Origin of the sequence: Mycolicibacterium cosmeticum (assembly GCF_000613185.1) — a bacterium.
Lineage (GTDB): Bacteria > Actinomycetota > Actinomycetes > Mycobacteriales > Mycobacteriaceae > Mycobacterium > Mycobacterium cosmeticum.
The window spans coordinates 1,972,052-2,028,080 of sequence record NZ_CCBB010000003.1; the positions used below are offsets into that span (position 1 = coordinate 1,972,052).

55 protein-coding genes and 1 pseudogene (2 of these 56 cut by a window edge) are annotated in these 56,029 nt (G+C 66.1%); 34 read left to right on the forward strand and 22 right to left on the reverse strand.

Annotated features, from left to right (window positions below):
• Both BN977_RS28840 and BN977_RS33705 read left to right on the forward strand, forming a co-directional pair.
• Positions 1 to 70, forward strand: the 3' end of a protein-coding gene (locus tag BN977_RS28840) for an Rv1733c family protein (RefSeq protein ID WP_036403399.1). Its footprint begins 533 nt before the window's first position; 70 of the gene's 603 nt are visible here — the last part of the coding sequence; its start codon lies beyond the left edge, outside the window; it ends in the stop codon at positions 68 to 70.
• Positions 70 to 234 (forward strand): annotated as a pseudogene (locus BN977_RS33705) (three-helix bundle dimerization domain-containing protein); the annotation flags it as partial. The gene BN977_RS28840 and the pseudogene BN977_RS33705, both read left to right, overlap by 1 nt.
• A 75-nt stretch (positions 235 to 309) precedes the next feature.
• Here the strand turns inward: BN977_RS33705 and otsB are convergent.
• From otsB to BN977_RS33175, 4 genes are all read right to left on the reverse strand, one after another.
• Positions 310 to 3,516, reverse strand: coding sequence for a trehalose-phosphatase (otsB, locus tag BN977_RS28845; protein ID WP_051562011.1), 3,207 nt, complete (start codon positions 3,514 to 3,516; stop codon positions 310 to 312).
• Positions 3,517 to 3,562: 46 nt separating this feature from the next.
• The gene (locus BN977_RS28850; RefSeq protein WP_024450648.1) at positions 3,563 to 4,438 is read right to left on the reverse strand and encodes a universal stress protein; all 876 of its coding nucleotides are present in this window, start codon (positions 4,436 to 4,438) and stop codon (positions 3,563 to 3,565) included.
• Between the two features lie 80 nt (positions 4,439 to 4,518).
• Positions 4,519 to 6,846 (reverse strand): heavy metal translocating P-type ATPase, encoded by a 2,328-nt coding sequence (locus BN977_RS28855; protein WP_051562191.1) that lies wholly within the window; start codon positions 6,844 to 6,846, stop codon positions 4,519 to 4,521.
• 2 nt (positions 6,847 to 6,848) lie between these two features.
• Positions 6,849 to 7,433, reverse strand: a complete 585-nt coding sequence (locus BN977_RS33175) for a hypothetical protein (protein WP_036403402.1) — start codon at positions 7,431 to 7,433, stop codon at positions 6,849 to 6,851.
• 123 nt (positions 7,434 to 7,556) lie between these two features.
• On the opposite strand from BN977_RS33175, the gene BN977_RS28865 reads away from it, so the two are divergent.
• A complete protein-coding gene (locus BN977_RS28865) occupies positions 7,557 to 7,847 on the forward strand; it encodes a dsRBD fold-containing protein (RefSeq protein WP_051562013.1) in 291 nt (96 codons plus the stop codon).
• A gap of 21 nt (positions 7,848 to 7,868) precedes the next feature.
• Here BN977_RS28865 and BN977_RS28870 read toward each other — a convergent pair whose 3' ends face one another.
• The 3 genes from BN977_RS28870 to BN977_RS28880 form a co-directional block, all read right to left on the reverse strand.
• A complete protein-coding gene (locus BN977_RS28870) occupies positions 7,869 to 8,549 on the reverse strand; it encodes a response regulator (protein WP_036403404.1) in 681 nt (226 codons plus the stop codon).
• A 74-nt stretch (positions 8,550 to 8,623) separates the two neighbouring features.
• Complete coding sequence (locus tag BN977_RS28875) at positions 8,624 to 8,905, reverse strand: dsRBD fold-containing protein (RefSeq protein WP_024450643.1); 282 nt, start codon at positions 8,903 to 8,905, stop codon at positions 8,624 to 8,626.
• Between the two features lie 33 nt (positions 8,906 to 8,938).
• Positions 8,939 to 9,913, reverse strand: a complete 975-nt coding sequence (locus BN977_RS28880; protein WP_036404760.1) for an Acg family FMN-binding oxidoreductase — start codon at positions 9,911 to 9,913, stop codon at positions 8,939 to 8,941.
• A gap of 210 nt (positions 9,914 to 10,123) precedes the next feature.
• On the opposite strand from BN977_RS28880, the gene BN977_RS28885 reads away from it, so the two are divergent.
• The 6 genes from BN977_RS28885 to BN977_RS28910 all read left to right on the forward strand — a co-directional run bounded on the left by BN977_RS28885 (position 10,124) and on the right by BN977_RS28910 (position 19,475).
• The gene (locus BN977_RS28885) at positions 10,124 to 11,581 is read left to right on the forward strand and encodes a bifunctional aminoglycoside phosphotransferase/ATP-binding protein (protein WP_036404763.1); all 1,458 of its coding nucleotides are present in this window, start codon (positions 10,124 to 10,126) and stop codon (positions 11,579 to 11,581) included.
• A gap of 43 nt (positions 11,582 to 11,624) precedes the next feature.
• Positions 11,625 to 12,671: a zinc-dependent alcohol dehydrogenase family protein gene (locus BN977_RS28890; protein ID WP_036403406.1), complete on the forward strand. Its 1,047-nt coding sequence runs from the start codon at positions 11,625 to 11,627 to the stop codon at positions 12,669 to 12,671.
• Complete coding sequence (gene ppsA, locus BN977_RS28895; RefSeq protein ID WP_051562015.1) at positions 12,668 to 15,019, forward strand: phosphoenolpyruvate synthase; 2,352 nt, start codon at positions 12,668 to 12,670, stop codon at positions 15,017 to 15,019. The genes BN977_RS28890 and ppsA overlap by 4 nt, the downstream gene beginning before the upstream one ends.
• On the forward strand, positions 15,016 to 15,903 hold the full coding sequence (locus BN977_RS28900; protein WP_036403410.1) for a universal stress protein: 888 nt from the start codon (positions 15,016 to 15,018) through the stop codon (positions 15,901 to 15,903). The genes ppsA and BN977_RS28900 overlap by 4 nt, the downstream gene beginning before the upstream one ends.
• Positions 15,900 to 18,542, forward strand: a complete 2,643-nt coding sequence (gene mgtA / locus BN977_RS28905; RefSeq protein WP_268817610.1) for a magnesium-translocating P-type ATPase — start codon at positions 15,900 to 15,902, stop codon at positions 18,540 to 18,542. Before BN977_RS28900 ends, mgtA begins: the two co-directional genes overlap by 4 nt.
• Before the next feature lie 96 nt (positions 18,543 to 18,638).
• The gene (locus BN977_RS28910) at positions 18,639 to 19,475 is read left to right on the forward strand and encodes a universal stress protein (protein ID WP_024450638.1); all 837 of its coding nucleotides are present in this window, start codon (positions 18,639 to 18,641) and stop codon (positions 19,473 to 19,475) included.
• Here BN977_RS28910 and BN977_RS28915 read toward each other — a convergent pair.
• The 6 genes from BN977_RS28915 to BN977_RS28940 all read right to left on the reverse strand — a co-directional run bounded on the left by BN977_RS28915 (position 19,446) and on the right by BN977_RS28940 (position 24,042).
• Positions 19,446 to 19,919, reverse strand: coding sequence for a GNAT family N-acetyltransferase (locus BN977_RS28915; protein ID WP_051562017.1), 474 nt, complete (start codon positions 19,917 to 19,919; stop codon positions 19,446 to 19,448). The genes BN977_RS28910 and BN977_RS28915 overlap by 30 nt on opposite strands.
• Positions 19,920 to 19,961: 42 nt before the next feature.
• Positions 19,962 to 20,837, reverse strand: a complete 876-nt coding sequence (locus tag BN977_RS28920; RefSeq protein ID WP_036404770.1) for a universal stress protein — start codon at positions 20,835 to 20,837, stop codon at positions 19,962 to 19,964.
• 14 nt (positions 20,838 to 20,851) lie between these two features.
• Positions 20,852 to 21,268, reverse strand: coding sequence for a pyridoxamine 5'-phosphate oxidase family protein (locus tag BN977_RS28925; protein WP_036404772.1), 417 nt, complete (start codon positions 21,266 to 21,268; stop codon positions 20,852 to 20,854).
• A gap of 64 nt (positions 21,269 to 21,332) precedes the next feature.
• Positions 21,333 to 22,349, reverse strand: a complete 1,017-nt coding sequence (locus tag BN977_RS28930) for a zinc-binding alcohol dehydrogenase family protein (RefSeq protein ID WP_036403415.1) — start codon at positions 22,347 to 22,349, stop codon at positions 21,333 to 21,335.
• A 9-nt stretch (positions 22,350 to 22,358) separates the two neighbouring features.
• Positions 22,359 to 22,616, reverse strand: a complete 258-nt coding sequence (locus tag BN977_RS28935; RefSeq protein WP_036403418.1) for an SHOCT domain-containing protein — start codon at positions 22,614 to 22,616, stop codon at positions 22,359 to 22,361.
• Positions 22,617 to 22,644: 28 nt separating this feature from the next.
• Complete coding sequence (locus tag BN977_RS28940) at positions 22,645 to 24,042, reverse strand: wax ester/triacylglycerol synthase family O-acyltransferase (RefSeq protein WP_036403419.1); 1,398 nt, start codon at positions 24,040 to 24,042, stop codon at positions 22,645 to 22,647.
• 131 nt (positions 24,043 to 24,173) lie between these two features.
• On the opposite strand from BN977_RS28940, the gene BN977_RS28945 reads away from it, so the two are divergent.
• Both BN977_RS28945 and BN977_RS28950 read left to right on the forward strand, forming a co-directional pair.
• Positions 24,174 to 24,551, forward strand: a complete 378-nt coding sequence (locus tag BN977_RS28945; protein WP_036403421.1) for a BlaI/MecI/CopY family transcriptional regulator — start codon at positions 24,174 to 24,176, stop codon at positions 24,549 to 24,551.
• Positions 24,552 to 24,655: 104 nt separating this feature from the next.
• Entirely contained in the window at positions 24,656 to 25,432 is a 777-nt protein-coding gene (locus BN977_RS28950; RefSeq protein ID WP_165576381.1) for a M48 family metalloprotease, read from the forward strand.
• 13 nt (positions 25,433 to 25,445) lie between these two features.
• Here the strand turns inward: BN977_RS28950 and BN977_RS28955 are convergent, their stop codons facing one another.
• Entirely contained in the window at positions 25,446 to 25,922 is a 477-nt protein-coding gene (locus BN977_RS28955) for a DUF2231 domain-containing protein (RefSeq protein WP_036403424.1), read from the reverse strand.
• A gap of 340 nt (positions 25,923 to 26,262) precedes the next feature.
• Between BN977_RS28955 and BN977_RS28960 the strand changes: the two genes are divergently transcribed.
• Positions 26,263 to 26,712 carry a hypothetical protein gene (locus BN977_RS28960; protein WP_306372268.1) on the forward strand — a complete coding sequence of 150 codons (450 nt, stop codon included), beginning with the start codon at positions 26,263 to 26,265 and terminating at the stop codon, positions 26,710 to 26,712.
• A 51-nt stretch (positions 26,713 to 26,763) separates the two neighbouring features.
• Here BN977_RS28960 and BN977_RS28965 read toward each other — a convergent pair whose 3' ends face one another.
• Genes BN977_RS28965 through BN977_RS28975 form a run of 3 tightly spaced genes read right to left on the reverse strand, consistent with a single transcriptional unit; the run spans position 26,764 to position 28,785 of the window.
• Positions 26,764 to 27,693 (reverse strand): lytic transglycosylase domain-containing protein, encoded by a 930-nt coding sequence (locus BN977_RS28965; RefSeq protein ID WP_036403426.1) that lies wholly within the window; start codon positions 27,691 to 27,693, stop codon positions 26,764 to 26,766.
• Positions 27,686 to 28,396 carry an SDR family oxidoreductase gene (locus BN977_RS28970; RefSeq protein WP_084172783.1) on the reverse strand — a complete coding sequence of 237 codons (711 nt, stop codon included), beginning with the start codon at positions 28,394 to 28,396 and terminating at the stop codon, positions 27,686 to 27,688. Before BN977_RS28970 ends, BN977_RS28965 begins: the two co-directional genes overlap by 8 nt.
• 20 nt (positions 28,397 to 28,416) lie before the next feature.
• On the reverse strand, positions 28,417 to 28,785 hold the full coding sequence (locus BN977_RS28975) for a SpoIIAA family protein (RefSeq protein ID WP_024450626.1): 369 nt from the start codon (positions 28,783 to 28,785) through the stop codon (positions 28,417 to 28,419).
• A gap of 303 nt (positions 28,786 to 29,088) precedes the next feature.
• Between BN977_RS28975 and BN977_RS28980 the strand changes: the two genes are divergently transcribed.
• Positions 29,089 to 30,222, forward strand: a complete 1,134-nt coding sequence (locus BN977_RS28980; RefSeq protein WP_036403428.1) for a glycoside hydrolase 5 family protein — start codon at positions 29,089 to 29,091, stop codon at positions 30,220 to 30,222.
• Here the strand turns inward: BN977_RS28980 and BN977_RS28985 are convergent.
• Positions 30,219 to 31,118: an alpha/beta fold hydrolase gene (locus BN977_RS28985; RefSeq protein ID WP_036403430.1), complete on the reverse strand. Its 900-nt coding sequence runs from the start codon at positions 31,116 to 31,118 to the stop codon at positions 30,219 to 30,221. The genes BN977_RS28980 and BN977_RS28985 overlap by 4 nt on opposite strands.
• 432 nt (positions 31,119 to 31,550) lie before the next feature.
• Here BN977_RS28985 and BN977_RS28990 point away from each other — a divergent pair, with 432 nt between their 5' ends.
• The 4 genes from BN977_RS28990 (at position 31,551) to BN977_RS29005 (ending at position 35,208) form a co-directional block, all read left to right on the forward strand.
• Positions 31,551 to 32,324: an SDR family NAD(P)-dependent oxidoreductase gene (locus BN977_RS28990; protein WP_036403433.1), complete on the forward strand. Its 774-nt coding sequence runs from the start codon at positions 31,551 to 31,553 to the stop codon at positions 32,322 to 32,324.
• A gap of 60 nt (positions 32,325 to 32,384) precedes the next feature.
• Positions 32,385 to 33,140: an SDR family NAD(P)-dependent oxidoreductase gene (locus BN977_RS28995; protein ID WP_036403436.1), complete on the forward strand. Its 756-nt coding sequence runs from the start codon at positions 32,385 to 32,387 to the stop codon at positions 33,138 to 33,140.
• Between the two features lie 94 nt (positions 33,141 to 33,234).
• Entirely contained in the window at positions 33,235 to 34,068 is an 834-nt protein-coding gene (locus BN977_RS29000) for an SDR family NAD(P)-dependent oxidoreductase (protein ID WP_036403438.1), read from the forward strand.
• Positions 34,069 to 34,344: 276 nt separating this feature from the next.
• The gene (locus BN977_RS29005; protein ID WP_051562022.1) at positions 34,345 to 35,208 is read left to right on the forward strand and encodes a helix-turn-helix domain-containing protein; all 864 of its coding nucleotides are present in this window, start codon (positions 34,345 to 34,347) and stop codon (positions 35,206 to 35,208) included.
• Positions 35,209 to 36,084: 876 nt separating this feature from the next.
• On the opposite strand, the gene BN977_RS29010 is transcribed toward BN977_RS29005, so the two are convergent.
• Entirely contained in the window at positions 36,085 to 36,675 is a 591-nt protein-coding gene (locus tag BN977_RS29010; RefSeq protein WP_051562024.1) for a TetR/AcrR family transcriptional regulator, read from the reverse strand.
• A 210-nt stretch (positions 36,676 to 36,885) separates the two neighbouring features.
• Between BN977_RS29010 and BN977_RS29015 the strand changes: the two genes are divergently transcribed.
• From BN977_RS29015 to BN977_RS29035, 5 genes are read left to right on the forward strand one after another with little or no spacing between them, the layout of a single operon-like run.
• Positions 36,886 to 38,871 carry an AMP-dependent synthetase/ligase gene (locus BN977_RS29015; RefSeq protein ID WP_306372269.1) on the forward strand — a complete coding sequence of 662 codons (1,986 nt, stop codon included), beginning with the start codon at positions 36,886 to 36,888 and terminating at the stop codon, positions 38,869 to 38,871.
• 14 nt (positions 38,872 to 38,885) lie between these two features.
• Positions 38,886 to 40,025: an acyl-CoA dehydrogenase family protein gene (locus tag BN977_RS29020; RefSeq protein ID WP_036403440.1), complete on the forward strand. Its 1,140-nt coding sequence runs from the start codon at positions 38,886 to 38,888 to the stop codon at positions 40,023 to 40,025.
• Between the two features lie 34 nt (positions 40,026 to 40,059).
• Positions 40,060 to 41,271 (forward strand): acetyl-CoA C-acetyltransferase, encoded by a 1,212-nt coding sequence (locus BN977_RS29025; protein ID WP_036403442.1) that lies wholly within the window; start codon positions 40,060 to 40,062, stop codon positions 41,269 to 41,271.
• A gap of 12 nt (positions 41,272 to 41,283) precedes the next feature.
• Positions 41,284 to 43,467, forward strand: a complete 2,184-nt coding sequence (locus BN977_RS29030; protein WP_036403444.1) for a 3-hydroxyacyl-CoA dehydrogenase NAD-binding domain-containing protein — start codon at positions 41,284 to 41,286, stop codon at positions 43,465 to 43,467.
• Between the two features lie 17 nt (positions 43,468 to 43,484).
• Positions 43,485 to 44,102: a TetR/AcrR family transcriptional regulator gene (locus BN977_RS29035; RefSeq protein ID WP_036404794.1), complete on the forward strand. Its 618-nt coding sequence runs from the start codon at positions 43,485 to 43,487 to the stop codon at positions 44,100 to 44,102.
• Here BN977_RS29035 and BN977_RS29040 read toward each other — a convergent pair.
• Positions 44,099 to 44,707 carry a TetR/AcrR family transcriptional regulator gene (locus BN977_RS29040; protein WP_036403446.1) on the reverse strand — a complete coding sequence of 203 codons (609 nt, stop codon included), beginning with the start codon at positions 44,705 to 44,707 and terminating at the stop codon, positions 44,099 to 44,101. The genes BN977_RS29035 and BN977_RS29040 overlap by 4 nt on opposite strands.
• 73 nt (positions 44,708 to 44,780) lie before the next feature.
• Between BN977_RS29040 and BN977_RS29045 the strand changes: the two genes are divergently transcribed.
• The 6 genes from BN977_RS29045 to BN977_RS29070 all read left to right on the forward strand — a co-directional run bounded on the left by BN977_RS29045 (position 44,781) and on the right by BN977_RS29070 (position 50,630).
• The gene (locus tag BN977_RS29045; RefSeq protein WP_051562028.1) at positions 44,781 to 45,692 is read left to right on the forward strand and encodes a metal-dependent hydrolase; all 912 of its coding nucleotides are present in this window, start codon (positions 44,781 to 44,783) and stop codon (positions 45,690 to 45,692) included.
• A gap of 134 nt (positions 45,693 to 45,826) precedes the next feature.
• A complete protein-coding gene (locus BN977_RS29050) occupies positions 45,827 to 46,765 on the forward strand; it encodes a PDR/VanB family oxidoreductase (RefSeq protein WP_306372270.1) in 939 nt (312 codons plus the stop codon).
• 37 nt (positions 46,766 to 46,802) lie between these two features.
• On the forward strand, positions 46,803 to 48,323 hold the full coding sequence (locus BN977_RS29055; RefSeq protein WP_036403453.1) for a flavin-containing monooxygenase: 1,521 nt from the start codon (positions 46,803 to 46,805) through the stop codon (positions 48,321 to 48,323).
• Positions 48,320 to 49,168 (forward strand): short-chain dehydrogenase/reductase, encoded by an 849-nt coding sequence (locus BN977_RS29060; protein ID WP_036403456.1) that lies wholly within the window; start codon positions 48,320 to 48,322, stop codon positions 49,166 to 49,168. Before BN977_RS29055 ends, BN977_RS29060 begins: the two co-directional genes overlap by 4 nt.
• Positions 49,114 to 50,145, forward strand: a complete 1,032-nt coding sequence (locus BN977_RS31615; RefSeq protein WP_084172707.1) for an alpha/beta hydrolase — start codon at positions 49,114 to 49,116, stop codon at positions 50,143 to 50,145. Before BN977_RS29060 ends, BN977_RS31615 begins: the two co-directional genes overlap by 55 nt.
• The gene (locus BN977_RS29070; protein ID WP_051562031.1) at positions 50,142 to 50,630 is read left to right on the forward strand and encodes an SRPBCC family protein; all 489 of its coding nucleotides are present in this window, start codon (positions 50,142 to 50,144) and stop codon (positions 50,628 to 50,630) included. Before BN977_RS31615 ends, BN977_RS29070 begins: the two co-directional genes overlap by 4 nt.
• A 122-nt stretch (positions 50,631 to 50,752) precedes the next feature.
• Here BN977_RS29070 and BN977_RS29075 read toward each other — a convergent pair whose 3' ends face one another.
• Positions 50,753 to 51,751 (reverse strand): GlxA family transcriptional regulator, encoded by a 999-nt coding sequence (locus BN977_RS29075; RefSeq protein ID WP_036404803.1) that lies wholly within the window; start codon positions 51,749 to 51,751, stop codon positions 50,753 to 50,755.
• 325 nt (positions 51,752 to 52,076) lie between these two features.
• Between BN977_RS29075 and BN977_RS29080 the strand changes: the two genes are divergently transcribed.
• From BN977_RS29080 to BN977_RS29105, 6 genes are read left to right on the forward strand one after another with little or no spacing between them, the layout of a single operon-like run.
• Entirely contained in the window at positions 52,077 to 52,607 is a 531-nt protein-coding gene (locus BN977_RS29080) for a DUF1097 domain-containing protein (RefSeq protein WP_036403458.1), read from the forward strand.
• Positions 52,607 to 53,344 (forward strand): nitrile hydratase subunit beta, encoded by a 738-nt coding sequence (gene nthB / locus BN977_RS29085; protein WP_036403460.1) that lies wholly within the window; start codon positions 52,607 to 52,609, stop codon positions 53,342 to 53,344. Before BN977_RS29080 ends, nthB begins: the two co-directional genes overlap by 1 nt.
• The gene (gene nthA / locus BN977_RS29090; RefSeq protein WP_036403462.1) at positions 53,341 to 53,961 is read left to right on the forward strand and encodes a nitrile hydratase subunit alpha; all 621 of its coding nucleotides are present in this window, start codon (positions 53,341 to 53,343) and stop codon (positions 53,959 to 53,961) included. The genes nthB and nthA overlap by 4 nt, the downstream gene beginning before the upstream one ends.
• Positions 53,958 to 54,269, forward strand: coding sequence for a nitrile hydratase accessory protein (locus tag BN977_RS29095; RefSeq protein ID WP_036403465.1), 312 nt, complete (start codon positions 53,958 to 53,960; stop codon positions 54,267 to 54,269). Before nthA ends, BN977_RS29095 begins: the two co-directional genes overlap by 4 nt.
• A 19-nt stretch (positions 54,270 to 54,288) precedes the next feature.
• Entirely contained in the window at positions 54,289 to 54,513 is a 225-nt protein-coding gene (locus BN977_RS29100) for a CbtB domain-containing protein (protein WP_036403467.1), read from the forward strand.
• Positions 54,504 to 55,328, forward strand: coding sequence for a CbtA family protein (locus tag BN977_RS29105; protein WP_051562032.1), 825 nt, complete (start codon positions 54,504 to 54,506; stop codon positions 55,326 to 55,328). Before BN977_RS29100 ends, BN977_RS29105 begins: the two co-directional genes overlap by 10 nt.
• A 121-nt stretch (positions 55,329 to 55,449) precedes the next feature.
• Here BN977_RS29105 and BN977_RS29110 read toward each other — a convergent pair whose 3' ends face one another.
• Positions 55,450 to 56,029, reverse strand: the 3' portion of a protein-coding gene (locus BN977_RS29110; protein WP_051562034.1) for a GntR family transcriptional regulator. It continues 80 nt past the right edge of the window; the window shows 580 of its 660 coding nt (coding positions 81–660); its start codon lies off the right edge, out of view — the gene reads right to left on this strand; its stop codon occupies positions 55,450 to 55,452.

The window sequence follows — 56,029 nt, forward strand, 5'->3', positions numbered from 1 at the left end:
CTGGGACCGGGAGCTCGCCGCGGCGCTGGACGGACCCGGCGGTCGCGCACCACATCGGTTCGACAGCTGATGAGTCTCACCGCTACGGACCACAGTCCGGCACCATCGCTGCTCCGGGATGAACTGGACGGCTTGGTATCCACGCTGGAAACAAGGTTTCCCGGGCATTCCCGGGTGGAGATCACGCAACTGGTGACGACGACGTATCACCGGCTGGCGGCCGGTGCGCGCATCACGGCCCATCTCATTCCGCTCACCCTCAATGTCAGCCGGCGCGCGCTGACCCAGCAGCAGCGGTCGCCGGCGGGTTCAGCGGATATGGATGGACTGCCCCGACGACAAACGCTGAACGTGACCCCGGCACTCGACCTCGATCGCAGGCGCCCCGGTGGGATCGGCGGTGACGTCGGCTTCCCGTCCGCTGATCACCAGATGCAACCGATGGCCGCGGTACCACAGTGAGCAGGTCAGCTCACCCTCGGCCTCCGGCCACATCGGGCCCAGCACCAGGCGATCACCCCGGGTCTCCAGGCCGGTGAAGCAGCGCTGCAACAGATCGACGCTGCCCGCCATGGCCGCCAGGTGAACGCCTTCGGCCGTCGACCCGTGTTGAACGTCGGAGACATCGGACTTGAGCACCTCTGCGAAGTACCGCATGGCTTGATCGCGGTTGCCGCGCGCCGAGACCCAGGAATGCACGACCGCGCTCAACGTGGACCCGTGTGACGTGCGGGCCGAGTAGTACTCGACGGTTCTGGGAATCTGCCGCGGGCGGAACCGGTAGCCCAGCCGGGCGAAGATGCCGCGGAGCTCATCTGCCGACAACAGGTAGAACAGCATCAGCACGTCGGCCTGCTTGGCAACCCGATACCGGTTCACATCGTCGTTCTCCGATTCCAGAATGCGGTCCAACCGGCCGATATCGCCGTAGCGTCGGCGGTAGTCGGTCCAGTCGAGCTCGGCCAGGTTCTGATACCCCTCGAATTGGCTGATGACACCGTCGTGAAAAGGAACGAACATGTGCCTGCTCACCGCATCCCACTGCGCCAACTCCGCCGCGGTGACGTGTATCCGGTCCAGCAGATCCAGTCGGTCCGGCAGCGGCAGAGCGTCGAGCGCATCGAACGCGCGCAGGATCACCCACACCGCCATGACATTCGTGTAGGCGTTGTTGTTGACGCCCTGGCCGGGCGCGCCCGGGTAACCGGAATGGAACTCGTCGGGCCCGATCACACCGTCGATGACGAACCGGTGTCGCTCGCCGTCGTACCGGGCTCGGCTGGCCCAGAACCGGGCGATCTCCACGATGATCTCGGCCCCACGGTCGATCAGGTACTGACGGTCGCCGGTGATCTGGTAGTAGTGCCACGCGGTGTAGGCGACAGCGGACCCGATGTGGTGGGCCAGGTGACTGCTGTCCGGGATCCAGCGTCCAGACAGTGGATTGAGGTGTAACCGCTGGCTCTGCTCGCTACCGTCACTGCCGGATTGCCACGGGAACATCGCACCCGCATATCCCGCGGCGCGCGCGGCCCGGCGAGCCTGCGGCAGCCGCCGGCTGCGGTAGGCCAGGGCACAGCGCGCTGCCTGGGGTAAGCGCAGGGTGAGCAGGGGGATGATGAACAGCTCGTCCCAGAAGATATGGCCTCGGTACGCCTCGCCGTGCAATCCGCGCGCGGGTACCCCGGCATCCAGGTCTGCGGCATGGCCGGGAACCGATTGCAGAAGGTGCATGATGTGCAGGCGAAGTATCGTCGCGGACTCCGTTGCGGCCGGCATGCCGAAATCGAACTTCTGCCACAGCTGCGCCCAGATGGTGCGATGGTCGTCGAACAATTGGGCGTATCGGCCGAGATCTGCCAGCCGCTGACCGGCGGCCTCCCCGGGAACCGATATCGCGCGAGCGCGGCCGGTGACGACGACGGCGCACTTCTCGACCGTCAGGGGCCGGCCGGCGACGATCTCGGTGGTGAAGTCGTGTCCCGCGCCGGACGGATCGTTGCGGAAAAGAGCCGAGACCTCGGCGGCGCGGTCGAGCGCCCACAGGGTGGTGCGGGCCGCCACCGCGATCGGGATGTGCGACTGCGTCGTTCGGGCCTGCACGAGGACCGCATTTCCGGGAAGTTCGCTGATCGTGGTGGCTTCGAGATGCCGCCCGGACAGCGCCAGGTAGCGCGCCACGCCGGAATTGGTGGTGGTCGAGTCGATGGTCGAGCGGATATCGACGCTGCCCGACCAGTTCTCGGCGACCACCGTCATCTGCAGCGCGCAGACGTGAGGGTCGTGCATGGAAACGAACCGTCGCTGGGTTACGGAGGTTCGACGGCCGGCGCCGTCCTGAAACCGTAACTCGCGCAAGAATTCCGCAGTCCGGATATCGATGGTTTGACGATAGGAGAGCAGCTCGGCAGTGTCGACGTCGAACCACCGCCCGCCGTCGATGCGGAAGGTCAAGGGCAGCCAATCGGGCAGGTTGACGATGCTCTCGTTGCTGACCGGCACGCCGTCGACGACATCGGTCAGTCGGTTGTAGACACCTGCGGCATAGGTGCCGGCGTAGTGGGCGGCGGAATCGCCACCATCGGGTGCGGCGGCGCGGCTCGCCAGAGTGCCGTTACCGACCGCGCACAACGCCTCACGCAGACGTTCGGCCTGCGGCTGATACCCCTCGAACGAGATGACCCAGCCTGCCGCGGCCGACCGTGCAGGGGACAACGCCGCCGCCAGATGGGTCAACAGCCGGGTGGTGCCGTCGGGTCCGTTCAGGGTGAATTGAGCTGCGGTACAGCGATCGCCGTCCCGGTTGCGGATCAGAACACCGATGCCGTCGCGCCTCACGGCGTCGAAGGCGTCCTCGTCGGTCACGCCGCCACCGATGTATATCGGCACGATCCCGTGGTCAGGGGCGAGTCGCCCGACGATGGATCGCACCGCCTCGCCCCTGTCCCACTTGACGTTCGGGCGAAGAGCGATCACACCGCGTCCGTGCGCGACCTGTAAGCGGTGGCGCCGCGCGGCTGACCGGGCCGCCGCCAGAACCTCGACGACACGGTCAGCCGTCGCGCGGCGATAGTTCACCACCACCTCGAGCGGGTTGTCTTCGAACTCGATACCCGGGATGTCGGCGAGCGCGGTGTGCACTTCGTGAAGCGCCCTGGACAGCGACGGCAGAGCATCGTCTGCGATGTGGTTGCGATGGAGGAGGCCGTTCGGGTCGAGCACTTCCAAACCGTGTGAACCGGCGTACCACAACCCGGGTATCCCCACGGTGGCTCTGACGTCGGACAGGGTACGGCCGCTGATGATCGCGACGGGGCAGACGGCGCTCAGCGCGCGCACCGCGCCGGCGGCTCCCGGCACCAACGTCGCGGCGGTGGGATCCTTGCCGGCGCACGACAGCGCGCCGTCGAAATCGAGGAGGACGGCCGGTGCGCGACCGGCGAGGACCGAATCGATCTGGTCCAGGCTGCCCAGGGCGTCGGGCAGCGTGCCGATGCCGGCGGCGTCTCCGATCATGCCGCCGGCTTTCGCGGTAGGTAACTCTCGGTCATGACCGCCGTGCTCACTCCCGTACGACGATCACCGGTACGGCAGACAGCTGTGCCACGGTGGAACTCACCGAGCCCAAGAGCATCCCGGAAAAGCCGCCTCGGCCCCGGTTGCCGACAATCACCAATTGCGCCGTGCGGGATTCGGCGACCAGCCAGTGTGCGGGTCGGTCACACGGCAACCTGCGCTGAACGTGGACATCCGGATACTGCTCCTGCCAGCCGGCGAGGCGTTCGGCCAGCGTTTCGTGTGCCTGCTCCTCGTAGAGGTGCCAATCCATCTCGACCGCGGGGAACACCGCGGTATCGCTCCACGCGTGCATGGCCACCAGATCGACTCCCCGCAGCGACGCCTCTTCGAAGGCGAGCCGGGTCGCCGCCTCCGACGCGGGTGATCCGTCGACCCCGACCACGATCGGGGCGGCCGTGTCGGCGTCGACGCCGGCCCGGACGACCACGACGGGACAGTGCGCATGATGAAGCAAGCCGGCGCCGACCGATCCGATGGGCAGCTGCCGGTGCGCGCCGGTCCCACGATTTCCCACCACCATCATCACCGCATCGCTCGACACCTCGTACAGGGTGGGGATCACGGGCGAAGGTACGGATTCCGTGCGTACCGGTGGCATGTCGGCATCACCGGCGGCCGCGTGGAAGATCTTCTGGGCCTGTTCGAGGACCTGGCGTGAGTTGTCGTTCTGCCATTCGGCGATCTCCAGCTGTGCCGTGGTGATCGGCCATGTCACGATGAGCGGTGCGATGACGTGGAGCAGGGTGACCGGGGTATGGCGCAGCGCGGATTCCCGTGCGGCCCATGCTACGGCGGCGTCCGATGCCGGCGAGCCGTCGACGGCGACCAGGATGCCGTATTTCTTTGCGGGCGTGGACATCGAGGTGCTCCTTCGCTGAATGTGGCTGATGGTATTCATCGTTTCGCGGATCCGGCACCAGTCGATAGAGCAGAAAGTCATCACCGCGGAGCGGTCGTCGTGTGCTGCAGCAGGGTGAAATAGTTCTCCTCTTCGGCGATGAAATGCACGGCGAGCAACTCGTCCAGGCCGTACAGGCAGGCAAGCAGGTCTTCGTGCTGGGCATCGGCGATGCCGCCCCGATCGTCGGCCACGGTGAGGTGGGTGTGTAGCCGGCGCACCAACCGATCGATCTCGGCGTGCATCCGGCTCATCGTCGCGGTGGCTTCCGGTCCGCCCAGCGGGGCGGCCAGTGCCGGATACAGACCGCGGTCTTCGGCGTGTTCGTGCGGCAGGATGACCTGTTGGGCGAAGGCGTCGGCGCGTCGCACCAGCGGCAGCGCGCCGGTGAGGTCGCCGCCGGACAGGCGGTGTGCGGCCGCACGGAAAACTCCCAACTCGCCGCGCATGCGGTCGTGTTCCTCGGAGAAACGACGAAGCAATGCTTCGGTGTCAGGCGCCAAGGCGGGTCCGCCGACGCCCGGCGTGTTCAGTGCCCGTAGTGCGTTGAGGATGACGGCCAGATCGATCATCTCCTGTAGCAAAGCGCCGATGGTGGGCGGCAGCAGCCCCACCGCGGCCACGCACATGGCCAGCAGGGACAACCCCATGCCGATGCCGGCGCTCTGCATGGCGATGCGCCGTGCCCGGCGCGCGATCAGCATCGCATCGGCCAGCCGGTCGATGCGCCCGGTTGCCAAGACGACGTCGGCCGTTTGTGAGCTTGCCGTCGAACCGAATCCGCTGAGCGCGATTCCGACCGAGGCCGCCGCGAGGGCCGGCGCGTCGTTGACGCCGTCACCCACCATCGCCGTGACGGCTTTGTCCCGCTCGGCCCGCACGCCTGCCACCTTGTCGGCCGGGGTTTGCTCCGCCCGCAATTGGTCGAGCCCCAACACCGCGGCGATGTGTTCGGCCGGAGCGAGGCGGTCACCGGTCAGCATGACCATGCGGTTGATGCCTGCCGCGCGCAAACGGCGAAGGGTGCGGGGTGCGTCCACCCGCAGCGGATCCTGCAACAGGATGGCACCGATCAACGCGTCATCCGCCGAGACCCAGGCAATGACCGATCCGTCGAACGCCGCGCGGGTCAGTGCGTTACCCGCCCAGATGGGTGGGCTCGAAGGCAACGCCCGGCTGCCGACCGTCACGCGTATCGCCTCCACGGTGGCCGTCGTGCCGGTCCCGGCGTTCTCCACGACGTCGTGCGGCATACCGAGGACGATGCCGCGGCTGTGGGCTGCCTCGACGATGGCCTGGGCCAGCACATGTGGCGAGAACCGGTCCGCGGTGGCGGCCAGCCGCAGCACGTCGGTCTCCGTCCACCCCGGGGCGGTCAGGACGTCGGATCCGATCGGCCGGCCGGTGGTGAGTGTTCCCGTCTTGTCCAGCACCAACGTGGTTGTCCGCCCGAGGTTTTCCAATGCGCCACCGCTGCGGACGATCACTCCGATCCGGGCTGCCCGCGACAATCCCGACACGATCGCCACCGGAGCCGCGAGCAACAGCGGGCACGGTGTGGCGACCACCAGGACGGCGACGGCCCGTTCGGCCGATCCGCTGAGCAGCCACGCAGCACCGGCCACCGCGAGTGTCAACGGTAAGAACCAGGCCGCGATCCGGTCGGCCAGGCGGACCACCGGTGCGCTCTGGGCGGCAGCTTCCTGCGCCAACCGTACGATGCCGGCGTAGGTGCTGCGCTCGGCGGTGGCCGTGGCCCGGATCTCGATTGCCGCACCGGCGTTGACAGCCCCGCTGCGCACCACGTCACCGGATTGGCGTTCGGCATAGACGGATTCGCCGGTGAGCACCGACTCGTCCAGTGTCGCCGCATCGGAGTTGACCAATCCGTCGACGGGGACCACCTCGCCGGGGCCGACGATCAGCCGGTCGCCGGCGACGACATCGCGCAGCGGCACAGTCGTCACACCATCGGTGTCGATTCGTCGCGCGTGCGGTGGAACCCGGTCGGTGAGGGCGGTGAGGTCGCGGCGGGCCCGCCGTTCTGCCGCGGCGTCCAGCGCACGCCCGGTGGCAAGCATCACGGCGATCAATGCGCCGGCGAGATGCTCGCCGATCGCGAGCGTGCCCACCAGACTCAGCACGGCGATCACATCGGCCCCGAACCGGTGACGCCTCATCGCGGCGATCACCCACCACGTCGCCGGTACCAGAGCCACCAGAGTTCCTGCGCTCCAAAGCCGCTGGGCCAATACATGTTCGCCCAGCCACCACGCGAGCCCGCCGCTCGCCAGGGCAGCGAGAGTGATCGCCAACAGTGCGGCGGGAACGCCTCGGGCAGCCTGGTCGGCTAACGCTTTCCAGCGCATCGTCACGGCGCGGCCACGCCCGCCACGGCGGGCTGCGTCGATTGTTGTTCGGCCGCATGTTTGACGGCCAGTAACAGTCGGCGATTGATGGCTGAGATCATCGGGCCGCCCAGTGCGGTCACCAGGAACTCGGCCGGATGCCGCAACCCCACCCGGGTCCGGACCAGCAAGCGGCATCGGTCATCCCAGCGCGGCTCCAGGTGGAGGGACCACACCACCTCCCAAGGGGCCGATGGTGGGGCTCCCTGCAGCACGATCACCGCGTCGGGGGTCATTTCGACCACCGATAACGCGATACCGTCGCGCGAACCGAACCGGCCGGGCGGGACCAGCCACACCACGTCACCGACCGCGGGTTTCCCGTCGCCCTCGGTGCGCAGCTGCCGGACCACCGACGGCCACACCTGGTCGACGGGCCGGTCGACCCACACGCCCTCGGTGGTCGTCACCTGCGGGGCGTGCAGCCGTTCATCACCGCTGAGTGCCGTCTCGCACTCTTCCTTCGTCGTACCCCAATTGCGCCAATAGCGCCGCGCCCCGTAGAGCACCGCCGCCAACGCTGCCAGTCGCACCACGTTGATCCTCATGGGGTAACCATGGCGCGCCGGACCGGCCCGCCACTAGGGCCACTGGTCCCCACCCTGGGGAGCTTCGCCGGAAAGGGACTTCTTTCCCTAGTGCGGTCGCAGCGGGTGTAGTCGGATGGAGCCATGAATCCGCCCGGCGCACTGTGCCCGCACCCCGATGGCGAAGACAGTGGCAAGCACTGGACCATCGACGTGCGCTTCGACGAGTACCTGGGACAAACCCGCGCTCGAGCGGAACTGCACCGGCTGGGCAGGACATCCACCGGCGTGGGATTCAGCCGGGTCGGGAACCGGAATCCCAGACTTGTCGCCATCGACGACGAACTGGCCGCCGCCCGCGCCCTGGCCGATCTGGCGAATCGGTTGACCGCCGCAGGCGCACATGACATGGATACGGTCACCGGCACACCGTGATGCCGTTGGATCGGCGGACGCCTATTCGGGGTCTTCGTGGCTGGGTTGATCGAGCTTGGAGATGAACACCGCTGCCTGGGTGCGGCGTTCCATCCCCAGTTTGGTCAGCAGCCGCGACACGTAATTCTTGACGGTCTTCTCGGCCAGGAACATCCTGGCGGCGATCTGCCTGTTGGTGAGCCCTTCACCGATCAGTTGGAGCAGCACACGCTCCTGCTCGCTGAGCTTCGACAGCGGATCGGCGCGTCGGGTCGTGCCGCGCAGCTTGGCCATCAATACGGCGGCCGCTCGATTGTCCAGCAGCGAACGGCCCGCCCCGACGTCTTTGATCGCCTGGGCCAGTTGCATGCCCCTGATGTCTTTGAGCACATAGCCGCTGGCTCCGGCCAGGATGGCGTCCAACATGGCCTGATCGGAGGTGAAGGACGTCAGCATCAGACAACTGAGTTCGGGCAGCTCCGAGAGCAGGTCGCGGCACAGTTCGATGCCGTTGCCGTCCGGCAGACGCACGTCGAGGACCGCCACGTCGGGTCGGGTGGCGGGGATCAACGTCATGGCTTGTGCCACCGAACCAGCCTCGCCGACGACGCGCAGTTCGGGGTCGGCGCTGAGCAGGTCGATCAGCCCGCGCCGCACCACCTCGTGATCGTCGACGAGGAAGACCCGCAGGGCCCCGGACTCTGCGGCGTTGTCCGCACTCATGATGCTGACGTTAGCGGGCTCTCGGGGGCGCTGCGGCGGAATATGGCAGGCGGTGATCATGGCGCGTTGCCCACTCAGCGGACCGAAACTCGTTCGCCGGTCACCAGCTGGATCTCCGAAGCGGTCGCGGCGTAGAGCTTGCCGGCGATGTCCGACAACGCCCGCGCGATGGCGAGATTCTCACCGACCTCGTCGGGGAAGTGATCGTCCGGGTCCAGGGTGGTTCGGCCCCGGCCGATCAGTTCGCCGTTCTCCCAGTCCATCCGGGCGATGGCCCTGGTGCCTTCACCGATCCGATCCACGTCGATCTTGACGGTCAGCTGGTCGAGGTGCTTCTTGGAGTGCTTGTGGCTCATGCCGATTCCTTTCGAGGTGACTGGCCCGCGGGCTCAGCGATTGACAGTCAATACTTCGGCCAGCGGCCGGCGCGGGGTCGGTGGAGGAGCGTCCTCATCGGCGGGTGCGGTGCCCACCCTGATCAGCAGCTCCGGCAGTGGACGGCCCGTCAGCGAGCTGACGACGTCGCTGCCGGCCGGCGTCTCGGTCAGATGGGTCAGTGTGCACGTCGCGAGCCCATCCATGGTGGCAGTCAGCAGCGCCGCGGATAGCGCTTCGCCGCAGCGGAGCACGTCTTGGCGGGTGTCGTCATAGGCGGACAGCACCACGATGAGCGAGCGGTCCTGTGGCACTTCGCGCCGCTGCTCCTGCTGGTGGGTGACCGGGAAACGGCGGCCGAGGGCAACCCGGTCCCGCTCGGCCGCCGAGATCAACGCGCTGTGCGGGATACCGGTGGTGGGATCGAGAGAGGATGTCCACCAATCCAATTCGGCGTGGTATGCGGAGTCGTACAGTCGCGCGGCCTCGGTGCCGGCCGCGGCTTCGACGAGTGCCGGTCGGGCGTCGTCGCCGAGGACATCGAGGAGGGCGGCATCGGCCACGGCCTGCCGCAGTGCGGCCTCGACGGCATCGGGATTCGTCGGGGCGGCGAAAGGGAGCCGATCCGTGCGGCGCCGGCCGATGGTCTGCGCCCGGCGGTGGTGGCCTTCGGTGACGTATTCCATCGGGGCGAAGTCGATCGAGGCGAGATGGCGATGATCGTTGGGGTTGGGGTAACGGTCCACGAACGATGTCCATCCGGCGGCTGCCATCGCCACTTGCAGGTGGTCGAGCACGGCACCGCAGCTGATCAGGGCCTGACGGCCCGAGGAATCGGACCTGACCAGCCGGCTCGCATCGAGATGGAGTTCCAGCGTGCTGGTGCCGGCGATCCAACGCCATGGCTGGCTGTTGTGAATCGACGGCGCCCGGCATGCCAGCTGCACCGCCTCCTTGAGGACGTCGGTGCCCACCGTGGTCTGCGGCATGATCGCTCCCTTCATCGTCGCTGTCGGCACGTCTTTACCCTGGCGTCGATGTGAAGCCGGCGTAAGGGCCATAGGTCCCACAAATCGATGAAGCCCGCGGCAGCCGGGATGAAAAGAGTCTTTGTGCCCTGAACAACGAGGACCATCGGCGCACCACCCGGGTCCCTCGACCGCTGTCGGTGGCCGGTGCCGGCGGCCAGCATGGTGGATATGCAACCAGCATCTGACGCCGCGACCGTTCACGAAACACACACCGGTGTCGTGTTGTTGGTCGGTGACCGGGCTTTCAAAGCCAAGAAACCGGTGGTCACCGACTTCTTGGACTTCCGGACCGTCGAGGCCCGCGAGAATGTCTGCCAACGTGAGGTTCAACTGAACCGGCGGTTGGCACCGTCGAGCTATCTGGGAGTCGCGCACCTGAATGGTCCGCAGGCCGGCCCTGCCGAGCCGGTGATCGTCATGCGGCGTCACCCCGATTCGGTCTGCCTGGCCACCATGGTCACCGGTGGCCGATCCGTGACCGCGGAGCTGGACCGGATAGCCGCGGTGCTGGCGGAGTTTCACCGTGACGCCGAGCGCAGTGACGCGATCGACGCCTGCGCAACCGTGGACGCCGTCGCCGACCGCTGGCGGGAAAACCTCACCGAACTCACCCGGTTCACGGGCGACATCCTGGCCCCGGACGCCGTGATGGAGGTCGAGCGGCTCGTCGAGCGGTTCATCGCGGGTAGGCAGTCCCTCTTCGCGCAGCGCATCGCGGATCGGCGGATCGTCGACGGCCACGGCGACCTGCTGGCCGCTGATGCCTTCTGTCTGCCCGACGGGCCGGCGCTGCTGGACTGCCTGGAGTTCGACGATCGCTTGCGCTACGTCGACGGTGTCGATGACGCCGCCTTCCTGGCGATGGACCTGGAATTCCTGGGCCGCAGGGATCTCGCTGAGCACTTCATCGCGCAGTACGGCATGCTGGCCGGCGACCAGGCGCCGCCGGCGCTGACGGACTTCTATATCGCCTACCGCGCCGTCGTACGCGCCAAGGTGGACTGCATCCGGGTGCAGCAGGGGCGGCAGGAGGCACGCGCCGACGCCCGCCGGCATCTTGCCATTGCGCTCGCCCACCTCACCGACGGCGCGGTCCGGTTGATCATCGTCGGTGGGGGTCCGGGTACCGGGAAATCAACGCTGGCACAGTCGTTGGCGGGTGAGATTGGGGCGCACGTGGTGTCGACCGATGACGTCCGCCGGGAGTTGCAGCGCTCCGGACGCATCGGCGGGGCGACCGGAGCCCTGCATGCCGGGCTGTACACCGCCGAGAACGTCGACATCGTCTATGACGAGGTGCTGCGGCTGGCCCGGCTGTTGCTGGATGACGGTTACACGGTGATCCTCGACGGCACGTGGCGCAATCCCGAGCACCGCGCGCAGGCTCGCCGGCTCGCCGCCCGCTGCTCGGCGACGATGCTGGAATTCGTCTGCACCACAACGCTCGACGATGCCAAGGCACGCATCTCGGGACGCGGACACACCTCGTCGGATGCGACGGCGGAGATGGCGGCCCCCTTGGCGGTCGATGCCGACTCCTGGGCCGGTGCGCACCGCATCGACACCACCAAGCCGATACAGGACAGCATCGCCGAAGCGCGAAAGCTGTGCTGCGTCACCATCTGAAACCCAGCCCGCCGAAGAACTCAGCCGCGGAAGGATCACGCGCATGAAAGCCCTTGTGTACCAAGGTCCCGGACAACGGTCGTGGCAGGAAGTGCCCGACCCCCGAATCCAGAGTCCGACCGACGCGATCGTCCGGGTCGATACGGTCACCATCTGCGGCACCGATCTGCACATCTTGAAGGGGGATGTCCCCGAAGTCGAGCCCGGCCGCATCCTCGGCCACGAGGCGGTGGGCACTATCACCGCCGTCGGCTCTGCGGTGCAGAACCGCAAGGTCGGTGATCGGGTCCTGGTGTCCTGTATCAGCGCCTGTGGGCGGTGCCGTTACTGCCGGGACGGGCGCTATGGTCAGTGTCTCGGTGGCGGAGGCTGGGTCCTGGGGCACCTCATCGACGGCACCCAAGCCGAATACGTCCGGGTTCCGTTCGCGGACACGTCCACCCATCTGGTCCCGGCCGGGGTGACCGACGATCAGATGCTCATGCTCGCCGATATCCTGCCCACCTCCTACGAGGTGGGCGTGCTCAACGGGACGGTGCGGCCAGGGGATGTCGTCGCCATCGTCGGAGCCGGTCCGATCGGCCTGGCCGCCATCCTCACCGCGCGGTTGTACAGTCCCCGCACCATCGTCTCGATCGACGTGGCTGAGTCACGATTGGAGGCGGCGCGCAAGTTCGGCGCCGACGTCATCGTCAACCCCGACACGGAATCGGCACGCGCGGTCGTCGATTCACTGACCGACGGTCTGGGTGCGGATTGCGTGATGGAAGCCGTGGGTACCCCGGGCACGTTCGAGGAGTCGATCCGGTTGGTGCGAGCGGGCGGTCACATCGCGAACATCGGGGTGCATGGCGCTCCGGCGACGCTGCATCTGGAAGATATCTGGATCAAGAACCTGACCATCACGACCGGACTGGTGGACACGTACTCCACCCCGACTCTCATCGACCTGGTCGCAGCACACCGTATCGACACCGCACCGATGATCACCCATCGATTTACCTTCGACGAGTTCGAAGACGCGTACGACGTGTTCAGCCGGCCGGCCCAGACGGGCGCGCTGAAAGTGCTGCTGGCGGCATCGAAATGAGCACGTCAGTGACGCCGGCGCGGAAGGCGGCAGACACCGGCACCCAGGTCCGGGACCTCGCCGATATCCGGCTCGTCGACGCCGACCAGGCCGGCGGAAAGGGCGCCAACCTGGGGGAGCTCATCGCTGCCGGCTTGCCGGTGCCGCCCGGATTCGTCGTGACGTGTGACGCCTACCGTTCCTCGATGCGTGCCGGTGGTGTCGACGCCGAACTGGCCGCCGCGCACCGGGAAGCGCTGGGCAGCGTCGACGACCCGGCACGTCTGGACGAACTGTGCCGGCGCATGCGCGATGTGGTGCGCGGTGCCGACCTGACCGCCGAGCTTCGCGACGCCGTCGTGGCGGCCTACCGTGCTCTCGGGCCGGATATGCCGGTGGCCGTCCGTTCGTCGGCGGCAGGCGAAGACGGCAGGGACGCCTCGTTCGCCGGCATGAACCGCTCGATCACCAACATCACCGGCGAGCAGGACCTCGTCGATGCGGTGGCCGACTGCTGGGCATCACTGTTCACCCCGAGAGTGCTCACCTATCGAGCCGCGCGCGGTTTCACCGAAGCGCCCGAGATGGCCGTCGTCGTTCAGCGCATGATCGCCGCTGACCGGGCCGGCGTCGCGTTCACCGCCGATCCGAGCTCCGGAAACCGCGCTCATCTGGTCATCGAAGCCGCATTCGGCCAAGGCGAAGTGGTGGTGTCCGGGAAGGTGCAGCCCGACACCTACGTCATCGACAAGGCCACCGGGCGGGTCGTCGACACCAACATCGGCGTCAAACCGTTCAAAATCGTGCGAGGCGATGACGGGCGCGACGCGGTGGTGGAACTGGATGCCGGCCAGGTCAACGCTCGGGTGCTCTCCGACGCGGATCTGCACCGCATCACCGAACTGGCGATCGCCACCGAACGGCATTACCGGGACCCGCAGGACATCGAATGGGCGATCGAGGGCGAAGCCGCGTGGCTGGTGCAAGCCCGGCCGATCACCACTCTGGGGCAGGAGCCGACGGCCGTGCCCGATCAGCGTCCGTCACGTGACGGTGTGCTGCTCAACGGTTTACCCGCCGCGCCGGGCATCGCCAGCGGCCGGGTGCGGGTGCTCCGGACCCCCGCGGACGGTCAGCTGTTGCGGGACGGCGAGGTCTTGGTGGCCCCGATGACCAACCCGGATTGGCTGCCCACCATCCGTCGCGCCGCCGCGCTCGTCACCGAGAGCGGGGGGATGACCTGTCACGCGGCGATCGTGGCGCGCGAGCTGTCGGTGCCGTGTGTGGTGGGGGCCCGCTCGGCGACCACGGTGCTCAAGACCGGTGCCATGGTGACGGTCGACGGCACGCACGGCCGGATCCTCGAGGCCGCTACGGCCGCACCGGTCTCGGTCGGCACCGCGCCGGCCGGCGGTTCGGCAGCGCCGGTCACGCCCGTCACCGCGACCCGGATCTACGTGAACCTGGCACTGCCGGACACCGCTGAGACGGTGGCCCCCGCCGATGTGGACGGCGTCGGGTTGCTGCGCGCGGAGATGATGCTCATCGACGCGCTCGGTGGCCGGCATCCGCGCGCCTTGATCGCTCGCGGTGAGCAGTCCACGCTGGTCACCGCGATGACCGCGGCGATCGGCCGGATCGCTGCCGCCTTCGCGCCCCGCCCCGTCATCTACCGGGCCACCGACTTTCGCAGCAACGAGTTTCGCAACCTTGCCGGCGGCCAGGATTTCGAACCCGTCGAGCACAATCCGATGATCGGTTACCGGGGCTGTTACCGCTATGTCAAAGAGCCCGACCTGTTCATGCTGGAACTGACCGCGTTGGCCGAGGTCAGGGATCGTTATCCCAACGTGCACTTGATGATTCCGTTCGTGCGCACGCGTTGGGAACTCGACGAATGCCTGCGTCTGGTGGATGGCTCCCGGCTGGGCCGGCAACGCGGACTGCATCGCTGGATCATGGCCGAGGTGCCGTCGGTGGTGCACTGGCTGCCCACGTACATCGGGATGGGCATCGACGGGGTCTCCATCGGCAGCAACGACCTCACCCAGCTGATGCTGGGGGTGGATCGCGATTCGGAAATCTGCGCAGAGGTGTTCGACGAAGCCGATGCCGCGGTGCTGGACGCCATCGGTCGCATTGTCTCGACCGCGCACAAGTTCCATGTTCCGTCGTCGCTGTGTGGTCAGGCGCCGTCCACCAATCCGGCGTTCGCCGAACACCTGGTGCGGATGGGCATCACGTCGATCTCGGTGAACCCCGACGCCGTGACCAGGACGCGTCGTGCGGTGGCCGCGGCCGAGCAGCGGCTCCTGCTCGACGCGGTCCGGTATCAGGACGACAACGTGAAAGGAGGTCAGCCGAGATGAACGATCTGGCCAAACCTGTCGTGGTCGGTGTCGACGGCTCGATCACCTCCCTGCATGCCGCACGCTGGGCCGGGGCGCTCGCCGCCAGGCTCGGTGCGCCGCTGCAGATCGTGCACGCCAAGCCGTACGCGACACACAATCTGACCGATTCGATGGCCGCCGTTCGCGCCGCCTACATCGATGTGCAACAAGAGGCGGCCCCGAGAATCCTGCAGGCAGCCGCCGGGCGGGTCCGCAACGCTCACCCCGATCTGGTGATCACCACCACCTCCTCGACCGACCCGGTCGACGAGACGCTGCTGGCCCTCAGCCGGCAGGCGCGCCTGCTGGTCTTGGGCGGTGACGACGTCGCCCCGGCTGCGGCCCTGCTCGTGGGTTCACTCACCCTGGAGATGACCGCACGCGCCGGATGTCCCGTCGTGGCGTGGCGCGGCGAATCCCTGCACCCGACAACACAACCGATCGTGGTGGGAGTGGACGGATCCAGCTGTGCCGCGCTTGCCGTCGCCTTCGAATTGGCGGACGTGCTGGGCGTTCCGCTGCGCGTCGTGCACGCCTGGTCGACCCGGATGCCGCCCGGCGAGGTTTCCATTCCCTTCCTGATCGACTGGGAAGCCCTGGAGACTCTGCAACACGAGGAAATCGGCCGCGTCGTCGAGCCGTACCGCCGACGGTATCCGGGCGTCGAAATGAGCGTGTTCGTCGATCCGTCCAAGCCGCGCCGGGCCCTGCTGCAGCGTGTGGACGGCGCCCAGCTGGTGGTGGTCGGGACCCGCGGCCGCAACACACTGACCGCGACGGTGCTTGGTTCGACCAGCCTCAACATGTTGCACCACTCACCCGTGCCGGTGCTGGTCTGCGGCCCGAACACCAGCGCCCGGTGACCGCGCTCCCGACCCGGCGGCGCGGCAACGACGTGGCCGCACCGCCCGTGAGCCAACTGGATGCCGACCAAGCCGCCGTCCGACCGCTCGAGGCGGTGTTCGCCGCCCTGGCGGGCAGCGCAACAGGGCTGACTTCGGGCGAGGCGCTGCTGCGGCAGAAGCGGTTCGGCCCCAACGCGGTCCGCACCCACCGGGTGAGTGCGGTGGCCGTGCTCATCCGCCAACTGCGCAGCGCCCTGCTGCTCCTACTGGCCGCGACCGCGGTCATGTCGTTCTTTCTCGGTGACCCCACCCAGGCGGTCATCATCGGGGTCATCCTGCTGGCGAGCATCGGGTTGAGTTTCGTCAATGAGTACCGCGCCGAACGGGCCACCGCGCAGCTGCATTCACAGGTGCACCACTTCGCACTGGTCCGCCGCGACGGCCAGTTCGTGAAGGACAGTGTGACGCATCTGGTGCCGGGCGACGTGGTCCGCCTGACGCTGGGTGAGGTGGTGCCCGCCGATATCCGGTTGTCGGACGTCGACGGGTTGGAATGCAACGAGAGCATCCTCTCGGGTGAATCCACCCCGGCGCAGAAATCCGCCGACACCATCGACGGGGCGCGCGGCCTGGCCGATTACACGAACCTGGCCCTGATGGGGACCGTCGTCACCGCCGGTGAAGCGGTGGGCGTGGTGTATGCCACGGGGGAGCACGCGCAGTTCGGGCGGCTCGCGGCGGGACTGGGGGAGCGGCACCCCGAGACGGACTTCCAGCGGGGACTGCGCAGGTTTTCCTATCTCCTGCTCTGGGTGGCTCTGACGCTCACCGTGTTCATCTTGGGCATCAATATCATGTTGGGCCGCCCGCTCATCGATTCGGCCCTGTTCGCGCTCGCGATCGCGGTGGGCATCACTCCGCAATTGCTGCCGGCCGTGGTCAGCACCAGCCTGGCCACCGGCTCACGCCGGCTCGCCGCGCTGCACGTCCTGGTGAAGCGGTTGGTGTGCATCGAGGACCTCGGTGATATCGACGTGCTGATCACCGACAAGACCGGCACGCTCACCAACGGGCGCATCGCCTATATCGGTGCGCTCGATTGCCATGGGGCTCAGGATCTCTCCGTATTGCGTCACGGTCTGCTGGCCAGTGATGTCGACGAGGCCGGCGGTGCCAGCGGTAATCCGCTGGACGCCGCACTGGCCGAGGGCGCGGTCGGTTCCGTGACACTCGGCGGCGTACATCGTGTGGCCGTACTGCCATTCGACCATGCTCGGCGGGCCACATCGGTGCTCGTCGACGACGACGGGCGACGGCTGCTCATCGTCAAAGGCGCCCCGGAACAGGTTCTCGCCCGGTGCACGGCGGTGCCCGACGGTGCTCAAGCCACCCTCGACGGACTGTTCGGCGACGGCCGCCGCGTGGTGGCGGTCGCGAGCCGGCCGGCACCCGAGCTGAGCCGGCTCACCGCCGCCGACGAGTGCGGTTTGGCCTTCGACGGCTTCCTGTGCTTCGCCGACGAGCCCAAACCCGCTGCCGCCGAATCACTCCAGGCTTTGGCCACGCTGGGTATCGAGGTGAAGGTCGCCACCGGCGACAATCCCCGGGTCGCCGAGAAGGTGTGTGCCGAGCTCGGATTGCCCACACGCGGCACGATCACCGGAACCGAGCTGCAGAACCTCGCTGCCGACGACTATGCCGCAGCCGTGCAGAACAACACCATCTTCGCCAGGATCTCACCCGAGCAGAAGGCCGCCCTGATCGTCGCGGCCAGGCACACCGGCCGATCGGTGGGCTTTCTCGGCGACGGGGTGAACGATGCGCTCGCCCTGCATGCCGCCGATGTGGGCATCTCGGTCGACACGGCCAGCGATGTCGCCAAAGACGCCGCGGACGTGGTGCTGATCGAAAAGGACCTGAGCGTGCTGGCCGCCGGCGTGGCCGAGGGACGCCGTATCTTCGCCAACACCATCAAGTACGTATTGATGGGCACCTCAAGCAATTTCGGCAACATGTTCAGCGCGGCGGCGGCATCGTCGATTCTGCCGTTCCTGCCCATGCTGCCCAGCCAGATCCTGCTGAACAATCTCCTCTACGACAGTTCGCAACTGGCCATCCCCACCGACCGGGTGGACGCCGAGCAGCTGCGCGCCCCGTCGCATTGGAACATCGCCTTCATCAGGCGCTTCATGCTGACGTTCGGCCCGGTCAGCTCGCTCTTCGACTTCTTGACCTTCGGTTTGATGCTGGGCGTGTTGCACGCCGCACCTCCGGAATTCCGCACCGGATGGTTCGTGGAGTCGCTGGCCACCCAGACCCTCATCATCTTCGCGATCCGCACCAGACGGATTCCGTTCACCCGCAGCAGGCCGGGCGGGCTGTTGACGTTGTCGACGGCGTCGGTCATCGCCGCCGGTATCGCCATCACCTACTGGCCGCCGGCCCGGCAGCTCGGGTTCACCCCGCTGCCCTGGCAGTACTTCGCGGCGCTGGCAGGCCTGACCGTCGCGTACCTGTTCCTGGTCGAGGTCACCAAATCGGTGTTCTACCGGGAGCCCGTCGGTGCGCCGGCCGGCCGGACCCGCGGAGCCGAGGACCGGATACATCGCCGTGCCGCCCGGTTCAGCCACCACGGCCGGTTGTCGGGGAAGGACTGATGCGCTCGGGTTGAGGACCAAAGACCGTACCGGGGCGTTCCGGGCGCGCTTAGCGTGAAGGTGACCCGCAGTCGTCCAGCCAGCCGAAAGTGCATCATGACCTCTCCATCGCAGCCCTCGTCGCCGTCCTCGCCGCTGCCCATTGTCGTCGGGATCGACGGATCCAAATTCGCTCGGCGGGCTGCCTTCTGGGCCGCCGAGGAAGCGGTGAGCCGCCAAGTTCCGCTGCGGTTGATCTATGTCGTGGAAGCCGATGACCCCGACTCCGACGCGGTGGCCGTGGAGGCCGCCGATGCGCTGCGGTCGGTCACCGACACGCTGAACGCCAGCGGACTGCAAGTCAAGGTCGAGACCGACATCCTGCAAGGAGATCCGGTGGACGTGCTGGCCGAAGCGTCACGTTCGGCGGGGTTGATGTGCCTGGGCTGGAAGGGCACTCACGATTCCGGGCCGGGACGGCGGGGGTCGACCGCTGCGCTGGTGGCGCAGGCGGCCGAATGCTCCGTGGCGGTCGTGCACCGCCGGCACGCGCGTGAGGCCCCGGGACCGCACCGGTGGGTGGTGGCCGTCCTCGATGACCGGCCGCACCCTCGGGCCATCTTGCAGAAGGCGATCGACGAGGCCAGCCTGCGGGACGCCTCGATCCTGGCGCTCACCCCATGGCCCGCGGAGTCGGAGCGGTCCGAGCACATCCGGGCCAAGATCAAGGCATACCTCGACGAGCGCGACCCCGACGACGCAGGCATCCTGGTGTGTGTACTGCCCAGGCCCGGGGATGTCACCGATCTGCTCGCCCAGAGCGCGGACATCGACCAGCTCGTCATCGCGCAGGCCGACGACCCGGAGCTCGTCGCCCAGCTCGTCGATCCGGTGACCGCGGCGATTCTGCGGGGTACCGATTGCTCACTGCTGGTTCTGCGGGATCGCGCGTAGATCGACGTCCACATTGAGCACGGAATCGCACCGCTGTATCGCGATCGGTAGGTGCGAGTCGGTCATCAGCCGCAACATGGGGTTGTTCTCCACCAGCACCTCGGCCACGAAATGCTCCACCCCGGTCTGCCGGGCAATCTCGATCAGCCTGCCCAGCAATGCCGTTCCCACACCTCGATCGTGTTGGTAACGCGCCACCAGAACCGCCACCTCCGCGCGGTGTGGCTCCTTCGTCGGGATGTAGTTGGCCACGCCGACCAGTTCGCCATGGTCGTAGGCGCCCAGTGCGACGGCGCCCGCCGGCGGATCGGTCAGTGACTGGGCCCAGTCGGCGATGTGGGACGGGTGGAGGGTGAAGAAGCGGAGATAGCGGTCTTCGTCACTGAGCGCATCGGCCAGCTCGACAACCGCATCGAAATCGGCGGCGGTCAGCGGTCGCACCATCGCCGTTGCTCCGTCGAGCAGACAGACGAGTTGGCTCCCCATTCACCCGCCCCTGGTGACGATCACCGGGACATCGGCGCGCTCGGCTACCGCGGTGGCAACCGAGCCGTTCACCAATGCCGATACGACGCCTCGGCCATGGCTACCCACCACCACCAGACCGGCGTGCTCGGCTTCCTTGATGAGCCAATGGGCTGGGCGATCGCAGAAGACCTTCTCGGTGACCGTCACGTCGGGGTATCGCGCCCGCGTGTTCCGCAGGGCGGCGTGCAGCGCCGTTTCGGCGTCCGCGCGGTAGCGATCCCAGTCGGCCCCGATCAGCTGCAGGACATGCTCGTCGCTCCAGGCGTGCACCGCCACCAGGCCGACGCGGCGGCGAGCGGCCTCTTCGAAGGCCACGGTCACGGCGTGGTCGGAGGCCGCGGACCCGTCGACGCCGACGAGAACGGGTGCGCTTTCCCTTTCGTGATCATGTGTGTGCACGATGGCTACCGGGCAGTGCGCGCGGTAACACAACGCCGCGCTGACCGAGCCGAGACGCCGGCCACCCCACGATCCATGGAAACGACTGCCCAGCACCAGCATCGCGGCATGTCCGGAGACCTCCGTGAGGAGGTGGACGGGCTGGGCCACCTGCAGCACCGTCGATACCGCCTCGGCATCCAGCGGCGTGCGCTCCACGAGATGAGCCTTGACTTCGGCGAGAAGCTCTCTGGCGCAATGTATGCGCCAGCGTTGGATGCGGGCGCGCAGGACAGGATCGTGCGTGTCCACGTACACCGGCGCGACGGCGTGTACCAACGTCAACGGCCGCACATGCAGGAGCGCTTCCTCGGCCGCCCATTCGATCGCGGCCCGGCTCGCCGGCGACCGGTCGACGGCGACGACGATCGCCTGGTCGACGTTCGACCGGGACATCCCGTCGTCCGACATCAGTGGCCGGGTTCGGGACCGAAGACGAAGCGCCGACCCGTGATTCGCAGCGGCCGGATCCGCACGAAATGCGGCTTCGGAGTGGCCGTCCACGGATACAGCCAGGCGCGTTCGGCGTCCTGGATATCGTCGTCGGTCCGGGGCGTCTGGGCCACGCCTTTGAGGATGACGCTCCAGCCTTCGCTGATCGTCGTGTCGTCGGCCTCGAACAGCACATTTCTGTTGATCGCGGCGCTCGTCAGCTTGGTGCCCTCCGCCGTGCGGAAAAGTACCGTGCGGTGTTGCACAACGAAGTTGATCGGGAAGATCTCGGGCTCTCCGTCGACATCGGTGACGAGGCGCCCCAGTGTCACACTGCCGAGCAGGCTCCAACATTCACTCTCGGACAGGACGGTCACCGGCGTGGTCTCTGACATCATGGTCGCGACATTACGGATCCGGTCGGCGGTGCGGCAGGGCCATAAGTCCCCAGTCAGGCCCTCAGCCGACGCGCAACACCGCCGCGCCGGCGATCCGGCCGGAGCTCAGGTCCACCAGCGCAGCGTCGGCCCGATCCAGTGGGTACTCGGGTCCGCTCACCGCAAGGTGGTGGCGCCCGGCGAAGGCCAGGAACTCGCGTGCGTCGGCACGGGTGTTCGACGTCACCGACCGCACCTGGCGTTCCTGGAACAGATGACGTTGATAGTTCAGCGTGGGAATGTCGCTGAGGTGGATACCGGCGATCGCCAGGGTGCCGCCGCGGTCGAGCGCCTCCAGGGCGGGCAGGACCAAATCGCCAACGGGTGCAAAGAGAATGGCCGAATCCAGCGGTACCGGGGGGCGATCGGCCGGACCCTGGGCCGAGGCGGCGCCCAAGGCCAGCGCGAGGTCGCGAGCCGCGTCCCCGCGGGTCATCACGTGCACTTCGGCTCCTTGGGCCAGGGCCACCTGAGCGGTGAGGTGCGCGCTGCCGCCGAAACCGTAGATGCCCAGGCGCCCGCCGGGAGGCAGGTCGGCGCGCAGCAGCGAGCGATAGCCGATGATGCCGGCGCACAGCAGCGGCGCGAGTTCGGCATCGGAGTAACCCGCGGGCAGGCGGTGTACATACGGTGCCGGGGCGGTGACGTATTCGGCGTAGCCGCCGTCGGCGTCCCATCCGGTGTAACGCGATTGCGGGCAGAGGTTTTCCCGACCGGCGAGGCAGTAGCGGCATTGCCCGCAGGTGTGCCGTAGCCAGGCCACCCCGACCCGGTCACCGACGGACACGCCGGCGGCCGCCGGTCCGAGAGCGACGACTTCACCGACGATCTCGTGGCCGGGCGTGACGTGGGGTCGGTGTACGGCCAGATCGCCCTCGGTGACGTGCAGGTCGGTGCGGCACACCCCGCAGGTGTGTACGGCGATCAGGACCTCGTCGCCGTCGGGTTCGCCGACCGCGGTGGTGATGAACTCCAGCGGTCGGGTGCGCACGGGTCCGGGCGTGCGGACCCGCCAGGCCCGCATCGTGGGGGCTGCCATGGCCACACGTTAGCGCTGGGCGTGGTCCCGCAGCGCGGTAATGCGTTGCCGGTACTCGGCCTCGTCGATCTCGCCGCGGGCGAACCGGCCGGCCAGGATGTCCTCGGCGGACGGCTGATGCCCCTTGGGGGCGGCGGACGGGCGTTCTCCGATGAGGTACACCGCGGCGACGATGACGCCGAACAGGACGGCGGCCCAGAACACCGCCATGCCAACCCCCATCCCGGCGAAACCCCACCAGCCCATATCGTGGTCGTAGAACATCATGCGCCTCCGTTTCGCTTGTGCCGCAGGCCTAGCCGGCCAGTAACAGGAGATTGCCCAGCCGCCGTGAGTGTCGAGCGGCCGAGGCGATGGACACCACGTGCGCCACCCCGGCCTCGATTCCGCGGGCCAGTTCGTCGGGGCCGATGGGACTGTCCACGTCGGCGATCACCCCGAAGACCAGTTCGTCGTCGTAGCTGAGGATGGCGATGCCGGTGCGAAGATGCACGGCGATCGGCGGAACGGGGAGCAACGCCTGAATTTCGCATCCCGCGAACCGCACCCGTCGATGCGGTCCAGGCACATTGGTGGCGACGGTGACCACCCCGCGTTGCGGCAGCCGGCTCAGCAGTCGCACGACCGGCGCGGTGATGGCGTACGGCAGCAGCCCGGCCGCCGCCACGGCCAGCGCACCCGCGCCGATCTGCCCGCCCGTTTTCACTGCCGTCATCCGCTCGTGGACCGCCTGCAGTCGGCGTAGCGGGTCGGCATACTCGACCGGTAACTGCGGCAGCGTGACCGCGATCCGATTGTCGGGGATGTGCAACGCATCCGGGGTGCGCAGCGAGACCGGCACCGCCGTCCGCAGGGAGTGGGCCCGCGGCGTCTGGCCGCGCCGCAGCATCGCCGAACGAAAGCTGTCGGCAACGGCGGCAAGCGCCACGTCGTTGACCGTGACCCCCAGCCGTTCACTGACCATGCGGACATCGGCCAGCCGCACCCGCGCGGCACTGTAGTTGCGCAGGTCACTCAGCGGGCCGGTATAGGACCGCGGCGTCGAGGCGAACAGGGCGGAAGCCAATTCGGTCGCACCGGACGCGACCCGCAGCGCGGTCCGGGACGCATCCGTGGAGACCTGCACCGCCGTTCGCAGCCAGTCGACCGGATTCAGGCTCCACGGGTGGCCGCGGTCGGCCGCGGGTCGGGGATGTTCCATCGCCGACACCACCGCCGCGCCATCGTCACAGATCCGCTCCAGCATCGCGGTCGCCGCGATGCCGTCGGCGATGCTGTGATGGATCTTGATCAGAATCGCCCACCGGTTGCCGGCGAGGCCGTCGATCACCCAGCATTCCCACAGCGGTCGGGAGCGGTCCAGCCGCCGTTCCATTGCCTGCCCGACGATGGCGTACACCGCGGCGTCGTCGCCGGGTGACGCGGCGGCCACGTGCCGAACATGATGGGTGATGTCGAAGGAACGGTCGACCACCCAGTGCGGTGCGGCCAGGCTCATCGGCACCTCGTGCAGCACTTCCCGGCACCGCGGAAGCTCGGCGGTGCGTTCGTCCAGCGTCCTCAGCAGGGTGGCCGTATCGGGCGCGGGGCCCTCCAACACGGCAAGCGCGGCGAGCGCCAGGCTCACGTGGCCATCGGCATCCTCGGCCTGCAGGTAGCCCGTTTCCAGGACGCTCAGGCGACGACCGGTCATCACTTCTCCTCGTTCTCGAACACCCCCAGCTTGAATCGAGCCACCACGCGTGGCTAGGGCATTAGGTCACCCGTTCGCCAGCAGTGCTTCGCTCGCCCCGGGCCTTATGCTCGTCATGAAAGGAGCGGGCGGTGCGCAGAGACCGAGGCGATCTGGAAAGCGCGGTGATCGCCGTCATGGCCGGAGGAGCGGCGATGACGGTGGCCGAGGTGCGCGCCGAACTGGATGCCGATCTGGCGTACACCACGGTGATGACGGTTCTCACCAGGCTGGCCGACAAGGGGGCGCTGACCCGGCAGCGCTCGGGCCGGTCGCACCGGTACCGGCTTGCGGCCACGCCGGGTGACCTCCCGGCCCTGCAGGCGGCGCTGCGCATGCGCCGCGAGCTCGACGGCGAGCACGCCCGCGCGGATGTGCTGTCCAGCTTTGTGGCCAGCCTCTCTGCCGAGGACGAGGCCTTGCTTCGAGAAGTACTGTCCCGCAACGAGACCGATGGTGAGCCGCGGTGAACGTCGTCATACTGCTCAGTGCGCCGTGGCTGGCCGCAGCGGTGCTGACGTGGCAGTTGCCGCGGCTGGCATCGAGGTTTCACCCCGACTGGCAGGTACCGGTGGTGGCCTGGCTGGCGGTCACGGTGGCGGTGAGCAGTTGGGTATCGCTGGTCGCGGGCGCCACGGTGCTGTGGAACCAATCCGAATTTGCCGGCCGCGCAGCGGGTTCGGTGTTGGCCGTCGCTGCAGCAGCCGCTGTGTTGCTCGCCGTCCGGCACGCGCGAAACGTACGGACGTCGGTCCGAGCTAATCGAGCCTTTCGTGGTCATAGCCGCGATGAGACCGGGGTCCTGGTGCTCGACGACGACCGTCCGGACGCGTTCGCGGTGCCCGGGCGCTCCGGCGGGCTGGTCGTGCTCACGACCGGTTTGACGGACGCGTTGACCGCCGATGAGCGTCGCGCGGTGATCGACCACGAGCGCGCGCATCTGCGTCACCGTCACCATGTGCATGTACAAGCGGTCGAACTGGCGGCCCGGATCAATCCGATGCTGAGGCCGTGGTGCCATGTGGTGCGGTTGGCCGCCGAACGGTGCGCCGACGAATACGCCGCGCGCCGCGATCGCCGCACCGCAGCACAAGCCGTTGCCCGCGCCGCATTGCTGTGTGCACGTGTGGTCGCGCCGGACGTCTGTCACATCACCGGTCGGCCGAGTGACGCACGCGTGCGGGTGATGGCGCTCACGGGTGCGCCGCCGGAACGCCAGCGCCGCCGTGCGGTGCTGGCCGCGGGCCTTGTCGCCCTCGTGCTGAGTGGCCAGAGTTATCTGGCGGGCGATGTCATCCAGGATCGGCTGGCACCGGAAGCCGGCGAGTCGCCCGCGACGGTAATCGGCTGACCGTCAAGGCGATTCACTGCCCGGACGTGGACGCCACCGCGTCACCCCAAGCGGATCGGGCACCCGAGTCGCCGATCCGGACCACCTGAACCGTGGTGGCGACAGCGGTGATCACGATGACCGCCGCCAGAATCCAGCCGAGAAGCGGCTTGACCGGGCGTTCGCGGGTTTCGCGCAGGTGGACGACGGCGAGCAGCACCGCTGCGACCAGCAGCGCCACCGCGAAATACACCATGGTGTCGCCGAGTTCGGCGTGTTCATGCAGTAGCGGTGTGCGTTCGGTCTGGTGTTCGAGCCATTCCCCGGCCTCGGTGGTGAGCGGTGTCAACACCGTGGTCGCCGCGGCCAGGGCGACGACCAGCCAGACCAGCCGTCGGCGCGCCGCGGGCCACACGGCGCAGACGATGGCCAGCACGGCGGTCAGTGGCGCCAGTACCACGATGAAATGCACGAACAGGACGTGGGCAGGCAGCCCCTCAATAGTCGACAACCGTTGCCTCCGTATGACTGATCCGACAACCGTGATACTACACAGTTAGTAGTAGTTGGGCCTGTGATGTCACTGGAGGGATCCTGGCTGGGCACCCGCAACGATGCGGCGTCACCAGCGATTGTTGGGGTCTTCCGTCGCACGAGCGTGCTCATCCACGCCGACGCCCATCAAATTCACAGGTTTACCTACCGGGTGACGGGATATCCCGGCGTGCGGGCGGGGGCTCAGCCGTTGGGCATGCATCCGATGCCAACGGGTCACATGCAGAAAGTGCACGTCGAGTGCTGCACCGACTCGGGCCGCACTCCAACGTATTTCGGAGGTACATGTGATGCAGATGAAGACTTTCGCAGCTGGAATCGCCACCGCTGGTTTGCTCGGCTTGGGCGGCCTGGGAGTCGGATTGGCTCAGGCCGATCCGCACACCCCGCCGCCGAGTCCGACCAGTCCGGGTAATTCCGACAACTCCGGCGGCGCTGACCGGACGCAGGCGCCGCGACCCACCACCGTGACCGGCCCGGGCGTGAACGCCGGCGAGCCGGGCACCCCGCTGCCTCCGGGTCAGGGCTACCTGCCCCCTCCGGGGCACGGCGGCCCGCTGCCGCAGGACCGGATCTCGTTCCCGGCGGCACCAGCGTGGGTGACGACGCCGGTGACCCCGCCGACGGATGCGCCGGCGCAACCGGAGCTTCCGGATTGGGCGACGGGCATGACGATCGTCTGGAACCCGGATCTGGGCACCTGGGGCGTGTGGGATGACGAGATGAATACGTTCGTCCGGCTCTAGTTCGCCACGACGGCGGCCGCCTCATCGTTGCGGTGGGGCGGCCGTCGCGCGCTACTGGGGATGGGTGGCCAGGTAATCGGCCACCGGCGTCGGTGCATCGGCGGCGTAACCGATCGGCAGCACCACATCGCCTGCGGTGGTGAAATAGTAGACATCCCAACGGTAGAAGGTGGGAAATGCGGCCGGGTCCGCGCCGATCAGCGCGGCATAGTCGGTGACCGCCCGCACGTATTCGTCGGCGTGGTTGTACCGGAACAGGGCACCGTCGGGGTCGTGCGCGAAACCGTTGGCCGCCAGATAACGCCCGGCGGCCATGATGCTGTCGCGCGGGGATCGGATGTCGCCGCCGTTGCCGTACGCCGCGAACGTGGCGGGCATGAACTGCATGGGGCCCTGCGCGCCCGCGGTGCTATCGCCTGAGACGCTGCCGAAGTGGGTTTCGACCAGGTTGATCGCGGCAAGGTAGTTCCAGCCGACACCGGAGTCCGCTTCGGCTTCGTGGTAGGCGGCCAGCAACTCCTCGGCCGGCGGGGCAGCCGTGATGGTCCATGCCGGCAGGGTGTCCTTGGGACGGGCCATGGCGGCGAGTTGGCGGCGGGCGTCGACGTTGCGGTCGTAGGTTTCCAGGAGATCGTCGGTGATCCGCGGTCGGATGAGCGCATCCCATTCCGGGTGACGGCCGATGGAGCGGTAGGCCACCTGTTGACGGCGCGCCGCATCGATCGCTGCCGGCTCCGGCGTGGCCGGGTCGCGCAACGCTCGCTCATCGGCGATCAGGTCGTCGGCCAGCTGGATCGGATCGTCGGCCAGCAGCGGCTGCGCGCCGGGCACCGTCGAAGCGTCGAGCGGGGCGGCGCTGGGGGATCGGCTGGGCGATGACGACGCCTGCGGCGGTGCGGTGGCGCCCGGTGAGTGTGCGGTGCAGCCGGCGAGTAGGACCAGCACCGCGGCGAGTGCCGGCTTGATCACCGCGTCAGACATACTGCTGGCCGCCGTCGATGTCGTAGGTCGCGCCCGTCAGTGCGGTGTTGACCATGAGATGAACCGCCAGCGCCGCGACGTCATCGGGCTGAACCACCCGTCCGATGGGCAGCGTCGCGGCCAGTTCTTGCCGGCGCTGATCCAGCCCTTCACCCAGCAATGACGCCGAAAGCGGCGTGTCGACGAATCCGGCGGCGATGAGGTTGACCCGGATGGGTGCGAGTTCCAGCGCCAGCGCCGCGGTGAACGGCGGGAGCACTGCCGTTGCGGCAGAGACGATTCCGAGGTGATGATCGATACGGCGGCCGCCGGTCCCGCCCATCAACACCAGGCTGCCGCCGGGCCGGATCCTGGAGCGGGCATGGCGGGCGACCTCCAGTCCGAGCACGGCGTGACCGCTGAGCGCCTCACGGATCTCGTCTTCGCTTATATCGAGCATCGGTCGATAACGCGGCCCTCCCGCGGTGACGAGCACGTGGTCGATCGGCCCGGGAAGTTCCTGGAAGAAGCGGGCCAACGCCACGGTGTCGGTGGCGTCGAATGCCGCGGTGTGCTGGGCATCGACGTCGGCCGCGGCCGCGGCGAGCCGGTTGGGGTCGCGCCCGGTGAGGATCACCTCGGCGCCTTCGGCGCGGGCCCGACGCGCGGTGGCAAGTCCGATGCCGGCACTTCCGCCGACCAGCACGACCGTTCGTCCGGCCATCGATGGTCCGTGCGACATGGTCAACCCGCGGCCCACTTCTTGGCCTCGGCCAGCTCGTCGAGGGTGAACAGCGCCAGCTCGCCGGGGACCATCCAGGCCAGAGCGTGCAGAGTGTGGCGCACCCAATCCTTGTCCGACACCACGGCGATCCGCTTGAACGCCGAATGGTGCTGTAGTAGGGCGCCGAAGCCCAGCTTGAGGTCGGCCGCGAGTCCGCCGGGGCCGAAGCCTTCGTAGTCCGGTGCGATGACTTCGACGATCCGGATCTCGCCCGAGCTGCCCAGCCGCTCCATGGTCGGGGTGAAGGCGCGCAGATCATCACCACTGATCCGGCCCGACACCCGGATCCCGGTCACGCCGTCGGGCATATCCGACATCACCTCGATCATGGGACCTCCGTTTTCCTCATCGGACCGGCCGCCTCGTCGTTGTCGCGAAAACGACGGATACCGAAGCCATCTGGCGGGTACTCCGTCGTATCGGCTGATGTGGGGCCGGGTGGGTCGGCGTAACACATAGCGCCGGCGCAGCGAAGAAGCACCGGGGACGTCACGGCGAGCGCGGTACCGCACCAGCCGAATGATACGGACGTTCCCCGCGTCCCGGGCCCGGTTATAACGATTCCCGCGCCCCTTGGTTGCTATTCGATAAGCGAGACCGTAAGGAGAGTGTTGGCAAACTATGTTCACACAGTGGATCGTCGTACCGCCCTCAAACTGCCCCTTCTACTGGCCGCCGGCGCGGCGCTGACCCAAACCCCCTTCGCCTCGGCAGATCCCGGGCGGTGGCCGGCGGAGCGAGCCAATGCCTGGTACAAAGCTCAAGATTGGCTGGTAGGCGCCAACTACATCCCGGCAAACGCCATCAACCAGATCGAGATGTGGCAGTCAGGCACCTACGACCCGCGGCGCATCGATGGCGAACTTCGGGTGGCCCGGCAGATCGGGTTCAACACCATGCGGGTGTTCCTGCACGACCAGCTCTGGACCCAGGACCGTTCGGGGTTTGCGCGCAAGCTGGCCCAGTTCGTGGGCATCGCGGCCAGCCATGGCATCAAGCCGCTGTTCGTTTTCTTCGACTCGTGCTGGGATCCGAATCCCAAGCTGGGCCCGCAGCACGCTCCGGTTCCCGGTGTGCACAACTCGGGCTGGGTGCAGAGTCCCGGGGCGGCCTTGCTGAGCGATCAGCGTTACCGGAATGTGCTGTACGACTATGTGACCGGTGTCATCAGCCTGTTCCGTAACGACAACCGGGTGCTGGGCTGGGATCTGTGGAACGAGCCTGACAACCCGGCGAAGGTCTACCGCAAGACGGAACGCCCCGACAAGATCGCGCTGGTGACGGCGTTGCTGCCGCAGGTGTTCCAGTGGGCGCGGGCGGTCAATCCGGTCCAGCCCCTGACCAGTGGGGTCTGGCAGGGGAGTTGGGCGCCGGGCAGCCTCAGCGCGATGGCCCGCATCCAGTTGGACAACTCCGACGTCATCAGCTTCCACTCCTACGGCAAGCCGGCCGACTTCGAAGACCGCGTCGACGAGCTCGTACCGTTGGGGCGGCCGCTGCTGTGCACGGAGTACCTGGCTCGCCCGGAGGGCAGCACCATCGAGTCGATTCTGCCGATTGCCAAGCGCCGCAACATCGCGATGTACAACTGGGGGCTGGTGGCCGGCAAGACGCAGACCTATTTCCCGTGGGATTCCTGGGATCACCCGTCCCCGGCCGAACCCAAGCTGTGGTTCCACGACCTGCTCTATCCCGACGGGCGCGCTTACCGGGACAGTGAGATCCAGACCATTCAGTCACTGACCGGACGGCTCGGACAGACCTAGCCCTGGCGCAGATGGTCCAGGATGGCCGCAGTAACCGCCTCGGGCTGATCCACTTGCAGGAAATGCCCTGCGTTGGGGATGATTTCGATCTTGCTGCCGGGTGGTAGCAAGTCGAGCGCGCCGTCCAGGTAACCCACCTGCATGCAGCCATCGGTATCGCCGTGCAGCAAGAGAACGGGGACCCGCGGCAGCTTCAGCCGGTAGCGGTGTAGCTGCTTGTAGGGCTTGGAGGCCGGCGTGAACCGGATGTTGGCGCGGTAGTAGCCAACGGCGGCACGGCGATGGGCGGGAGTGGGCAGCGCGGCGAGCGTCCTGGCGACATCGTCGTCGACGTCGGTGCCCGGCGGGGACCAGTCCTTCCACAACCGGGGGATGACGCGGTCGAGCACCCGCTCCGGCACCAGGGGTGTCTGGAAGAACAGGATGTACCAACTCATCCGGAGCTGGCGGGCTCCCATCTTCGCCGCCCGCGCCAGCCCGAGCGATGCGTTCGAGATGGCCCGGATGGGTGGTAGCGCCAGCGCGATATGGGCGGCGAAGGGGGAGTCGGGGGAGGCGGCCAGCGCGTTGGCGGTCCACCCGCCCCAGTCGTGGCCGATCAGCACGGCGTCAGCGGGGGCCCCGAGCGCGGAGTGCAGTTCGATGAGGTCGGACATCAGGGCGCCGAGGTGATAGTCCCCGTCGGGTGCCGGACCGGTGGGCGCGTAGCCACGGGTGAACGGCGCGAGCACCCGAAATCCCTTATCCGCCAGCAACGGAGCCACATACCGCCAACTGTGGGCGCTGTCCGGGAAACCGTGTACGCACAGCGCGAGCCGGCCGTCGGATGGGCCCCATTCCAGCGCCGTCAGGCGCAGGTGGGGCAGGTCGAATTCCAGGACACGGGGGTCGGCCATTGTTTGACCATACAAGGGTGGTCGTGTGTCGTGTGACGCGTTCCCGGCCTGACCGCCCGGCGGCGGGACCAGTGATTTCGACTGTGCCGTTCAGCCGAGCGCTGCGAGGACATCCGGGAATGGACGCGGCTCCTTCGGTGGATGTCCTGACCAGAGTCAAGCAAACCGACTCCATGCAACCCAGGGCACATCATTCCCGAGAACACGGTGACCGACGAAGTGGGGCGCAGACGTTCCTGGGTGTGCGACTCCTAGGCAACCGGCGTCCTGGCAGGAGATTTGACTCTCGCCCAGAATCAGAACTGGGCATCCCGTCAGGCCGGCTTCGCGACTTCGACACGGTCGGCTTGTCCAGGCGCAAGGCGGCTCACAGTCACCCGAAGCTGCAGGCAACATCTTTCAACCCCCCGAATACATGCAAGGAGAACGGGTATGGTCGGCGACACCACGCATCCTGTCGAATCAGGGGATGGTCTTGACGGTGCGGTGGCTATCGTTACCGGAGCAGCGCGAGGGGTCGGCGCGGCAACAGTGCACTGGCTACGCGTCAGGGGAGTGAAGCTACTGGCCGAAGACATTCGGCCTGAGGTGCATCACCTTGCTGAGCAGTATGATCACGTCATCGCCCTAGAGGCTGACGTCGCGGTCGAAGATTCGGCTATTCGCGCCGTCGAGTTGGCGGTACAACATTTCGGTCGTCTGGACATTCTTGTCAACAACGCTGGTCGGACGTTGAACAAACCGTTGACTGATACCACCGTCGAGGACTGGGACGAATTGATGTCGATCAACGTCCGTGGTGCCTTCTTGCACGCGCGTGAAGCCTTCAAGGTCATGCACGATCAGTGTCGCGGCACCATCGTCAATGTCGGTTCTTACGCCTGCACTGTGGGACTGCCAGAGGGATCCGCATACTCCGCGTCGAAGGGTGCCCTCGCCCAGCTGACGAAGGTCATCGCACTCGAAGGCGGTGCTCACAACGTCCGGGCCAACCTTGTGGCCCCCGGAGTGATCGAGACCGACATGCTCGACAACTTCCGAGACGACAGCCGCGAGTACCTTCGGTCCTTCGCCGGCGCACACCCGCTTGGTCGCGTCGCCCAACCAGAAGAAATCGCTGAGGTGATCGGTTTCCTTGTCTCGGAGCGGTCCAGCTTCATTACCGGCGCCGTGGTCGCAGCCGACGGCGGTTTCACGGCCGCCTGATGTGGCGGCATCGCGCTGGCCGACGCATGTGGCCAAAACCATTGACAGGAGGACAGATTGATGACGGGACGTCTGGACGGAAAAGTGGCTTTGCTCACCGGCGCTACCGGGGGGATCGGCACGGCGACCGCGGAGAGTTTTCTGCGCGAGGGTGCCCGAGTGGTGGTGACCGATGCTCGCGCCAAAACACTGTCAACGCTTGCAGAGCGGCTGTCCAGTTACGGCGCAGCAGTCCAAAGTGCTGTCGTGGATGTATCGAAGGCCGGCGACTGGAACGACGCGGTTGCGCTGGTTGAAGAACGCTTCGGCCGCCTCGATGTGCTGGTGAACATCGCCGGGATCGTGGCGTGGGAGGGCGTAGAAGACGCCGATGAACCTTCGTGGGACCGCGTGATTGCGGTGAACCAGAAGGGCACCTGGCTCGGCATGAAGTCGTTCATGCCGCTTCTGCGCGCCAGCGGCAACGCCTCGGTGATCAACACGTCGTCGGTCCTCGGTCTGATCGGTGGTGGCGGTGCTGCGGCATATCATGCGTCAAAAGGTGCAGTGAGACTGTTGACGAAGACGGCCGCCGTCGAATACGCCACACGCGGTGTACGGGTCAACTCTGTTCACCCCGGCGTCATCGCAACGCCGATGATCGAAGAGATCCTCGACGAGCAGGGCGATCAGCAACCCGACATCGTGCGCACTCCGATGCGGCGGGCCGGTCGTCCCGATGAGATCTCGCCCGTCATGGTGTTTCTCGCCAGCGACGAATCGTCATTTGTCACGGGAGCTGAGTTCGTCGTCGACGGTGGGCTGACCGCCCACTGACACCGCTCGTCGCAGTGCCCCGAGCTGGTTGCGGCGGTGCGTGTGCTCGATGAGGCGCAACGCTGTGAGGTAGCTAGAGAAAGGAATTTCGTCCATGTCGGTTTGGTTCATCACCGGAATCTCGCGCGGGCTAGGCCGGGCGCTGGCCCAGGCGGCCCTGGGTCGCGGCCACACAGTCGTCGGAACCACTAGATCCGGGACAGTTGGCCTCGACGCGCCCAGGGATCGCCTGCACGTCCTGCCTCTTGATGCCGCTCACCTGGACGAGGTCGGCGGGGTGATTGACCGTGCGTGCGCTGTGACGGGTGGCCTGGACGTTGTGGTCAACAACGCCGGATATGGCCTCCTCGGGCCGATCGAGGAAGCCTCTGCAGAACAGGTCAGGCACCTGTTCGACGTCGACTTGTTTGGGCCACTGCGCGTCATCCAGGCTGCGTTGCCGCATTTGCGGTCACAAAGACGCGGTCATCTTGTCAATGTGTCATCGATCGCTGCGCTCGACCCACTAGCCGGTTCGGGACTGTACGCGGCGGCGAAGTCCGCCCTGAGCGCGTTGTCGGAGTCCTTGTACGAGGAACTGAGTCCGCTCGGCATCAAAGTTACAGTGGTGGAGCCTGGGTCGTTCCGTACCGATTTCCTCTCGACAGAGTCGATACGTTTCACGACGCCGCACGTCGACGACTATGCCGCGGCTGTCGGAACAGTCCTCGCGCACTTCGCTGACCATGCAGGCCGGCAGGCCGGTGACCCCGACCGCGCCGCTAAGGTCATCATCGACGCGGTGGAATCCGACACCCCGCCGCTACACCTGGTGCTCGGTGCTGACGCGTTACGCCGCTGCCGTGGTCGCTTGCAGCGGTTGAGCGCTGACCTGGACGCATGGGAGGATCGTTCTACGGCAACATCATTCGTGGCCGGCAGTCGATGACGCGTGGGTACATCGACTGTCATCCGGAACCGGTGGGGAACCACTCGTCGGCGACCGGTCTGCGCACGTCGCTCGACCTCCGTTCGCCAGCCAGTCCTTCCGTCACCTGTCGTGAAGCAACGAATTCACGCCCCCAGTGCCGTTATACGAAATCATCGCCTCTAGCCAGCCAGCACCTGGGCATATTCGGCTGCCACGCCGGCGGCATTGGAGACGTCGAACTCCTGGGTGTATCACGCCCTTCAGGGCTTGGGCGTGTGCCGGTAAAGTCGCGGTATGGTTACCAGCGAACTCGGCGACTATCTTCGCGGCCGGCGGGCCGTGGTGGGTCCCGACGCGGTTGGGCTTCCCGTGAACGGGCACCGCCGGGTCGCGGGCTTGCGACGGGAGGAGGTCGCGCTTCTGGCGGGCCTCAGCGTCGACTACTACAGCCGTTTAGAGCAGGGCCGCGAGCGTAGCCCCTCTGCGCAGGTCGTGGATTCGCTCGCGGGCGCGTTGCGGCTGGATGCCGATGGTCGGCGACACCTTTACCGGCTGGCCGGCCATATACCCAGCGACACTGGTGAAGTCAGCGACCGTCTCGACCCGGCGCTGTTGCAGCTGATGTCGGCATGGCCGGAGAATCCGGCGATCGTCTTCAACATCGCCTATGACGTGTTGGCGTCCAATGAGATTGCCGATGTTCTCTTCCACAAATGGACGCATTCGCGAAACCTGATGCAGATCGTCTTCACCGATCCCCACGCACGCACGTTCTATTGTGATTGGCCGAAGGTGGCAAGGAATTCGGTGGCTGGCTTCCGTTTCAACCACGGGCGATCTCCCGGTCATCCGCGCATCCGAAGCGTCCTCGAAGGTTTGCTGGTTACGAGCCCCGAGTTCACGGAGCTATGGGAGCGCCATGACGCGCGCGGAAAGACGCGGGAGCACAAACGGTTCTATCACGACGACGTCGGCGAACTAACCCTGTCGATGCAGACGTTCGACGTGCGATCCAGCCCTGGCCAAGAATTGGTTGTGTACCAAGCCGAGCCCGGTTCGAGCAGTGCTGATGCGCTCAAGCTGTTGGGTTCCTTGGCTGAAGCGGTTGGCAACGCGAACCATGATCAAGGTGGCCACGCAGGACCGCTGGTGTCCTGAGTGTTGGCTTACTCTCTTGAGGCGTCCCTGTGCTCGGCGACCGCGTGAGATGCCTGCTCGCGGAGGCGGGTTGATGGCGGCTGGAATCCTTTGTACTTCGGGTCGTATCCAAAGCTCTGCCATTTCGGGTTGTGGCCCACCGTTGGCCATTTCGGGTCGTAACCGAGCTCTCGCCACCGCGGATCATTCGGATGCGGTAGTTCACCTATCTCCGGCGGAGTCGTCGTGGACGTAGCCATTGCAGATACCGTACTGGTCTCCGCAATGCCGGTTGTGATGCAGTCGTGGTGTAAAGGCGGTTGTGATGCTCCTGTGAGGGCTAATGCGGACATCGCAGCGGTGGCCGCCAATGACCGGGACAGGGCGTGCAGTCCCGCTAATTCACCGACGCCGCAGCGTCTTGTCCGTCCGCCGGTGTTCCCGGCCCAGACGTTAGAGCCGGCCACGGTGACCGCGAAGCTGATCGTGTAGTGGTTTGCGCGTGACAGCCTTCGGCGAAACCACGGTGCAGTGATGGTGGGTTGACTGCATGAGCGTTCTCCTTCAGCCACGTGGGCGCTCCCGCGGTATAGCGTGCGGTGCCGATCAGAACTAGACCACCATGGTTGCGCCCGGGGCCCGTCAGTAGGTAGCCGCGCTGGTGTTGTGAGCCCACAAGCGTTGTTTGTGGGCGTACAGGGCGAAGGTAGCAAGCGCCGACGATCCGGCCGTTCTAGGCGTCGGAGATGGTCCGCTGCACCGCGGGCATGGGTGGCGATATGCGCTGGAGTAGACGTATTGGGCCCACAGTACGAGTACCTCGACCGGTCCAGCCGTCTGCAGGCGGAGCCTCATGACGGCCTTTTGCCTATGGCGAGGGAGGGCAGCCACGATTACTCATGGCAAGCGTGCATCGTCGGTGACACTGGTGGACGTCCCGACGGTTGCGCGGGGTGGCCACAACGCACGTTGCCATAGCGCTTTCGCGATGAGTGTGGACCGTTCCCGCATCACGGGCTCGTCATCGAAGCGCCAGCCATTGCAGCCGACCAGCGATGCTCGCAACAAAGTATGTACGAGGCGGGGCAGATCGTCGCTGATCGGCTGGGCTCCGCGTCGTGCCTCGTGGGTCACGGCGCGCACGATGAGTCGGACGACGGTTGTTTCGATCTGCTGCAGCATTGCCGCGAGCTGTTTGTCGGCTGCTGCGGCGCTGCGGCTCGATGCCCAGACGGGATGTTCGTTTGCGAGGGTGGCGCGTATTCCGATGACTATGCGATCGATGAAGGCGGCCTGGGATTCGTCCGCGCGTCGTGGCCCGAAAGCCGAATTGAGGTCGACGCCGGAGTGCAGGCTCAAGAGGCTGGCCAGGGCTGCGTATTTGGTCTCGAAGTAGAAGTAGAAGGCGGATCGGGTAATTCCGGCCCGTTGACTGACGGCTCGAACAGATATGTCGGCGATGGGCTCTTCATCGAGCAGATCGTCCAAGGCCCTGAGGATGGCTGTTCGAGCGAGTTCGCCAGTGCGGTAGGGCGCCCGGGGCGCGCGCCGGCTAGGCCTCGGCAGCGACAGTCCGTCCAAGCTCGGCATGGGTTGCGGTTCTGGCGGGGCCAGCTGGCAGCGACGGCGGTGGTCGGGAGATGCGCTGCACATCCTGGTCTCCTCCGATGCCGCAGGTGATGACCCACTCTGACCCCGGTGAGGCCGCCGGGGAAGCGCTCCATCGCTTCGCCTACATCTGAATCAAACATACGCGATATGTATCTACGTTTCAAGTCGCAGGCTTTGCTGAGGCCTCTTGTTGACGGCGCGCCAATTAAGAGTGCACACTGTTGGCGTCATGCCAATTACGACGGGCTGAGTGGTTCGTCTGCGCGATCGACTGCGGCAGTGTTGCGAACTGAGCTGGGAGAAGCGATGCACCAGAGCTTGTGTGAGCTGTTCCAAACCCGAGTAGCCGAACTCGGGGATGCGGTGGCGATCCGGCGCGCCGATGGTTCTGCCGCGCTGACGTGGGCGCAGTATGGCGCCCGGGTTCGCGAAGTGGCGGGCGGGCTGAACGCCCTCGGGGTGGGCCGCGGGGATGTGGTCGCCCTCATGCTGACAAATCGACCCGAGTTCCACGTCATCGACTCGGCGGCAATGCATTTGGGCGCGGTGTCGTTTTCGGTGTACAACACCAGTGCCGTCCCTCAGATCGAGTACCTGTTCGGCAACGCCGCCCCGAGCGTGGTGGTGACCGAGGCCAAATTCTTGGACAAGGTGCGCGCAGCGGCCGCGACCGCTGGTGTATCCACCGTGGTGTGCATCGACGCTGCCGAGGAGGGTGTGGTGTCCCTCGGTGATGTCGTCGATGCGGGGAGTCGTGACGCCGACTTCGAATTCGACGCGGCGTGGCGGGCAGTCGGTCGCGATGACGTATTGACCTTGATCTACACCAGTGGGACAACTGGGGACCCCAAGGGGGTCGAGCTGACCCACGCCAACGTGCTGTATCAGCTGGAGATCATCTCGGGTGTGGTGGGGGATCTCACGGGCGGGCGGGTGCTGTCCTATCTTCCCGACGCTCATCTGATCAACCGCTGGATCGGACAGTACGCGCCGATGTATTTCGGGATCACGGTGACCGATGTCGACGACCCGAAGGCGCTCATCGACGTGCTGGGCCGGGTCCATCCCACCTTCTTTGTCGCCGTGCCGATGCTGTGGTACAAAATCGCCGCTCGCGTCGAAGCGCTCATCGCCGAGCAGCGCGGTATCCGGGGTGCGCTGGCGCGGTGGGCCATTGCGGCCGGGCGAAAGAAGGCGGCGGCGACCGTCTCCGGTGCCAGCATTGGGTTGTTCGACAATCTCGCGGCCACCCTGGCCAATCGAATCGTCTTCGCCAAATTGCGCGCGCGACTCGGCCTGGATGTGCTGACCGCGGCGGTGTCCGGGGCTGCACCGATCGACGTGTCGGTGTTGGAGTTCCTGCTGGCCATCGGCATTCCTGTACTGGAAGCGTGGGGCATGTCGGAGACCTCGGCTGTGACCACGGTCAATCCGAGAAGCCGGCCGCGCTATGGCTCAGTGGGGGTGCCGATTCCGGGAACCGAGCTGGCCCTCGCCGATGACGGCGAAATTTTGGTCCGCGGGCCCGGCGTGATGCGGGGGTACCGCAACGATCCCGTCCGGACCATGGATGTGCTCGATGCCGATGGCTGGATCCGCACCGGAGATATCGGCGCACTGGACGACCGGGGCTATCTCACGATCGTCGATCGTAAGAAGGAGTTGATCATCAACTCCGGCGGAAAAAACATGTCGCCCAGCAATATCGAAGGAGCGCTGAAGGCCGCGAGCCCGCTGATCGGTGCGGTTGCCGCGATCGGGGACAACCGGCCCCATATCGCGGCGTTGATCACCCTGGATCCAGACGCTGTCGCCACGCTCGCGCAACGGGTCGGTATCGGTGATCCGTCGATCGAGGCCGTCGCCGATCATCCAGTAGTGCAGGCCGAGATAGCCGATGCGGTCGCCGTGGCGAATACGAGATTGTCCCGTGTCGAGCACGTCCGCAGCTGGAAAGTGTTGCCGGAGTATTGGATCCCTGGGGGAGAGGAGCTCACTCCCACGATGAAACTGCGCCGAGTGCCCATCGCCAAGAAGTACGCCACCCACATCGACGCCCTCTACCAACGCTGAACAGGAAGTACTGTATGTCCGACTCACTGGCCGCCGAACTGGCCGACCTCACGACGCTCGCGCGGGAGTTCTTCACCAAGGAAGTCGCTCCCCGCCACGAAGAATTCGCCCTTGCGGGGGAACCCGATCGGGCGCTGTACCGCCGCGCCGGTGATCTGGGCCTGTTGCTGATGTCGATACCCACCGAATACGGCGGTGGCGGAGCGACATTCGCCCACGACGCGGTGCTCTTCCAAGAACAAGCGCGCGGCGGCGAGCTCTCGATGCAGCTCGGGGTTCACTCGGGCATCGTGCCCCACTACCTGAACTCCTATGCCAGCCACGAACAGAAGGCACGGTGGCTGCCCAAACTGGCCAACGGGGAGTGGATCGGCGCCATCGCGATGACCGAACCGGGCACCGGATCCGACCTGCAAGCCATCAAGACCAAGGCAATGCACGTCGGCGACGAGTATGTGATCTCCGGGGCAAAAACCTTCATCTCCAACGGCGCAACATGCGACTTGGTCATCATCGCCGCCAAGACGGATCCCACCCAGGGTGCGGCAGGGGTATCTCTGTTGGTGGCCGAGGTCGATGACACCACTCCGGGTTTCCAGCGCGGCCGGAAACTCAAGAAGATCGGTCAAAAAGGCCAGGACACTACCGAAATGTTCTTCGATGAACTGCGCGTGCCGGTCGAGAACCTGCTCGGTGGCGTGGAAGGCCGCGGGTTCGTCCAGCTGATGCAACAACTGCCGCAGGAGCGGCTGATCGTCGGTGCGGCCGCGCTGGGAACCGTGGAAGCGGCCTATGAGCACACGCTGGCCTACGTCAAGGACCGGCATGTCTTCGGCAAACCGCTCTTCGCAATGCAGAACACCCGCTTCGAGCTCGCCGAGATCGCCACGGTCATCGAAGTCATGCGCAGCTTCGTCGGCGACGCCATCGCGCGCCACGTGCGCGGGGACCTCGACGTCAAACGCGCCGCACAAGTCAAGCTCTGGTGCTCCGAACAGCAGACCCGCATTGTCGATCGCTGCCTGCAACTGCACGGTGGGTACGGCTACATGGAGGAGTACCCCATTGCGCGGCTTTACGTCGACAGTCGCATCTCGCGGATCTACGCCGGCGCGAATGAAGTGATGAAAGACCTCATTTCCCGCCACTTGTGACAGCCTGCCGACCCAACCGACCCCTGGAGTTTCGATGCCCGATGCACTGATTTTCGATGCCCTGCGCACCCCACGAGGCCGGGGCAAAGCCAGCGGGGCACTGCATGGCACCAAACCGATCGACCTCGCCGTCGGCCTGGTCCAAGAGTTGAAAAGCCGTCATCCGCAGCTCGATCCAGACGCGATCGACGACGTCGTGCTCGGCGTCGTGTCGCCGGTCGGCGACCAGGGTGCCGACATCGCGAAAACCGTCGCAATGCGCGCCGGGCTGGCCGACACTGTGGCCGGGGTTCAGGTCAACCGATTCTGCGGATCGGGCCTGGAAGCCGTGAACACTGCCGCCCAGAAGGTGCTCACCGGGTGGGAGGATCTGGTGCTGGCCGGCGGCGTGGAATCCATGTCGCGGGTGCCATTGGGCTCCGATGGCGGTGCCTGGCCCACGGATCCGATCACCAATTACCAGTCCTACTTTGTGCCGCAGGGCGTTTCGGCCGATCTGATCGCGACGATCAACGGGTTCACGCGAACCGACCTCGACACCTATGCGGCGAGATCACATCAACGTGCCGCCGCTGCGGCGTCCGGCGGATACTTCGCCAAGTCACTTGTACCGGTGCGCGATCTCAATGGTTCGATCCTGCTCGACAGTGACGAACTGATCCGTGCGGGTACCACAGTGGAATCGCTTGCCGCATTGAAGCCCTCGTTCGCCGGCATCGGGTCCGCCGGCGGGTTCGATGCGGTTGCTCTGCAGAAATATCATTGGGTCGAGCGTATAGAGCACCATCACCACGCGGGTAACTCCTCGGGCATCGCCGATGGGGCGGCGCTGGTGTTGATCGGCAACGAGGCGGCGGGTGCGAAGGCTGGGCTGACACCGCGAGCGCGCATCGTCGCTACCGCGGTCAGCGGAGCTGACCCCACGATCATGCTGACCGGTCCGGTGCCGGCGACCGAAAAGGTGCTGGCCAAGGCGGGATTGACGATCGCCGACATCGACGTGTTCGAACTCAACGAAGCCTTCGCGTCGGTCGTCCTGCATTACCAGCGGCAGTTTGGCATCCCGGACGACATCCTCAACGTCAACGGTGGTGCCATCGCCATGGGGCACCCTCTGGGTGCCACCGGTGCCGCGTTGACCGGCACGGTGCTCGACGAACTGGAGCGCCGCGCTGCCCGGCGCGGATTGATCACCCTGTGCATCGGCGGCGGTATGGGGATCGCCACCATCATCGAACGGCTGTGAGGAACTGCAGACATGACGACGAATACTGACGCCGGCACCATCATCGGCTGGGACAAAGATGATCTGGGCGTGGTCACCTTGACCATCGACGACCCCGACCACGCCACCAACACCATGACCGACGCCATGGCCACCGCCCTGCGCCTCTGCGTGGAACGGCTGGAGGACGAACGCGACACGATCAGCGGCGTGGTCATCACCTCCGGCAAAGACACCTTCTTCGCCGGTGGTGACCTCAACAAGCTCATGAACGCCGGGCCCGCCGACATCGCCGACATCGCCGCCGGGCTTGACCACTTCAAGGAGTCGTTTCGGCGCCTCGAGACCCTTGGCAGGCCGGCCGTCGCGGCGATGACCGGTACCGCCCTCGGGGGCGGATTCGAGGTCGCGTTGGCGGCACACCACCGCATCGTGATGGACAAGCCCGGCGTTCAACTCGGTCTACCAGAGGTGACGCTGGGCGTTCTGCCAGGCGCAGGTGGGGTCACGCGCATCGTGCGGATGCTGGGCATCGTCAACGGCTTCGCCAACGTCATCGGGCAGGGCCCACGGATGACCCCGGCCAAGGCGCTCAAGCTCGGCATCATCGACGAAATCGTCTCCAGCGATGAAGAGCTTGTGGCGCGGGCGAAAGCCTGGATCGCCGAGCATCCCGACGCCGACCAACCTTGGGACCGACCGGGTTACGCTATTCCCGGCGGAACACCGCGTGACGCCGCTCTGTCGGCCCAACTGCCCGCGTTCCCCGCGACCTTGCGCAAACAACTCAGAGGCAACCCCATGCCCGCTCCCATCGCCGCACTGGCCACGGCGGTTGAAGGGGCGCAAGTCGATATCGACACCGCGTTCGCCATCGAGACGCGCTACTGCGCGCACCTGATCTGCGGACAGGTCTCGGCGAACATGATCAAGGCCCTGTTTTTCGACCTCAACGCGGTCAACAAGGTGACGGTGCGCCCCGCCGGCCATCCCGTCCGGCGTGCACACAAGGTCGCGGTCCTGGGTGCGGGCATGATGGGCGCCGCAATCGCTTACGTAGCCGCGCGCGCGGGATGCGATGTGGTGCTCCGCGATGTGTCCGACGCGGCGGCCGAGCGCGGAAAGGGCTATTCACACCAGCTTCTCGATACCGAGGTGCACAAAGGCCGCATGGCACCTGCCGAGCGCGACCGGATCCTGAATCGGATCCTGGCCACCGCCAACGTTTCCGACGTGTCCGGAGCGGATCTGGTGATCGAGGCTGTCTTCGAAGACATCGAACTGAAAAAGAAAGTGCTCGCCGAAGCCGCGGGCTATGCCGCCGAGGACGCACTCGTCGCGTCGAACACCTCGGCGTTGCCGATCACGGAGATGGCCGGTGCCATGAACCGCTCGGACAACGTCATCGGTCTGCACTTCTTTTCGCCCGTCGACAAGATGCCCCTGGTCGAGATCGTCGTCGGAGAGCACACCTCCGATGCGGCGCTGGCGCGTGCCCTGGATTTCGCCCGTCAGATCCGTAAGACGCCCATCGTGGTCAAGGATGTGTACGGCTTCTACGCCAACCGTGTGATCGCGAAGTTCGTCGATGAAGCACTGTCTCTGGTGGCCGAAGGCATGCATCCCGCCTCCGCCGAGCAGGCGGCGCTGCAGGCCGGGTTCCCGGCCGGAGCGCTCACGCTGTTCGACGAGATCAACATGGTGACCATCGCCAAGATCCGGGCGGGCTTCATCGAGGATGCCGCCGCGCGGGGCGTCCCGTTTGTGCCGAGTGCGTCCTATCCACTGGTGGACCGGATGCTGGGCGAGTTCGACCGACCCGGCCGTCTGCAAGGTCGCGGGTTCTACGAGTACGACGGGCCGGGCGGCAAACGACTAGGTCTGTGGCCGCGGCTGGCCAAGGAGTACTACCGGCCCGACAACGACATTCCTTTCGAGGACGCCAAGCAACGGATGTTGGTTTCCGCCGCGTTGGAAGCGGCGCGCTGCTTTGAGGAAGGTGTGATCGGCACGGTCGCCGAGGCCAATGTCGGTTCGATCTTGGGCATCGGTTACCCAGCCTGGACGGGTGGCGCGCTGCAGTACATCAACCAGTTCGACGGCGGAATGGCCGGGTTCGTGGCCCGCGCCGACGAACTGCGCGAGCGGTACGGCGATCGCTTCGTGGTGCCCGCATCGTTGCTGCAACGGGCCGCTGAGGGTAAGCACTACGTGTGAGCGCATTCCGTGCCGAGATGACTGCCGAGCCGCGGTGGAGAAGACTGGGACCTGACGAGCGGCGTGCAGCCATCCTTGCCGCGGGTATCCGCGTGTTCGGGGAGCAACCCTATTCAGCGGTGCAGATGGCAACGGTGGCCGCCGCCGCCGGTGTCGCGCGAGGGCTGGTGAACCACTACTTCGGCACCAAGCGCGATTTGTATTTGGAGGTGGTCCGGGCCGTGATGTTCGTCCCGGACCTGGACGAAGTGCACCTACCCAGCGGATCCCTCCAGGAGCGCATCGAAGCCTCGGTGGACTGGTTGCTCACGGTCGTTGCCGCCCATGGCCGGGCCTGGCTGGCCATCGGCGTGGAAGGCGCCGGTGGTGATCCCGAGGTGCGCCACATTCTCGACGAAGCCGACCAGAAGGCCGCCGAACGGGTGCTGGACGCGGTGGGATTCGACGGTACCTCGGAGGCGCGGGACACGACGCTGGCCGTCGTCCGCGCCTACGGCGGCATGGTCAAAGCTGCTGTGCGCGAATGGGTCGAACGCGGCACGCTGACCCACGAACAGGTGCGCACCGTCTTGATCGACACGCTGGTGGTGCTGTTGCGTCACACAGTCACCGCAGCTGACAGACAGGACGCCTAGCTGCCGGTGGCCGCGGCAATCGGTAACAGGTGTCGCCGGGCGAACGCTTCGAGCTCGGCATAGCTGCTGAGCGGCGACAGCACCGAGGGTGTGAGCAGGATGGAATGCGTAATGCGGACCAGGATCTCGGCCCGCGCGAGAAGGTCTTGATCGGAGATCGCGGCCGTGTCCGGACCTCGCAGCACCTCTGCGGTGGCGGCAACGGCGCCCGAAAGCAATGGTGAACCCTCCGTGGTGAGGCGGGGCAGCACGGTGTCAGGCTCGATGTCGAGTAAGCGGTTCCACACCGCGTTGTGCCGAACCGTCTCGATCGTGGTGGCGAAACTGTGCACGACCCGGTCGGCGAACCCGTCGGCGGCCGCCGCCGCGTCGCGTACCGTCTGGAAGAGCTTCTGGGATTCCCTGACCAGCACCGCTGTGACGATCTCGTTCTTGCCGCCGACACGCCGATACACCGTCACCCTGCCCAAGCCGGCTCGCTGAGCAATCTCGTCCACGGTGGCTCGCCGGATACCGATCTTGGAAAACACGTCCAAGGCGGCATCGAGAATCTCGTCCACGCCATCATCGCGTGTCGTGGCGTAGGCGAACAGGTCGGCATGCACGAACCGACTGTAATCGAGCCAGCTTCTTGAAACAATCATATGCAGTGTGTTTCACTGTTCCGGTAGCCGTTCAATGTGGAGGAGGCTTGCAGTGAAGAGACAACAGGGCCAGGCGATCCGCGAATACAACGACGAGGCGCTGGCGATCAATGCGCGGCGCGTGCGCTTCGACTGGGAGGGCGTACCGCTGGAGTACATTCCCGGCCAGCCCTACGCGACGCACTTCTGGAACGTGATGCACCTGGTCTTGCCCGAGGGCGAGCGCGCCATGGCCGACGTCTTCGCCCAGGCGCTGCGGTATATCGATGACGAACGACTCAAAGAGGAAGTCGTCGGGTTTGTCGGGCAGGAGGCGACGCACGCGTCCTCGCACGAGAGCTTCCGCGACTACCTGCGTGCCCACAACGTGGAGATCGCTCCGGTGATGCGCCGGATCGAATTCGCGGTCAACCGCATATTCGGCGATCACGGCATCACCGGTGCCGCCAAGCGGTCGTGGCTGAGCGAGCGACTGGGAATCTATGCCGCCGCAGAGCATTTCACCGCAGTCGTCGGTGAGTGGTTGCTCGACAATCAGGCGTTCGACCGTGTCGGCGTCGACCCGACGATGTTGGATCTGTTGCGATGGCACGGGGCCGAAGAGTTGGAGCACCGAAACGTCGCTTTCGATGCCTACCAGTACGTCGACGGTGGATACGCCCGACGAGCGCGCACCGCCGTGATCGCCTGCCTTGGACTGGCGGTGCTGTGGTTTTCCACTGCGGCATACCTCTATCGAAACGATGTGACGATCCGCCGCCGGCGTCCCTGGTTGGTCGAATACGTCCGCGCCGCCCGCGCCGGGTTCGTCCCCGGTGTCTCCTTCCTGTTCGCGCAGATGTACTACTACCTGCGCCCCGGGTTTCACCCCTCGTCGATGGGTGATATCAGCAAGGCCGTGCGCTACCTGGCGGTCTCCCCGGCAGCGCGGGCGGGCCAACCATGAACTACCTTGCCCCACCACAGACGGACGTCGACGATCCCACCCCGGTGCTCAGAACGCTGGGTGCACTGTCCCGTGCCTATTCCCGGGTCTTCACCCAGAGCAGATTCGCCGGCCACCTCTCGCCACCACGACCGTTGCGCCGCACCGGCTTTGAGACTCGACTCCTGGTCACCGCAGTCGACGCTGTCGCCACTGACGTGGTGGCGCTCACGCTGAGCCGCCCCGACAGCACACCCTTGCCGCTGTGGACCCCCGGGGCGCACATCGACGTCATCACTTCGTCGGGACTGCTTCGGCACTACTCACTCACCGGCGACCGCCGCGACCGACTGCAGTATCGGATCGCCGTGCGGCGGGTCGCCGGCGGTGCCGGATCCGCCGAACTGCACGACCTTCGGCCCGGTGACACGCTGCAGGTACGTGGACCGCGAAACGCCTTCAACTTCGCAGCCGCGGAGCACTACGTCTTCGTCGCCGGCGGCATCGGCATCACACCGATCCTGCCGATGGTGCGCGAAGCGGTCGCTGCCGGCCACCAGTGGCAACTGCTATACACCGGCCGCACCCGCGCATCCATGCCATTCGCCGCAGAACTCATGCACCTGGGCGGCAACCGGGTGCAGATCCTGCCGGATGACGAAAACGGTATCCCGGATCTGACCGCTGTGTTCGAAGAGGTGCCGGATGGCGCGGCCTTCTACGTGTGCGGGCCTGCAGGCATGATCGACGCCGCCGCAGCAGCCGCACGTGCGCACTCGCCGGCGCCGGAATTCCACAGTGAACGCTTCGGAGCGCCTCCAGTTCTCGACGGCCGGCCGTTCACCATCACTCTGGCTCGTTCGGCGGCCACCATCAACGTGGATGCCGACGAGACCGCTTTGCAGGCCATCCGCCGTGTCCAGCCGAGCGTGAGATATTCGTGCCAGCAGGGCTTCTGCGGAGCGTGCCGCGTTCACGTCCTCGAGGGCGCCGTCGAACACCGTGACCGCGTGCTCACCGTTGCCGAGCAGGCCGACTCCATGATGATCTGCGTCTCACGGGCCACCGAAGACGCGATCGTCATCGATCTTTGAGCCGCAGGCATTGACCGGCATCCAGATTGGACAACCTATGAACGAAGCGACCTCAACCCACGTACGCATCGCCATCATCGGCGCCGGGTTCGGCGGCATCGGTGCCGCGATGCGGCTCAAGGCTTCCGGGAACGCCGATTTCCTCGTGTTCGAGCGGGCCACCGAGGTCGGTGGTACCTGGCAGGCCAACACCTATCCGGGTGCACAATGTGACATCCCGTCGGTCCTTTACTCCTTTTCTTTCGCCCCCAACCCCGACTGGAGCCGGCTCTATCCGCTCCAACAAGAACTCAAGTCCTACATGGAGCAGTGCGTCGACGATGCCGGCATCCGGCCACACCTGCGGCTCAACCACGAAGTCACCCAGGCCGATTGGGACGAGCTCAGCCAGGTGTGGCGCATCGAGGTGGCAGGGGGACGCCACTACACGGCATCGATCGTCATCGCGGCCACCGGTCCGTTCAGCGAACCCTCCATTCCCGCTTTCGAAGGTCTCGACCAATTCGGCGGGCCAGTCTTTCACTCCGCACAATGGCGCCACGATGTTGATCTGCGCGACCGTACCGTCGGCGTCATCGGAACCGGCGCTTCCGCGGTCCAGTTCATACCGCAACTTCAGCCCGAAGCCGCCAAACTCGTGGTCTTCCAGCGGACGCCGACCTGGATCCTTCCCCATCCGGATCGGGCCATCAGTCCGCGGCTGCGGCGGCTGATGCGCCGGGTACCGACCGTACAACGGCTGGCACGATCGCTGGTCGGCGCGGTGCAGGAGGCCATGGTCCCCGGACTGGTCTACTTCCCAAAGCTGCTGTGGCCCATGGCCGCAGTCGGAAGATGGCACCTGCGCCGCCAGGTCCGAAACCCGCGGCTGCGTGAAAACCTTACGCCCCGATATGCTTTCGGCTGCAAGCGTCCCACCTTCTCGAACACCTACTATCCAGCTTTGGCAGCGCCCAACGTCGAGGTCGAGACATCAGCGGTGCATCGCATCACCACGGACGGCATCGAAACCGTCGACGGCACTCACCACCGCCTCGATGCGATCGTCTTCGGAACGGGATTCAAACTCGCCGGCAACGAAGGGTTCACCCGCATCCGTGGGCGCGACGGCAAGAGCCTGGCAGAAGTATGGGCCGGCGGTGAAATGAAGGCACACCTGGGAACCGTCATCCCCGGATTCCCCAACTTCTTCATGATCCTGGGACCGAATTCGGTGGTCTACACCTCTCAGATCGTCACGATCGAAGCCCAGCTGGATTTCGTCCTCGACGCCATCGACCAAATCACCGAGCATCACATCCGAAGCATCGACGTTGCCCCAGATGTCCTGAGGCGATTTGTCGATACCGTCGACCGCCGACTGGCCTCCTCGGTATGGAACTCCGGTGGCTGCCAGAGCTACTACTTGAGCCCCTCGGGCCGTAACTTCACCTTCTGGCCAGGATTCGTGTTCACATTCCGGCGCCGGATGCGGCGATGCCGGCTCGCCGAGTTCGATGTGCGCTACGCCGCAACCCCGCCATCGCAGAACACCGCGGCCCTGGTGGTCGGCCGATGAGCCAGCTCGCACCGATCAAATTGGTGGGCGCCGTGGTTCTCATCACCGGCGCAGCGCAAGGAATCGGATTCCAGGCCGCCGCCCGCTTCCTGCGCGAGGGCGCCCACGTGGTCTTGGTCGACATCGACCAAGACCAACTCGATAAAGCAATAGTCGAACTCGGGGGCCCGACCGCCGCGGCGGTGGCGGCAGTCGCCGATGTCCGTGACGTCGAGGCGTTGCGGTCCGCAGTCGATCTGGCCGTGAGACAGTTCGGCAGGCTTGACATCGTCATCGCCAACGCCGGTGTCACCCCTCCGACAGCGACTCTGCGGACCATCGAACACGAGGCGTTCCGGCGGGTCCTCGACATCAATCTGGTGGGGGCACTCAACACTGTGCGCGCCACCATGGATGCTGTCATCGCCCATGGCGGGCACTTTCAGCTCATCGGATCCTGCGCCGCCTTCGCCCCCGGGATGGGGGGAGCGGCCTACATGATCAGCAAGGCCGGTGTCGAACAGCTCGGCAGAGCCTTGCGGATCGAGCTGGCCTCCCACGATGTCAGTGTCGGCATTTCGTACTTCGGTATCGTCGATACTGCTCTGACACGGTCCACCCTTGACGAGGATCCGATCGGGCGGAGCATCGGTGACCTTCTGCCATGGCCGCTGAACCGCAGGATCGGCGCCGACTACGCGGCATCAACCATCCTGCACGCCGCCCGCACTCGCAAACCCACCAGCATCGTGCCACGAACCTGGACCATCTACGCCTGGCTACGCGGAATCATCAACATTGCCCTCGATCGATGGTTGATGAGCAACGCCGACGTCTCCACAATCATCCGTCGGCTCGAGCAGTGACGCACGGGCATGGCGTCTCGGTTTTCCACCGGACGCTGCGTCTGACCTCAAGCATCGTCGTCCGGCCGCTGTTAGAGCACGCGCACCCGTCCGGGTGGCAACTCCGTGGCTTGCGCACGTTGTTCAGGACCGTCACAGCTGCAGCGTCACTGAGACACGAAACGGCACAGATCACCCAGATTCACGACCTGTCCAACGAGTACGGTCCCATATCAGGCGAGTGGATCAACGCCGCCGGCGTCACCCGGCTCGACACCGTGATCCTCTACCTTCACGGCGGCGGCTACATCTCCACCTCCGCCGCGCATTACCGCGGAATCACCACCCGGCTGTCCGCCATCACCGGACTACCGGTCTTCGCCGCGAATTATCGCTTGGCTCCCGAGAACCGTTATCCCGCGGCGCTCCACGACGCAGTGGCCGCCTACCGCTGGCTGTGCAACAGCGGGGCGCAAGTCGTCGTTGCCGGGGACTCGGCCGGTGCCCACCTGAGCACTGGTCTCACGGTCGAAGCGATCACCGCTGATCTTCCGCTGCCGCGCGCGTTGGTGCTCTTGTCACCGCTGCTGGATATCTCATGTCGGGAAGCCGTCAGCGTAGACCGCTCAACACCTGATCCGCTCATGGCACCCGCCTTCGCCATGGCATGCGCACAGGCCCTCGGAGTCAACAACCGAACCAGGGATCCCCGTGTCGCTCCACTGGAGATGGATGACGGCGTGTGTCGTGGGTTTCCGCCCACCCTCAGCGTAGTCGCGGGGGCGGAGTGCTTCCGCGGTGACGCGGCGCGCCTGCATGAGCGCCTGCTGAGAAACGGTGTCTCCGCCCGCACTTACGAAATGCCTGGACATATCCACGATTTCATGTTGTTCGCCCACACCGGCGCCGCTCGAACAGTACTGCGCTGGACAGCAGACTTCTTGGCAGCACACACTCACACAAGAACGTGGTCCTCGACCGAAGGGCGTGACCGATGACATGGCGACCGACCGAACAACAGGGCGACGCTCTTTTCCAGCACGCCACCATCAAGATCATCGTCGAAGACGAATTTCCCATCCCGGCAAGGCAACTGTGGGACGTACTCGCTGCTGATGACGCCGTGGTGGGATGGAGCGCGCTGGCGACCGCGTCCACATGGGTTGACGGTCGCCGTGGTGTCGGTTCGATCAGAGAGGTGGTCGTCCTTGGATTTCTCGGGGTCCGCGATCATTTCTACCGATGGGACATCGACCGGAGAATGACCTTTGCGGCCGAGGCCACCACCGCCCCGGGCGTCAAGGCCTTCGGTGAAGACTATGTCCTGGATGCAACAGCCACCGGAACCCGGCTCCGGTGGACGGTAGCCATTGACGCCGGTCGCGCGGGACGGCTGCTCGCACCGTTAGCACGTCCCGCACTTCGGATCGTCTTTCGCGCCTTCATGGGCGGTATCCATCAGGTAATCCACCAGCGTACATAGGCCCCGTACCGGAGCCGAGATATCTGCCGGCGCAGCTTCTTCACCCCGCGGAATCCTCGGTCGTGTCCCGGCCCGTGTTCTTCACCTCCGGCCCGCTGACAGGAGGGTGGGTGGAGAACTGGTCAGCGGTGGATACCGGTGGTTCGGAAGCGATTTCGATATGTGCTGGGGGAGACCCCGAGAGCGCGCCGAAAGGCGCGCCGCATGGTGTCTGCAGACCCGAAACCGGCCCGGCGCGCGACGGCTTCTTGTCCGTGATCTCCGGTCGCGAGTAACACTTTCGCCGCCTCGAGCCGCGCCTGTTCGACGAAGCGGGCTGGGGTCAGTCCGACCTGATCGTGAAACATGCGTACCAGGTGCCGTTCGCTGACCACAGCGCGTTCAGCCATCGCGGCGATCGAGTGATCGGCGCCGGGATCGGCGACCACCGCGTCGAGGATCTCGCGCAGTCCGCTCTCGACCGGCAGCGCCGCCTCCGTCCACACGCTGAATTGGGCTTGACCGCCGGGGCGCTGCAAAAAGACCACCATCCAACGCGCCACCCGCCGGGCGACGTCGGGACCGTAATCGCTTTCCACCAGGGCCAGGCCGAGGTCGATGCCCGCGCTGATTCCCGCCCCCGTGATATACGGCCCGTCCTGGACGAACAGCGAGTCCGGTACCACTTCGATCTCGGGATACGCACGGGCCAGCTCCTGGCAGTGCGCCCAGTGTGTGGTCGCCCGGCGGCCGTCGAGTAGACCGAGGGAGGCCAGCACGAATGCACCGGTGCACACCGAGGCAACCCGGCGGGCCCGCGGCGCCAATTCGCCCACCATTTGCAATGCCGCCGCAATGACATCCGGAGTCTGCTCTTCGGGGATATCGTGCTCGCCGGGGGTGAAGGAGAAGTCAGGCGGCACCCCGCCAGGGACGATCAGGGTGTCAAACCGGTCGGGCACCTCGGCCAGTGACATATCGACCTGCAGTGAGACGAACGATGTCGTACGGACGGCCCCGCCCGTCGGCGAGGCCAGGATCACCCGGTACTGTGCTCCAAAATCGTTTGCCCGGGCAAAAATTTCGAGCGGTGCGGCGACATCTTGCAACGTCACTTTGTCGTATAAGGCGAACACGACGATCTTGGGCGCCTTGGTTCCCCGCGCTTTCGCGGGTTGGCGCCCTGCGGCGGACGGCCGCGCTGACCTGCGCGTGTTCGACACCCCGTGACGTCCTTTCCTGGCCCGAGCGGAGGTGACAGTCAACGTAGCGGCAGACCGGTACGACGGCAATGGGCGCAGAGCCCAGAACAGTGCTGAGTCCGAAATTGCGCGATTCGTGTCCGGACCTGACGGGCGAAGCAATCCGCATGTAACAGAGCTGAAACCCACTCGCACAAAGCTGATTTCATCGTATCCCGCTTCACCGTTGAAGCGATCCATCCCCCCAAATTCCTGAAGGTGAGCCATGGATTCTCGGACAGCCTTGACGCTGAGCATCGGCGTGCTCGGCGGCGTGGCAGTCGCATTCACTGCTGAAGTCATCACAGTGCCCATCTGGGTGGTGTTCCTGGCCTGGGCATCGTTCTTCTTTGTCGGAGGCGGCGCGACCGGCTGGGTCCGGTCGGTCTCGTCGAACCTCGTAGGCGTGGTGATCGCTTCGGCCAGTCTGTATGCCGCCCATCTGATGGGTGGCAACCTGCTGGTTACTGCCATTGCGGTGGGCGTCGGCAGTGCAGTCATGGTGCAGGCGTCATGGGTGCCGCTGCTGACTACGACCCCGGCCGTGGTCGTCGGATTCGCCTCCACGGTGTCGACGGTCGCCGGGCGGGGCAATGACATCACCGTGACCACCATCTCGCACCCCGGCTTGGTCGCCGCCGTCGCCTGTGTTCTCGGGGCGTGCTTCGGGCTGCTGTCCGAATACCTGGCCACCGCGATGACGAAGAAGCCGGCTCTCGACACCGCAATGCCGAACACGGAAGGAAGTCCTGCCTGATGAAGTTGCAGCACTATCTGGGCGGCCTGGAGGGGTTACCCGAGCCGCTCATGCTGGAGAAGCGAGTCTTCGTCGAGGACTGGGAGAAACGGATCTTCGGTATCCATGTCGCAATGATGGGATTGTCGAACCACCTTGGGACCGCCTTGCCGGAATATCCCATCGATGAGGTACCCACCGCGTTCAAAGACGAGTGGACTTGGGCTGACCTACGCACCGGCGCAGAGGCGATGAACCCCTTCGACTACTTCAAGTTTCGCTATTACGAGAAGTGGTTGGGCGGTATCACTCAGTTCTTCATCGACAAGGGCTATGTCACCGAAGACGAGCTCGCCGACAGCATCGGCGAGCCAGGTTCGGCGGCCGATACCGAGGATGTTCGCGCGATCGATGATCAGGTGATCGCCTACCTCCGGTATGGCGACAGCCCCCGCCGTGACGTCGCCCATCCGAAGTTCGCGGTCGGCGCGCAGGTGCGCATCACCAACGTTCCTGCCGACGCGCACAGTCGGTTGCCGGGATATCTGCGGGGCCGGATCGGCACCGTGGAACGGATTTTCGAGGGTGATTACGCCTATTTCTGCCATACCGGAGACGGGATCGGTGACCCCATGCCGATATACATCGTCGAGTTCGACCCGGCCGAAATCTGGGGCCCGCGGGCCGAAGGCGGCCCGCTGAAGTTGTATGCCGAGCTATTCGAAGCCTACTTGGCACCGATCGAGGAGGAAGCATGACCGGCCAGTTCGCCTACCCGCCCGACCGTGAGGAGATCAGCGCCAAACAGGTGGCAGCGTTGGAAGCGTTGCTCATCGAAAAGGGGGTGATCACACCGCAGACCGTGGACAAGGTGCTGGCCTACTTCGAGACGGAGATGACGCCGTTGAACGGCAAGAAAATCGTCGTCAAGGCCTGGACCGACCCAGAATTTGCTGCCAAGGTGGTGGTGGACACCCCCGCCGCCGTCGCCGAACTCGATCTGCCCGAAGGCATGGCAGGCGCGGAAGGCGAGCATCTGCAGGCAGTCGCGAACACCTCCGGGGTGCACAATCTGGTGATCTGTACGCTGTGCTCGTGCTTCCCGTGGCCGGTGCTCGGGTTGCCGCCCTACTGGTACAAGGATCCGACGTTCCGGTCCCGGGCAGCCCGTGAACCCCGCAAGGTGCTCGCCGAGGTCGGCCTCGATCTGCCCGCCGATACCGAGATCAAGGTGTGGGACTCCAGCGGGCACTCGCGGTGGTTCGTCATTCCGGAAAGGCCCGCCGGCACGGACGATTTCACCGACGAGATGTTGATGGATCTGGTGACCACCGAGTCGATGATCGGCGTCGCGTTGGCGGGCCCGGCCTCATGAAGCTGCACGACACCTGCACCACCGATCAGGCGGCGCCGCAATTCGACCATGAATGGCAGCGCCGCGCCTTCGGATTGGCGCTCGCGCTTTCCGAGTTCCGACACTACCCCTGGAGTGAATTTCAGGAGACCCTGATCGCGACGATCGGCGAATGGGAGCGGACACCCGAATCCGAACGGGGGCAATGGGAGTACTACGACCACTGGGTCGCGACTCTGGAGAGGCTCGTCGACCGCCACGAGCTGCTGACCGCCCCGCCGCTCACCGATGCCAACGACCACGCACTAGCCCACGACCACGACCATTAGAACTGCGAGGACCTCAGAGATGAACGCTGTCAACCCCGCCCTTGGCGCTCCACACATCGATATGCGTACGGCCGCATCCACTCTGGCCACGCCGCTTCGGCTGACCGTGCTGGCACTGCTTGCGTTGATCGTCTACTACTTCGTCGGTTACGACCAAGGCGCCGTGTCGGTCTTCGGTTCGGACACCCATGTGCACGAGTTCGTGCACGACGCACGCCACCTACTGGGATTCCCATGCCACTGAACGCCGAAATACCGCCCCTCGTCCGGTATCTGGTGCCGGGATTGGCGGGCGGCGTCATTTCTGTCGCGTTCAGCCGGGTGATGATCGAGCCGTTGATCGGCACCGCGGTGGACTACGAGGTGGCCCGTGAGCACGCGCAGGCCCTGCTCACCGGAGATGATCACCTCCACGGCCACGAGCTCTTCAGCCGGTCGGTGCAGGAGAGTCTCGGTGCCGCAGTCGGAATCATCGCCATGGCTGTCGCGATGGGGGTGCTGTTCGCGGTGGCCTACACCGTGCTGCGCACTGTGCTCGCCGCGCTGGGCTTCACCGCCGATTCCACCGGCCTTTCCTTGGTGCTCGCAGGAGCAATGTTTGCGGCGGTCAATTTGGTGCCCGGTCTCAAGTATCCGCCGAACCCGCCCACCGTGGGTCTGGAAGAGACCATTGGAGTGCGAAGTTCGGCTTTCCTGATGGTGACTGTTGTTTCGGTGGTGGGTGCGTGTGTAGCGGTGGCTGCCGGCCTGGCGTTGTCGCGTCGGTGGGGAAGTTGGCCGGCCGCGGCCGTCGCGGTCGGAATTTACGGTGTGGTCATCCTGGCAGCCTTCGCGTGGTTGCCCAGCTTCCATGAGGTTCCGGGACCCATGTCCGGGCCCGCTGGCGTGCTCGTAGACGGCTTCCCCGCCGAGGTACTGGGCGAATTCCGGGTGTATTCGGTGCTCAACCAGGCGTTGATGTGGCTGACGATCGGTGCGACCTGGGGATGCCTGTCGGCGTTGTCATCGTCGACGCTACTCAGGAACCGGCGGAGGGCCGTGGCCGATCGTCACGAGTAGGAGTCCGGCTCAGGATATGGACCGAGCGCTTGCGCTCACCACACAGACGACCACGGCTAGAGAACGGCGGTCTCGCCTATCCGGAACAACCGCGTGCCATTTCCGATTTCGACTGTGCCGCTCAGCCGAGCGCTGCGAGGATCTCGGGGATGGGTCGCAGGTGCTCGTCGAGCAGTGTCGAGGCCAGCTCGGCGTCGCTTGCTTGCAGCGCTGCGATGATGGCGCGGTGCTGGGCGTCGATCTCGGGTGCGCGTTGCGGTCGGATCTGCATGGCTCGCATGGCGACTCGTTCCTGGCGGGATTGTAGGGCGTCGTACAGCTCGACGAGGACCGAGTTGCCGTGGGTGGCGACGATCGCGCGGTGGAAGGCGCGGTCCAGGCGTGCGACGGTGAACCAGTCCTGGTTTTGGCCGGCTTCTTCGATGGCCGCGGCGAGCTCGGTGAGTTCGGCGGGTGGCTGTGTGCCGGCGGCGCAGATGGCCCGTGCGGCATGGCCTTCGATGAGTCGGCGCGACGCGTAGACCTCTTTGAGTTCGCGTGCGGTGACGTTGCGTACCTGGGCGCCGCGGCGCGGCAGTAGGTCGATGAAGCGTTCGGAGTTCAGCCGGTGGAACGCCTCGCGCACGGGGGTGCGTGACGTTCCGACGGACTCCGAGATCCAGGCTTCGTCGAGGAAGCGGCCTCCGGGCAGGGTGCCGCGG

What these genes read in the sequence shown, in the direction of transcription:
- otsB (WP_051562011.1), bottom strand. Translation starts at nt 3,516, where the DNA reads ATGATCGGAGACGCCGCCGGCATCGGCACGCTGCCCGACGCCCTGGGC.
- BN977_RS28850 (WP_024450648.1), bottom strand. Translation starts at nt 4,438, where the DNA reads ATGTCCACGCCCGCAAAGAAATACGGCATCCTGGTCGCCGTCGACGGC.
- BN977_RS28855 (WP_051562191.1), bottom strand. Translation starts at nt 6,846, where the DNA reads ATGCGCTGGAAAGCGTTAGCCGACCAGGCTGCCCGAGGCGTTCCCGCC.
- BN977_RS33175 (WP_036403402.1), bottom strand. Translation starts at nt 7,433, where the DNA reads ATGAGGATCAACGTGGTGCGACTGGCAGCGTTGGCGGCGGTGCTCTAC.
- BN977_RS28865 (WP_051562013.1), top strand. Translation starts at nt 7,557, where the DNA reads ATGAATCCGCCCGGCGCACTGTGCCCGCACCCCGATGGCGAAGACAGT.
- BN977_RS28870 (WP_036403404.1), bottom strand. Translation starts at nt 8,549, where the DNA reads ATGAGTGCGGACAACGCCGCAGAGTCCGGGGCCCTGCGGGTCTTCCTC.
- BN977_RS28875 (WP_024450643.1), bottom strand. Translation starts at nt 8,905, where the DNA reads ATGAGCCACAAGCACTCCAAGAAGCACCTCGACCAGCTGACCGTCAAG.
- BN977_RS28880 (WP_036404760.1), bottom strand. Translation starts at nt 9,913, where the DNA reads ATGCCGCAGACCACGGTGGGCACCGACGTCCTCAAGGAGGCGGTGCAG.
- BN977_RS28885 (WP_036404763.1), top strand. Translation starts at nt 10,124, where the DNA reads ATGCAACCAGCATCTGACGCCGCGACCGTTCACGAAACACACACCGGT.
- BN977_RS28890 (WP_036403406.1), top strand. Translation starts at nt 11,625, where the DNA reads ATGAAAGCCCTTGTGTACCAAGGTCCCGGACAACGGTCGTGGCAGGAA.
- ppsA (WP_051562015.1), top strand. Translation starts at nt 12,668, where the DNA reads ATGAGCACGTCAGTGACGCCGGCGCGGAAGGCGGCAGACACCGGCACC.
- BN977_RS28900 (WP_036403410.1), top strand. Translation starts at nt 15,016, where the DNA reads ATGAACGATCTGGCCAAACCTGTCGTGGTCGGTGTCGACGGCTCGATC.
- BN977_RS28910 (WP_024450638.1), top strand. Translation starts at nt 18,639, where the DNA reads ATGACCTCTCCATCGCAGCCCTCGTCGCCGTCCTCGCCGCTGCCCATT.
- BN977_RS28915 (WP_051562017.1), bottom strand. Translation starts at nt 19,919, where the DNA reads ATGGTGCGACCGCTGACCGCCGCCGATTTCGATGCGGTTGTCGAGCTG.
- BN977_RS28920 (WP_036404770.1), bottom strand. Translation starts at nt 20,837, where the DNA reads ATGTCCCGGTCGAACGTCGACCAGGCGATCGTCGTCGCCGTCGACCGG.
- BN977_RS28925 (WP_036404772.1), bottom strand. Translation starts at nt 21,268, where the DNA reads ATGTCAGAGACCACGCCGGTGACCGTCCTGTCCGAGAGTGAATGTTGG.
- BN977_RS28930 (WP_036403415.1), bottom strand. Translation starts at nt 22,349, where the DNA reads ATGGCAGCCCCCACGATGCGGGCCTGGCGGGTCCGCACGCCCGGACCC.
- BN977_RS28935 (WP_036403418.1), bottom strand. Translation starts at nt 22,616, where the DNA reads ATGATGTTCTACGACCACGATATGGGCTGGTGGGGTTTCGCCGGGATG.
- BN977_RS28940 (WP_036403419.1), bottom strand. Translation starts at nt 24,042, where the DNA reads ATGACCGGTCGTCGCCTGAGCGTCCTGGAAACGGGCTACCTGCAGGCC.
- BN977_RS28960 (WP_306372268.1), top strand. Translation starts at nt 26,263, where the DNA reads ATGAAGACTTTCGCAGCTGGAATCGCCACCGCTGGTTTGCTCGGCTTG.
- BN977_RS28965 (WP_036403426.1), bottom strand. Translation starts at nt 27,693, where the DNA reads ATGTCTGACGCGGTGATCAAGCCGGCACTCGCCGCGGTGCTGGTCCTA.
- BN977_RS28970 (WP_084172783.1), bottom strand. Translation starts at nt 28,396, where the DNA reads ATGGCCGGACGAACGGTCGTGCTGGTCGGCGGAAGTGCCGGCATCGGA.
- BN977_RS28975 (WP_024450626.1), bottom strand. Translation starts at nt 28,785, where the DNA reads ATGATCGAGGTGATGTCGGATATGCCCGACGGCGTGACCGGGATCCGG.
- BN977_RS28985 (WP_036403430.1), bottom strand. Translation starts at nt 31,118, where the DNA reads ATGGCCGACCCCCGTGTCCTGGAATTCGACCTGCCCCACCTGCGCCTG.
- BN977_RS28990 (WP_036403433.1), top strand. Translation starts at nt 31,551, where the DNA reads ATGGTCGGCGACACCACGCATCCTGTCGAATCAGGGGATGGTCTTGAC.
- BN977_RS28995 (WP_036403436.1), top strand. Translation starts at nt 32,385, where the DNA reads ATGACGGGACGTCTGGACGGAAAAGTGGCTTTGCTCACCGGCGCTACC.
- BN977_RS29000 (WP_036403438.1), top strand. Translation starts at nt 33,235, where the DNA reads ATGTCGGTTTGGTTCATCACCGGAATCTCGCGCGGGCTAGGCCGGGCG.
- BN977_RS29005 (WP_051562022.1), top strand. Translation starts at nt 34,345, where the DNA reads ATGGTTACCAGCGAACTCGGCGACTATCTTCGCGGCCGGCGGGCCGTG.
- BN977_RS29020 (WP_036403440.1), top strand. Translation starts at nt 38,886, where the DNA reads ATGTCCGACTCACTGGCCGCCGAACTGGCCGACCTCACGACGCTCGCG.
- BN977_RS29025 (WP_036403442.1), top strand. Translation starts at nt 40,060, where the DNA reads ATGCCCGATGCACTGATTTTCGATGCCCTGCGCACCCCACGAGGCCGG.
- BN977_RS29030 (WP_036403444.1), top strand. Translation starts at nt 41,284, where the DNA reads ATGACGACGAATACTGACGCCGGCACCATCATCGGCTGGGACAAAGAT.
- BN977_RS29035 (WP_036404794.1), top strand. Translation starts at nt 43,485, where the DNA reads ATGACTGCCGAGCCGCGGTGGAGAAGACTGGGACCTGACGAGCGGCGT.
- BN977_RS29045 (WP_051562028.1), top strand. Translation starts at nt 44,781, where the DNA reads ATGTGGAGGAGGCTTGCAGTGAAGAGACAACAGGGCCAGGCGATCCGC.
- BN977_RS29055 (WP_036403453.1), top strand. Translation starts at nt 46,803, where the DNA reads ATGAACGAAGCGACCTCAACCCACGTACGCATCGCCATCATCGGCGCC.
- BN977_RS29060 (WP_036403456.1), top strand. Translation starts at nt 48,320, where the DNA reads ATGAGCCAGCTCGCACCGATCAAATTGGTGGGCGCCGTGGTTCTCATC.
- BN977_RS31615 (WP_084172707.1), top strand. Translation starts at nt 49,114, where the DNA reads ATGGTTGATGAGCAACGCCGACGTCTCCACAATCATCCGTCGGCTCGA.
- BN977_RS29070 (WP_051562031.1), top strand. Translation starts at nt 50,142, where the DNA reads ATGACATGGCGACCGACCGAACAACAGGGCGACGCTCTTTTCCAGCAC.
- BN977_RS29080 (WP_036403458.1), top strand. Translation starts at nt 52,077, where the DNA reads ATGGATTCTCGGACAGCCTTGACGCTGAGCATCGGCGTGCTCGGCGGC.
- nthB (WP_036403460.1), top strand. Translation starts at nt 52,607, where the DNA reads ATGAAGTTGCAGCACTATCTGGGCGGCCTGGAGGGGTTACCCGAGCCG.
- nthA (WP_036403462.1), top strand. Translation starts at nt 53,341, where the DNA reads ATGACCGGCCAGTTCGCCTACCCGCCCGACCGTGAGGAGATCAGCGCC.
- BN977_RS29095 (WP_036403465.1), top strand. Translation starts at nt 53,958, where the DNA reads ATGAAGCTGCACGACACCTGCACCACCGATCAGGCGGCGCCGCAATTC.
- BN977_RS29100 (WP_036403467.1), top strand. Translation starts at nt 54,289, where the DNA reads ATGAACGCTGTCAACCCCGCCCTTGGCGCTCCACACATCGATATGCGT.
- BN977_RS29105 (WP_051562032.1), top strand. Translation starts at nt 54,504, where the DNA reads ATGCCACTGAACGCCGAAATACCGCCCCTCGTCCGGTATCTGGTGCCG.